Source organism: Streptomyces tibetensis (genome assembly GCF_007655005.1).
GTDB lineage: Bacteria > Actinomycetota > Actinomycetes > Streptomycetales > Streptomycetaceae > Streptomyces > Streptomyces tibetensis.
In genome coordinates, this window is record NZ_SZVW01000005.1 from 172,311 (window position 1) to 228,195 (window position 55,885).

The 55,885-nt window shown below is 71.9% G+C and carries 54 protein-coding genes (2 of these 54 only partly in view); 30 read left to right on the forward strand and 24 right to left on the reverse strand.

Features of this window, described 5'->3' with window-relative positions; translation table 11 throughout:
- From FDO69_RS10105 to FDO69_RS10125, 5 genes are all read right to left on the reverse strand, one after another.
- On the reverse strand, positions 1 to 201 hold the start of the coding sequence (locus FDO69_RS10105) for a branched-chain amino acid ABC transporter permease (RefSeq protein ID WP_104779426.1). 729 nt of this gene lie to the left of the window's left edge; only the first 201 of its 930 coding nucleotides appear in the window; the start codon lies at positions 199 to 201; its stop codon lies beyond the left edge, outside the window.
- 139 nt (positions 202 to 340) lie between these two features.
- Complete coding sequence (locus tag FDO69_RS10110) at positions 341 to 1,570, reverse strand: branched-chain amino acid ABC transporter substrate-binding protein (protein WP_104779427.1); 1,230 nt, start codon at positions 1,568 to 1,570, stop codon at positions 341 to 343.
- A gap of 786 nt (positions 1,571 to 2,356) precedes the next feature.
- Positions 2,357 to 3,229, reverse strand: coding sequence for a trypsin-like serine protease (locus FDO69_RS10115; RefSeq protein WP_104779428.1), 873 nt, complete (start codon positions 3,227 to 3,229; stop codon positions 2,357 to 2,359).
- A 190-nt stretch (positions 3,230 to 3,419) separates the two neighbouring features.
- Positions 3,420 to 3,908, reverse strand: coding sequence for a PaaI family thioesterase (locus FDO69_RS10120; protein ID WP_104779429.1), 489 nt, complete (start codon positions 3,906 to 3,908; stop codon positions 3,420 to 3,422).
- Positions 3,909 to 3,964: 56 nt separating this feature from the next.
- Positions 3,965 to 6,244, reverse strand: coding sequence for an FdhF/YdeP family oxidoreductase (locus tag FDO69_RS10125; RefSeq protein ID WP_104779430.1), 2,280 nt, complete (start codon positions 6,242 to 6,244; stop codon positions 3,965 to 3,967).
- 220 nt (positions 6,245 to 6,464) lie between these two features.
- Between FDO69_RS10125 and polA the strand changes: the two genes are divergently transcribed.
- Together polA and FDO69_RS10135 are read left to right on the forward strand one after the other, a co-directional pair.
- Positions 6,465 to 9,191: a DNA polymerase I gene (gene polA, locus FDO69_RS10130; RefSeq protein WP_104779431.1), complete on the forward strand. Its 2,727-nt coding sequence runs from the start codon at positions 6,465 to 6,467 to the stop codon at positions 9,189 to 9,191.
- 440 nt (positions 9,192 to 9,631) lie between these two features.
- On the forward strand, positions 9,632 to 10,216 hold the full coding sequence (locus tag FDO69_RS10135; protein ID WP_104779432.1) for a hypothetical protein: 585 nt from the start codon (positions 9,632 to 9,634) through the stop codon (positions 10,214 to 10,216).
- Here the strand turns inward: FDO69_RS10135 and FDO69_RS10140 are convergent.
- Positions 10,185 to 11,042, reverse strand: a complete 858-nt coding sequence (locus tag FDO69_RS10140) for a DUF4184 family protein (RefSeq protein ID WP_104779433.1) — start codon at positions 11,040 to 11,042, stop codon at positions 10,185 to 10,187. The genes FDO69_RS10135 and FDO69_RS10140 overlap by 32 nt on opposite strands.
- Before the next feature lie 341 nt (positions 11,043 to 11,383).
- Between FDO69_RS10140 and FDO69_RS10145 the strand changes: the two genes are divergently transcribed.
- The 3 genes from FDO69_RS10145 (at position 11,384) to pgfA (ending at position 14,474) form a co-directional block, all read left to right on the forward strand.
- Entirely contained in the window at positions 11,384 to 13,171 is a 1,788-nt protein-coding gene (locus FDO69_RS10145) for a lytic transglycosylase domain-containing protein (RefSeq protein WP_104779434.1), read from the forward strand.
- 150 nt (positions 13,172 to 13,321) lie between these two features.
- Positions 13,322 to 13,456, forward strand: a complete 135-nt coding sequence (locus FDO69_RS10150) for an SPW_0924 family protein (RefSeq protein ID WP_104779435.1) — start codon at positions 13,322 to 13,324, stop codon at positions 13,454 to 13,456.
- Between the two features lie 25 nt (positions 13,457 to 13,481).
- On the forward strand, positions 13,482 to 14,474 hold the full coding sequence (pgfA, locus tag FDO69_RS10155; RefSeq protein ID WP_104779436.1) for a cell envelope lipid trafficking protein PgfA: 993 nt from the start codon (positions 13,482 to 13,484) through the stop codon (positions 14,472 to 14,474).
- Here pgfA and hrpB read toward each other — a convergent pair.
- Both hrpB and FDO69_RS10165 read right to left on the reverse strand, forming a co-directional pair.
- Positions 14,464 to 17,004: an ATP-dependent helicase HrpB gene (hrpB, locus tag FDO69_RS10160; RefSeq protein WP_104779437.1), complete on the reverse strand. Its 2,541-nt coding sequence runs from the start codon at positions 17,002 to 17,004 to the stop codon at positions 14,464 to 14,466. The two genes, pgfA and hrpB, sit on opposite strands and share 11 nt — an antisense overlap.
- A 58-nt stretch (positions 17,005 to 17,062) precedes the next feature.
- Positions 17,063 to 17,902, reverse strand: coding sequence for a class I SAM-dependent methyltransferase (locus tag FDO69_RS10165; RefSeq protein ID WP_104779667.1), 840 nt, complete (start codon positions 17,900 to 17,902; stop codon positions 17,063 to 17,065).
- A gap of 370 nt (positions 17,903 to 18,272) precedes the next feature.
- Between FDO69_RS10165 and rpsA the strand changes: the two genes are divergently transcribed.
- The 4 genes from rpsA (at position 18,273) to FDO69_RS10185 (ending at position 22,057) form a co-directional block, all read left to right on the forward strand.
- The gene (rpsA, locus tag FDO69_RS10170; RefSeq protein WP_104779438.1) at positions 18,273 to 19,772 is read left to right on the forward strand and encodes a 30S ribosomal protein S1; all 1,500 of its coding nucleotides are present in this window, start codon (positions 18,273 to 18,275) and stop codon (positions 19,770 to 19,772) included.
- A 236-nt stretch (positions 19,773 to 20,008) separates the two neighbouring features.
- On the forward strand, positions 20,009 to 20,947 hold the full coding sequence (locus tag FDO69_RS10175; RefSeq protein ID WP_104779439.1) for a PAC2 family protein: 939 nt from the start codon (positions 20,009 to 20,011) through the stop codon (positions 20,945 to 20,947).
- Between the two features lie 61 nt (positions 20,948 to 21,008).
- A complete protein-coding gene (gene coaE / locus FDO69_RS10180; RefSeq protein ID WP_104779440.1) occupies positions 21,009 to 21,626 on the forward strand; it encodes a dephospho-CoA kinase in 618 nt (205 codons plus the stop codon).
- Between the two features lie 50 nt (positions 21,627 to 21,676).
- Positions 21,677 to 22,057, forward strand: a complete 381-nt coding sequence (locus FDO69_RS10185; RefSeq protein ID WP_104779441.1) for a tetratricopeptide repeat protein — start codon at positions 21,677 to 21,679, stop codon at positions 22,055 to 22,057.
- Positions 22,058 to 22,271: 214 nt separating this feature from the next.
- On the opposite strand, the gene FDO69_RS10190 is transcribed toward FDO69_RS10185, so the two are convergent.
- A complete protein-coding gene (locus FDO69_RS10190; RefSeq protein ID WP_104779442.1) occupies positions 22,272 to 22,535 on the reverse strand; it encodes a DUF6343 family protein in 264 nt (87 codons plus the stop codon).
- Between the two features lie 472 nt (positions 22,536 to 23,007).
- Here FDO69_RS10190 and FDO69_RS10195 point away from each other — a divergent pair, with 472 nt between their 5' ends.
- The 3 genes from FDO69_RS10195 (at position 23,008) to FDO69_RS10205 (ending at position 25,367) form a co-directional block, all read left to right on the forward strand.
- The gene (locus FDO69_RS10195) at positions 23,008 to 23,706 is read left to right on the forward strand and encodes a class I SAM-dependent methyltransferase (RefSeq protein WP_104779443.1); all 699 of its coding nucleotides are present in this window, start codon (positions 23,008 to 23,010) and stop codon (positions 23,704 to 23,706) included.
- 16 nt (positions 23,707 to 23,722) lie between these two features.
- Positions 23,723 to 24,760: a protein kinase family protein gene (locus FDO69_RS10200; protein ID WP_104779444.1), complete on the forward strand. Its 1,038-nt coding sequence runs from the start codon at positions 23,723 to 23,725 to the stop codon at positions 24,758 to 24,760.
- Between the two features lie 130 nt (positions 24,761 to 24,890).
- Positions 24,891 to 25,367 (forward strand): DoxX family protein, encoded by a 477-nt coding sequence (locus tag FDO69_RS10205; RefSeq protein WP_104779445.1) that lies wholly within the window; start codon positions 24,891 to 24,893, stop codon positions 25,365 to 25,367.
- Positions 25,368 to 25,441: 74 nt separating this feature from the next.
- Here FDO69_RS10205 and FDO69_RS10210 read toward each other — a convergent pair whose 3' ends face one another.
- Positions 25,442 to 26,047 (reverse strand): RNA-binding S4 domain-containing protein, encoded by a 606-nt coding sequence (locus FDO69_RS10210; RefSeq protein WP_234387887.1) that lies wholly within the window; start codon positions 26,045 to 26,047, stop codon positions 25,442 to 25,444.
- Between the two features lie 191 nt (positions 26,048 to 26,238).
- Here FDO69_RS10210 and FDO69_RS10215 point away from each other — a divergent pair, with 191 nt between their 5' ends.
- From FDO69_RS10215 to FDO69_RS10225, 3 genes are all read left to right on the forward strand, one after another.
- Positions 26,239 to 26,856, forward strand: a complete 618-nt coding sequence (locus FDO69_RS10215; RefSeq protein ID WP_104779446.1) for a helix-turn-helix domain-containing protein — start codon at positions 26,239 to 26,241, stop codon at positions 26,854 to 26,856.
- Positions 26,853 to 28,181, forward strand: coding sequence for an MFS transporter (locus FDO69_RS10220; protein WP_104779447.1), 1,329 nt, complete (start codon positions 26,853 to 26,855; stop codon positions 28,179 to 28,181). Before FDO69_RS10215 ends, FDO69_RS10220 begins: the two co-directional genes overlap by 4 nt.
- A gap of 173 nt (positions 28,182 to 28,354) precedes the next feature.
- Positions 28,355 to 29,086 carry a uracil-DNA glycosylase gene (locus FDO69_RS10225; RefSeq protein WP_104779448.1) on the forward strand — a complete coding sequence of 244 codons (732 nt, stop codon included), beginning with the start codon at positions 28,355 to 28,357 and terminating at the stop codon, positions 29,084 to 29,086.
- Here FDO69_RS10225 and FDO69_RS10230 read toward each other — a convergent pair.
- Complete coding sequence (locus FDO69_RS10230; RefSeq protein ID WP_104779449.1) at positions 29,056 to 29,739, reverse strand: GntR family transcriptional regulator; 684 nt, start codon at positions 29,737 to 29,739, stop codon at positions 29,056 to 29,058. The two genes, FDO69_RS10225 and FDO69_RS10230, sit on opposite strands and share 31 nt — an antisense overlap.
- A 168-nt stretch (positions 29,740 to 29,907) precedes the next feature.
- On the opposite strand from FDO69_RS10230, the gene FDO69_RS10235 reads away from it, so the two are divergent.
- Both FDO69_RS10235 and FDO69_RS10240 read left to right on the forward strand, forming a co-directional pair.
- The gene (locus FDO69_RS10235; RefSeq protein ID WP_104779450.1) at positions 29,908 to 31,359 is read left to right on the forward strand and encodes an NCS1 family nucleobase:cation symporter-1; all 1,452 of its coding nucleotides are present in this window, start codon (positions 29,908 to 29,910) and stop codon (positions 31,357 to 31,359) included.
- Between the two features lie 5 nt (positions 31,360 to 31,364).
- The gene (locus FDO69_RS10240; protein ID WP_104779451.1) at positions 31,365 to 32,108 is read left to right on the forward strand and encodes an aspartate/glutamate racemase family protein; all 744 of its coding nucleotides are present in this window, start codon (positions 31,365 to 31,367) and stop codon (positions 32,106 to 32,108) included.
- Here the strand turns inward: FDO69_RS10240 and FDO69_RS10245 are convergent.
- Positions 32,080 to 32,481: a RidA family protein gene (locus FDO69_RS10245; RefSeq protein ID WP_104779452.1), complete on the reverse strand. Its 402-nt coding sequence runs from the start codon at positions 32,479 to 32,481 to the stop codon at positions 32,080 to 32,082. The genes FDO69_RS10240 and FDO69_RS10245 overlap by 29 nt on opposite strands.
- Positions 32,482 to 32,741: 260 nt before the next feature.
- Between FDO69_RS10245 and FDO69_RS10250 the strand changes: the two genes are divergently transcribed.
- Positions 32,742 to 33,521 (forward strand): nucleotidyltransferase domain-containing protein, encoded by a 780-nt coding sequence (locus FDO69_RS10250; protein WP_104779453.1) that lies wholly within the window; start codon positions 32,742 to 32,744, stop codon positions 33,519 to 33,521.
- On the opposite strand, the gene FDO69_RS10255 is transcribed toward FDO69_RS10250, so the two are convergent.
- Positions 33,508 to 34,476: an expansin EXLX1 family cellulose-binding protein gene (locus FDO69_RS10255; protein WP_104779454.1), complete on the reverse strand. Its 969-nt coding sequence runs from the start codon at positions 34,474 to 34,476 to the stop codon at positions 33,508 to 33,510. The genes FDO69_RS10250 and FDO69_RS10255 overlap by 14 nt on opposite strands.
- A 252-nt stretch (positions 34,477 to 34,728) precedes the next feature.
- Here FDO69_RS10255 and FDO69_RS10260 point away from each other — a divergent pair, with 252 nt between their 5' ends.
- Positions 34,729 to 36,621, forward strand: a complete 1,893-nt coding sequence (locus FDO69_RS10260; protein WP_104779455.1) for an FUSC family protein — start codon at positions 34,729 to 34,731, stop codon at positions 36,619 to 36,621.
- 23 nt (positions 36,622 to 36,644) lie between these two features.
- On the opposite strand, the gene FDO69_RS10265 is transcribed toward FDO69_RS10260, so the two are convergent.
- Positions 36,645 to 37,598, reverse strand: a complete 954-nt coding sequence (locus tag FDO69_RS10265) for an endonuclease/exonuclease/phosphatase family protein (protein WP_104779456.1) — start codon at positions 37,596 to 37,598, stop codon at positions 36,645 to 36,647.
- Positions 37,599 to 37,732: 134 nt separating this feature from the next.
- On the opposite strand from FDO69_RS10265, the gene FDO69_RS10270 reads away from it, so the two are divergent.
- The 3 genes from FDO69_RS10270 to FDO69_RS10280 all read left to right on the forward strand — a co-directional run bounded on the left by FDO69_RS10270 (position 37,733) and on the right by FDO69_RS10280 (position 39,165).
- A complete protein-coding gene (locus tag FDO69_RS10270) occupies positions 37,733 to 37,939 on the forward strand; it encodes a hypothetical protein (protein WP_324826425.1) in 207 nt (68 codons plus the stop codon).
- Positions 37,940 to 38,137: 198 nt separating this feature from the next.
- Positions 38,138 to 38,827 (forward strand): DUF899 domain-containing protein, encoded by a 690-nt coding sequence (locus tag FDO69_RS10275; protein WP_104779457.1) that lies wholly within the window; start codon positions 38,138 to 38,140, stop codon positions 38,825 to 38,827.
- Between the two features lie 155 nt (positions 38,828 to 38,982).
- Entirely contained in the window at positions 38,983 to 39,165 is a 183-nt protein-coding gene (locus tag FDO69_RS10280) for a hypothetical protein (protein WP_104779458.1), read from the forward strand.
- A gap of 9 nt (positions 39,166 to 39,174) precedes the next feature.
- Here FDO69_RS10280 and FDO69_RS10285 read toward each other — a convergent pair whose 3' ends face one another.
- The 3 genes from FDO69_RS10285 to FDO69_RS10295 form a co-directional block, all read right to left on the reverse strand.
- The gene (locus tag FDO69_RS10285; RefSeq protein WP_104779459.1) at positions 39,175 to 41,130 is read right to left on the reverse strand and encodes an ABC transporter ATP-binding protein; all 1,956 of its coding nucleotides are present in this window, start codon (positions 41,128 to 41,130) and stop codon (positions 39,175 to 39,177) included.
- A gap of 364 nt (positions 41,131 to 41,494) precedes the next feature.
- Positions 41,495 to 41,929 (reverse strand): hypothetical protein, encoded by a 435-nt coding sequence (locus tag FDO69_RS10290; protein ID WP_104779460.1) that lies wholly within the window; start codon positions 41,927 to 41,929, stop codon positions 41,495 to 41,497.
- Entirely contained in the window at positions 41,926 to 42,591 is a 666-nt protein-coding gene (locus tag FDO69_RS10295) for an ATP-binding protein (RefSeq protein ID WP_104779461.1), read from the reverse strand. The genes FDO69_RS10290 and FDO69_RS10295 overlap by 4 nt, the downstream gene beginning before the upstream one ends.
- Positions 42,592 to 42,835: 244 nt before the next feature.
- Here FDO69_RS10295 and FDO69_RS10300 point away from each other — a divergent pair, with 244 nt between their 5' ends.
- From FDO69_RS10300 to FDO69_RS10310, 3 genes are all read left to right on the forward strand, one after another.
- Positions 42,836 to 43,696, forward strand: coding sequence for a helix-turn-helix domain-containing protein (locus tag FDO69_RS10300; protein ID WP_104779462.1), 861 nt, complete (start codon positions 42,836 to 42,838; stop codon positions 43,694 to 43,696).
- Positions 43,697 to 43,951, forward strand: coding sequence for a DUF397 domain-containing protein (locus tag FDO69_RS10305; RefSeq protein WP_104779463.1), 255 nt, complete (start codon positions 43,697 to 43,699; stop codon positions 43,949 to 43,951).
- An 81-nt stretch (positions 43,952 to 44,032) separates the two neighbouring features.
- On the forward strand, positions 44,033 to 44,845 hold the full coding sequence (locus tag FDO69_RS10310) for an SAM-dependent methyltransferase (RefSeq protein ID WP_104779464.1): 813 nt from the start codon (positions 44,033 to 44,035) through the stop codon (positions 44,843 to 44,845).
- Between the two features lie 37 nt (positions 44,846 to 44,882).
- On the opposite strand, the gene pdxR is transcribed toward FDO69_RS10310, so the two are convergent.
- Positions 44,883 to 46,295: a MocR-like pyridoxine biosynthesis transcription factor PdxR gene (pdxR, locus tag FDO69_RS10315; protein ID WP_104779465.1), complete on the reverse strand. Its 1,413-nt coding sequence runs from the start codon at positions 46,293 to 46,295 to the stop codon at positions 44,883 to 44,885.
- Between the two features lie 47 nt (positions 46,296 to 46,342).
- Here pdxR and FDO69_RS10320 point away from each other — a divergent pair, with 47 nt between their 5' ends.
- Positions 46,343 to 46,828 (forward strand): carboxymuconolactone decarboxylase family protein, encoded by a 486-nt coding sequence (locus tag FDO69_RS10320; protein WP_104779466.1) that lies wholly within the window; start codon positions 46,343 to 46,345, stop codon positions 46,826 to 46,828.
- Between the two features lie 153 nt (positions 46,829 to 46,981).
- Here the strand turns inward: FDO69_RS10320 and FDO69_RS10325 are convergent, their stop codons facing one another.
- The 3 genes from FDO69_RS10325 to FDO69_RS10335 all read right to left on the reverse strand — a co-directional run bounded on the left by FDO69_RS10325 (position 46,982) and on the right by FDO69_RS10335 (position 50,061).
- On the reverse strand, positions 46,982 to 48,472 hold the full coding sequence (locus tag FDO69_RS10325) for a glutamate synthase subunit beta (RefSeq protein ID WP_104779467.1): 1,491 nt from the start codon (positions 48,470 to 48,472) through the stop codon (positions 46,982 to 46,984).
- A 195-nt stretch (positions 48,473 to 48,667) separates the two neighbouring features.
- Positions 48,668 to 49,147: an anthrone oxygenase family protein gene (locus tag FDO69_RS10330; protein WP_104779468.1), complete on the reverse strand. Its 480-nt coding sequence runs from the start codon at positions 49,145 to 49,147 to the stop codon at positions 48,668 to 48,670.
- A 215-nt stretch (positions 49,148 to 49,362) separates the two neighbouring features.
- Positions 49,363 to 50,061, reverse strand: a complete 699-nt coding sequence (locus FDO69_RS10335; RefSeq protein ID WP_104779469.1) for a DUF2293 domain-containing protein — start codon at positions 50,059 to 50,061, stop codon at positions 49,363 to 49,365.
- 123 nt (positions 50,062 to 50,184) lie between these two features.
- Between FDO69_RS10335 and FDO69_RS10340 the strand changes: the two genes are divergently transcribed.
- Both FDO69_RS10340 and FDO69_RS10345 read left to right on the forward strand, forming a co-directional pair.
- The gene (locus FDO69_RS10340) at positions 50,185 to 50,826 is read left to right on the forward strand and encodes a nucleoside/nucleotide kinase family protein (RefSeq protein WP_104779470.1); all 642 of its coding nucleotides are present in this window, start codon (positions 50,185 to 50,187) and stop codon (positions 50,824 to 50,826) included.
- 157 nt (positions 50,827 to 50,983) lie between these two features.
- Positions 50,984 to 51,412, forward strand: a complete 429-nt coding sequence (locus FDO69_RS10345; protein ID WP_104779471.1) for a CBS domain-containing protein — start codon at positions 50,984 to 50,986, stop codon at positions 51,410 to 51,412.
- A gap of 89 nt (positions 51,413 to 51,501) precedes the next feature.
- On the opposite strand, the gene FDO69_RS10350 is transcribed toward FDO69_RS10345, so the two are convergent.
- Entirely contained in the window at positions 51,502 to 52,629 is a 1,128-nt protein-coding gene (locus tag FDO69_RS10350) for a magnesium and cobalt transport protein CorA (protein WP_104779472.1), read from the reverse strand.
- Between the two features lie 333 nt (positions 52,630 to 52,962).
- Between FDO69_RS10350 and FDO69_RS10355 the strand changes: the two genes are divergently transcribed.
- Positions 52,963 to 53,760: a methyltransferase domain-containing protein gene (locus FDO69_RS10355; RefSeq protein ID WP_104779473.1), complete on the forward strand. Its 798-nt coding sequence runs from the start codon at positions 52,963 to 52,965 to the stop codon at positions 53,758 to 53,760.
- A 12-nt stretch (positions 53,761 to 53,772) separates the two neighbouring features.
- On the opposite strand, the gene FDO69_RS10360 is transcribed toward FDO69_RS10355, so the two are convergent.
- Positions 53,773 to 54,738 carry a carbohydrate kinase family protein gene (locus FDO69_RS10360; RefSeq protein ID WP_104779474.1) on the reverse strand — a complete coding sequence of 322 codons (966 nt, stop codon included), beginning with the start codon at positions 54,736 to 54,738 and terminating at the stop codon, positions 53,773 to 53,775.
- Entirely contained in the window at positions 54,735 to 55,643 is a 909-nt protein-coding gene (locus FDO69_RS10365) for a pseudouridine-5'-phosphate glycosidase (RefSeq protein ID WP_167526563.1), read from the reverse strand. Before FDO69_RS10365 ends, FDO69_RS10360 begins: the two co-directional genes overlap by 4 nt.
- Positions 55,644 to 55,748: 105 nt before the next feature.
- Between FDO69_RS10365 and FDO69_RS10370 the strand changes: the two genes are divergently transcribed.
- Positions 55,749 to 55,885 carry the start of a VOC family protein gene (locus FDO69_RS10370; RefSeq protein WP_104779475.1) on the forward strand. It continues 292 nt past the right edge of the window, so 137 of the gene's 429 nt are visible here — the first part of the coding sequence; the start codon lies at positions 55,749 to 55,751; its stop codon lies beyond the right edge, outside the window.

Below are 55,885 nucleotides of genomic sequence, written 5' to 3' on the forward strand. Positions count from 1 at the left end.
GGCGAGGACCATCGAGGTGCCGTCGGGGAGGATGTAGAAGTAGACCGTGAGGGCGCCGAAGGCCCCGGTCATGAAGATCTCGCCGTGCGCGAAGTTGATGAGCTGGACGATGCCGTACACCATCGTGTAGCCGATGGCGATCAGCCCGTACATCGAGCCGAGAAGCAGCCCGTTGGCCAGCTGCTGCGGCAGGGTGTTCACCGCATGGCCTCCATGTCGCTGGTGGTCGTGTGCACTGGATGTGTGCGTGGTCGTGTGCTGTGTGGGGGTGTGGAAACGGGCCGCGCGGTCGGGGTCCTCCTTCCGCGCGGCCCGTGGTGCGGCGTTGTGGCGGGCCGGGTTACTTCAGGTCGGCGGTGCCGGTCTCCACGTCCTTCCAGGCACCCTTCTCGACCTGGTAGACCGTCAGCTGCTTGTTGGTGGTGTCGCCGTACTGGTCGAAGGAGATCTTGCCGGTGAGGCCTTCGAAGTCGGACTTCTGGACACCGTCGACGACCTTGGAGCGCAGGTCGTTGATGTCGGTGGGCACCTTGCCGCCGTTGGCGTCCGCCGCGGCCTTGACGGCCTTGATGATGGCGGTGGTGGCGTCGTAGGCGTAGGCGCCGTACGCGCCGTAGTCGCCCTTGTAACCCTTGTCCTTGTACGTCTGGATGAACGTCTTGGCCGCGGGCAGGGTGTCGGCGGGGACACCGATGGCGGTGGCGAGGTCACCCTCGGAGGACTTGCCGGCGGCCTCGATGTAGGTCGAGGCGAACATGCCGTCGCCGCCGAACAGCGGGATCTTGACGCCGGCGTCCTTGAGCTGCTTGGTGATCAGCGCGGACTCGTCGTACTGGCCGCCGTAGTAGAGCAGGTCGGCACCGGAGTTCTTGATCTTCGTGACGAGGGAACCGAAGTCCTTGTCACCGGTGTTGACGTGGTCGGTGCCGACGACCTTGCCGCCGAGCTTCTTGTACTGCTCGTTGAAGATCTTCGCGAGGCCGGCGCCGTAGGTCTGCTTGTCGTCGACGACGAAGGCCTTCTTCTTCTTGAGGCCGTTGTACGCGTAGCCGGCGGCGAAGCTGCCCTGCAGTTCGTCGGTGGTGGCGGTGCGGAAGTAGGTCTTGAACGGGCGCTTCTTGTCCGTCTGCCAGTTCTTGCCCTGGGTCAGCTCGGGCGCCGTGTTCGCGGGGGAGATCTGGACCATGTTGGCCGAGGCGAACACCTGCTGCATCGTCTGGGCGACGCCGGAGTTCAGCGGGCCGACGGCGCCGACGGAGGTCTTGTCGCCGACGATGCTGGTGGCGTTGGACTGGCCGGTGGCGGGCTGCGCCTTGTCGTCCAGGGCCTTGAGCTTGAACTTCACGCCCGGGACCCAGTTGTTCTTGTTGGCGTCGTCGACGGCGATCTGGGCGCCGTACTGGATGCCGAGGCCGGTGGTGGAGTTCTCACCGGAGAGGGGGGCGTCGACGCCGATGGTCAGCGTGGTGCCGCTCCCGTTGTCTCCGCCCTTGTCACCGCTGTCGTCTCGGGAACCGCAGGCGGTGAGAGTCAGAGCTCCGGTCGTGAGAACGGAGGTAAGAATCACCAAGGAACGCTGTCGCACAATCAGTCCTTTCACAGGCAGGCCCCGCCCTGGTCGGGGGGTGAGTGCCGCGCTGGTACCGAACTCCCGATGGAGCGGTGACTGGCCGTGACTCTAAGCCCGGGGTAAGGGCAGGGTCAGCGGCGCGGGCTCGCTTGTGACTTTCTTGTTATGACGGGGTGGATGCCTGGTCTCCACGGCGGGCCCTCTCGGCGGGTTTGGTGGATTTTCGCCGAGGTCCGCATTCTGAGAACCCGCACTTCCGGTTGGCCATGGCTGAGATCGTGCGGTACTGGGACCGCACGGGGCCCGGAAGGGATCGGAAAGGGCCCGGGCGTGGGTGCGGCCGGATCGCGAAGCTGTGGTGGTGTATTGCGCGCGCGTTACGGAGCGTTACGCCGAGAAGGGGATGGCCGGTATCCGGGGGGAAGCGCCGAGTAATCGGAAACTGCGATTTCTGCGGTGATGCGGCGGGGCGTGGGCGCCCGGGGGGGGTGAGTACGGGGACGGCTCGAGCGGCCCGGGGGTGGGTGGGGTGAGAGAGCCTGCGGCTGGGTCGCGGCCTGGGCGGCGAGCGCGGTCGGTTGCGAGGACCGCCGTTCTTCGCTGGCGCGGCAGCCGGTTCCGGTGGCCGGCGAGCCGCTGTGCCGGGCGTGAGGGGCTGATGCCGACGGGCGCTCGATTCTGCGCAGGTTCGGTCGAGTTGGCGGTCAACGGGGCCGAAGACGCAAGGTGCCCCGCCGCTTCGCCGGGTGGGCGATGCGGCGGGGCCTCGGCTTGCTTCGGTACGGGCTACGGCAGCTTCACGAACGGCGAGAGGAAGGCGCGGGCACCGGGGGTGTCCAGGCGGTACGTCACGTTGGTGGCGTAGCAGGGGGTGTCGCCGGTGATGGTGGTGGCGGCGAGGATCCTCTTGCCGCCGATGACGGCGAAGTTGGGTCCGCCCGAATCGCCATAACAGGCGCCGCCGTTGCCCTGGGGCGCGGTCATCGCGAGCCGGGCCCAGGAGTCGTTGAGGGCGTTGAACGTGACGGGTGCCTTCATCCGGACGCCGCCGCCGGGGTGGGTCTGGCCGCCGGGGCCGTTGACGGCCTCCTGGGTGCCGTATCCGGCGACGAGCCAGTCGGTGTCGTTCAGGCCCTGCGGGCCGAGTCTGCCGAGCTGGTCCGCGGTGGGCAGGGTCGCGGGAGTGAAGCTCCAGCGGGCCTTGACCTGGGCGGCGGGCAGCTGGATCACCGCGATGTCGTGGGTGTCGGAGGCGGGCCCCGGGTATGCGGGGTGGGTGTGGGCGGTGCCCGGGACGGCGACGGCTGCGGCCTGCGCGGCCGGGTTGCCCGGGTACTTCTTCGCGGCCGCGTCGAGCCCGGACTGCACGTCCTGGTCGAGGGAGACGTAGAACCGTACGTTGTCGGGCCAGTCCGAGGTGCAGTGCGCGGCGGTCAGGAAGGTGTCCGCGTCGATCATGGTGCCGGAGCAGACCCAGTCGACGCGGTCGGGTGTCGCGGGGGCGCCGTCGTCGTCCCAGGTGGCCACGAGCGCGCCGACCTCGGTGCGTTCGGGTGCGGGGGTGGCGTTGTAGGAGTTGATGGCGGAGGACGGCAGTGCGGTGGCGAGCACGGTGGCACAGGCCGCTGCGGTGACGGCGAAGGCGCGTACGGAGGTCAAGAGAAACCCTTCTACGGGTGGGTCGGGTCTTCTCCTGTGGGGGTGGACGCCAGTGAAATGCCCGGAGGGCGGTCGCGACAAGAGCGCGCCCGCCCCTCCAGGGTTTTCCCTACGTCGGTGAGGACGTCGGTGAGGACGTCGGTGAGGACGTCGGTGAGGACGCCGGTCGATGCGCCGGTCGATGGGGTGGTCAGTTCGCGGCGCGGATGAGTTCCTCGTCGCCCGGCTTGACGTCGCGCAGGAGGCAGGTCAGCCGGGCCGTGCACACCCTTTTGTCGTTTTCGTCCGTGATGACGATTTCGTACGTGGCGGTCGACCGCCCCCGGTGCACGGGCGTGGCCACACCGGTGACCAGCCCGGAGCGCACCCCGCGGTGGTGGGTGCAGTTCAGGTCGACACCCACGGCGATCTTGGAGCTGCCGCCGTGCAGCATCGACCCGATCGAGCCCAGGGTCTCGGCCAGCACCGCGGAGGCCCCGCCGTGCAGCAGCCCGTAGGGCTGGGTGTTGCCCTCCACCGGCATGGTCCCGACGACCCGGTCCGCCGACGCCTCGGAGATCTGGACGCCCATCCGGTTCCCGAGGTGGCCCGCGGAGAACAGGGCCAGGAGGTCCACGCCGAGCGCGGCGTACTCGTCGATGACCTCTTGCGGGAACTTCACATGCTGCTGCTCACCCATCGGGCCCGGCTCCGTTCGTCCTCGTCACTCGGCTGCCTGTGTCACTGAGCGAACGCTCAGTCGGTTGCCGATTGTTCCAGACGCACCACCACGGACTTGCTGGCCGGGGTGTTGCTGGTGTCCGCCGTGGCGTCCAGCGGCACCAGAACGTTGGTCTCCGGGTAGTAGGCGGCCGCGCAGCCCCGGGCCGTCGGATAGTGCACGACACGGAAACCGGGCGCCCGGCGCTCCACGCCGTCCTTCCACTCGCCGACCAGGTCGACGTACGACCCGTCCGCGAGCTTCAGGGTCCGCGCGTCCTCGGGGTGGACCAGCACCACCCGGCGGCCGTTCCTGATGCCCCGGTAGCGGTCGTCGAGGCCGTAGATCGTGGTGTTGTACTGGTCGTGCGAACGCAGCGTCTGCAGCAGCAGGCGGCCCTCGGGCAGCCGCGGGTACTCCACGGGCGCGGCGGTGAAGTTGGCCTTGCCGGTGGCCGTGGGGAAGCGGCGCTCGTCGCGCGGGGCGTGGGGGAGCGCGAAGCCTCCGGGGCGGGCCACGCGCGCGTTGAAGTCCTCGAAGCCCGGGATGACGCGCGCGATGCGGTCCCGGATCGTCGCGTAGTCCTTCTCGAACTCCTCCCACGGGGTGCGGCTGTCCTCGCCGAGCACGCGGCGGGCCAGCCGGCTGACGATGGCCGGCTCCGACAGCAGGTGCCGGCTCGCGGGCTCCAGGCGCCCCCGGGAGGCGTGCACCATGCCCATCGAGTCCTCGACCGTCACGAACTGCTCGCCGCTGCCCTGCAGATCGCGCTCGGTGCGGCCGAGTGTCGGCAGGATCAGGGCACGCGCCCCCGTGACCACGTGCGAGCGGTTCAGCTTCGTCGACACGTGCACGGTCAGGCGGGCCTGTCGCATGGCCGCCTCGGTGACGTCCGTGTCGGGGGACGCCGAGACGAAGTTGCCGCCCATGGCGAAGAAGACCTTCGCCTCGCCGTCACGCAGGGCGCGGATGGCGCGCACGACGTCGTAGCCGTGCTCACGCGGGGGCGCGAAGCCGAACTCCCTCTCCAAGGCGTCCAGGAACGCCGGGGCGGGCCGCTCGAAGATGCCCATCGTGCGGTCGCCCTGCACGTTCGAATGGCCGCGCACCGGGCACACGCCCGCGCCCGGGCGGCCGATGTTGCCGCGCAGCAGCAGGAAGTTGACGACCTCCCGGATCGTGGGCACGGAGTGCTTGTGCTGGGTGAGGCCCATCGCCCAGCACACGATGGTGCGCCGCGAGCCGAGAACCATCCCCAGGGCCTTCTCGATCTCCCCCCGGGTCAGGCCGGTCGCCGTGAGCGTCTCGTCCCAGTCGGCGGCGCGGGCGGCCTCGGCGAACTCCTCGTAGCCGTGCGTGTGCTCCCGCACGAACGCCTCGTCGACCGCGCCGTCCGTCTCCAGAATCAGCTTGTTCAGCAGGCGGAACAGGGCCTGGTCGCCGCCGATGCGGATCTGCAGGAACAGATCGGTGAGTGCCGCGCCCTTGACCATGCCCTGGGGGGTCTGCGGGTTCTTGAAGCGCTCCAGGCCCGCCTCGGGCAGCGGGTTGACGCTGATGATCTTCGCGCCGTTGTCCTTGGCCTTCTCCAGCGCGGACAGCATGCGCGGGTGGTTCGTCCCCGGATTCTGCCCGGCGACGATGATCAGGTCGGCCTTGTAGAGGTCCTCCAGAAGGACGCTGCCCTTGCCGATGCCGATCGTCTCCGCCAGGGCCGAACCGGACGACTCGTGGCACATGTTGGAGCAGTCGGGCAGGTTGTTCGTGCCGAACTCGCGGGCGAACAGCTGGTAGAGGAACGCGGCCTCGTTGCTGGTGCGGCCGGAGGTGTAGAAGACGGCCTCGTCCGGGGAGGCGAGCGCGTCGATCTCCTCGCCGATGATGTCGAAGGCCCGCTCCCAGGTGACCGGCTCGTAGTGCGAGCCCCCCTCGGGGAGGTACACGGGGTGGGTGAGCCGGCCCTGCTGTCCCAGCCAGTAGCCGCTGCGGCCGGCCAGGTCGGCGACCGGGTGCGCGGCGAAGAACTCGGGGGTGACCCGGCGCAGCGTGGCCTCCTCGGCCACGGCCTTCGCGCCGTTCTCGCAGAACTCCGCCTTGTGCCGGTGCTCCGGCTCGGGCCAGGCACAGCCGGGGCAGTCGAAGCCGTCCTTCTGGTTCACGCTCAGCAGCGTCAGCGCGGTGCGCTTCACGCCCATCTGCCGCTGGGCGATCCGCAGCGTGTGCCCGATCGCCGGGAGCCCGGCGGCCGCGTGCTTCGGCCCGTCGACCTGCGGCGCGTCCTGGACCGGATCACTCTTGGGCGGCTTCGACGCCATCGCACATTCCCCTTCGACTGCGCTGTGAGGTAGGCCTCCGCATCCTCGCACGCAGGGGTGACAGCGAGTGCGGTCGGGCCGGGAGGCGGCGATCACGGGCGTGAGCAATGTCCCCGTGCGGTGCGACGGCGGGGGTGAGCGGTGTCCCCGTGGGGTGCGCCCGGGCCGGCAGCCGCGGGCGCGGGGCCGACTGTCAGTGGGGCGTGGCAGGATCGGGGGCGTGGCAGAGACAGCATCGAAGACGACCGACCAGACCTCCGGCAGCAGCCGGCCGCGACTGATGCTCATGGACGGGCACTCGCTGGCCTACCGCGCGTTCTTCGCGCTGCCCGCGGAGAACTTCACCACCGCGACGGGCCAGCCGACGAACGCGATCTACGGCTTCGCGTCGATGCTCGCCAACACGCTGCGCGACGAGGCGCCCACGCACTTCGCGGTCGCCTTCGACGTCTCCCGCAAGACCTGGCGGTCCCAGGAGTTCACGGAGTACAAGGCGAACCGGTCCAAGACCCCCGACGAGTTCAAGGGCCAGGTCGAGCTGATCGGCGAGCTCCTGGACGCGATGGGCGCCCAGCGCTTCGCGGTGGACGGCTTCGAGGCGGACGACGTCATCGCCACACTGGCCACGCAGGCCGAGGCCGAGGGCTTCGAGGTGCTGATCGTCACCGGCGACCGCGACTCCTTCCAGCTGGTCAGCGAGCACACCACGGTGCTGTACCCGACCAAGGGCGTCTCCGAGCTGACCCGCTTCACCCCGGAGAAGGTATTCGAGAAGTACGGGTTGACGCCCGCGCAGTACCCCGACTTCGCGGCCCTGCGCGGCGACCCCTCCGACAACCTCCCCGGCATCCCCGGCGTCGGCGAGAAGACCGCCGCGAAGTGGATCAACCAGTTCGGTTCCTTCGCGGAGCTCGTCGAGCGCGTCGAGGAGGTCAAGGGCAAGGCCGGCCAGAACCTGCGCGACCACCTGGAGTCCGTCAAGCTCAACCGCCGGCTCACCGAGCTGGAGCGCCGGGTGGAGCTGCCCAAGGGCGTCACCGACCTGGAGCGCGCGGCCTACGACCGCAAGGCCGTCGCGATGATCCTGGACACCCTGGAGATCCGTAACCCGTCGCTGCGCGAGCGGCTCTTCGCCGTCGACCCGGGCGCAGAGGAGGCAGAGACCACCCCGGTCAGCACGGAGGGCGTGGAGCTGGACGGCACGGTGCTCGGTACCGGCGAGCTGTCCGCCTGGCTCACCGAGCACGGCACGCAGCCCCTCGGCATCGCCACGGTCGACACCTGGGCCCTCGGCACCGGCTCGGTCGCCGAGGTCGCCCTCGCCGCGCCCGGAGGGCCCGCCGCCTGGTTCGACCCCTCCCAGCTGGACGAGGCCGACGAGCGGGCGTTCGCGGCCTGGCTCGCCGACGCCGGACGGCCCAAGGTCTTCCACAACGCCAAGGGCGCGATGCGCGTCCTCGCCGAGCACGGCTGGAGCGTCGAGGGCGTGCGCATGGACACCGCGCTCGCCGCGTACCTGGTCAAGCCGGGCCGCCGCTCCTTCGACCTGGACGCGCTGTCCCTGGAGTACCTGCACCGCGAGCTGACCCCGGCCGCCGCGGCCGACGGCCAGCTCGCCTTCGGCGCGGACGACGCCGCCGAGGCCGAGGCCCTGATGATCCAGGCCCGTGCCGTCCTCGACCTGGGCCAGGCCTTCGAGGGCCGCCTGGAGGAGGTCGGCGCCGCCGACCTGCTGCGCGACATGGAGCTCCCCACGTCCGCGCTGCTCGCCCGCATGGAGCGGCACGGCATCGCGGCGGACCGGCCCCACCTGGAGGCCATGGAGCAGATGTTCGCCGGGGCCGTCCAGCAGGCGGTCAAGGAGGCCCACGCTGCGGCCGGGCACGAGTTCAACCTGGGCTCGCCCAAGCAGCTCCAGGAGGTCCTCTTCGGCGAGCTGGCCCTGCCCAAGACCAAGCGGACCAAGACCGGCTACACCACGGACGCCGACGCCCTCGCCTGGCTCGCCACGCAGACGGACAACGAGCTTCCGGTGATCATGCTCCGCCATCGCGAGCAGGCCAAGCTCCGCGTCACCGTCGAGGGTCTGATCAAGACGATCGCCGCGGACGGCCGCATCCACACCACGTTCAACCAGACGGTCGCCGCGACCGGCCGCCTGTCCTCGACCGACCCGAACCTGCAGAACATCCCGGTCCGTACCGACGAGGGCCGCGCCATCCGCCGCGGCTTCGTCGTCGGCGAGGGCTTCGAGTCGTTGATGACGGCCGACTACAGCCAGATCGAGCTGCGCGTGATGGCACACCTCTCCGAGGACGAGGGCCTGATCGAGGCGTTCACCTCCGGCGAGGACCTGCACACCACGGCCGCCTCCCAGGTCTTCGCGGTCGAGCCGACCGCGGTGGACGCCGAGATGCGCCGCAAGATCAAGGCCATGTCGTACGGCCTGGCGTACGGCCTCTCCGCCTTCGGCCTCTCCCAGCAGCTGAACATCGAGGCGGCGGAGGCCCGCGCCCTGATGGACGCGTACTTCGAGCGGTTCGGCGGCGTACGGGACTATCTGCGCCGGGCGGTCGACGAGGCCCGGGCGACGGGATACACGGCGACGCTCTTCGGACGCCGCCGCTACCTCCCCGACCTCAACAGCGACAACCGCCAGCGCCGTGAGGCCGCCGAGCGGATGGCCCTCAACGCGCCGATCCAGGGCACCGCGGCCGACATCGTCAAGATCGCGATGCTCAAGGTCGACGACGCCCTGAAGGACGCCGGCCTCGCCTCCCGCATGCTCCTCCAGGTCCACGACGAAATCGTGCTGGAGATCGCCCCCGGGGAGCGGCCCGCCGCCGAGGAACTGGTCCGCAGGGAGATGGCGAACGCCGTCGACCTCCGCGTCCCCTTGGGCGTCTCGGTGGGCTCGGGCGCGGACTGGGAGTCGGCAGCACACTAGGCGCTGCGCGGCTCGGTCGGGGGAGGTGCGAGGCCCGGGCAGGATCCGAGGGGGAGGTGGGAGGGGGAGGTGGGACCGGGCGGCCGGACCGTCACCCACCCGTCAGATCCTCCCTCGGCCGGGGCCCGGGGGCCTGCCTCGGCAGGGGCTTCGTGGGGCTCTGTCGGGCGGTGCTCCCCGGGGTTCCGTCTCGGGCGGTGCTTCTTAGAGTTCCGTCTCGGGCGGGGCTTCCTAGAGTTCCGTCTCAGGCGGGGCTTCCCGGGGTTCCGCCCTGGGTGTGCGCCGGGGTATCCGGCCACTCACCTGTCCAGCCCGCCTGCCCGGCTTCTCCCACGGAAACCGTCACTCGCGTGGCCCCCGAGAAGGCGCCCCCGCCCCCGCCGGTCGCAAAGATGCGGGGCATGGGTATACGCACGTTCCTCAGTCGCACGGGCCCAGGCATGGCACCGCAGCCGGTCCCGGCGTTCGAGGTCGCCGCGAGTACGGTTCGCGTCCCCGCCACCCTCAGCACGGCCCTGCGTCACGCGACAGCGGGCCTCCGGCAGCGTCTGGCAGCCGGCGGACGCCGGTCCGGCGCCTCCGCTGCCTCCGCCGACCTGGCCGCCGCCACGGCTCTCCCGGGGGCAGGCGGCCTGACCGCCGCTCCTGCCCTCGCCGGTACCGACGCTCTCACGGCTCTGACGGCTCTGACAGGTCTCGTCGGCACCGACGCCGTGGCTGCTCTGACAGGTCTCCTCGGCACCGACGCCGTAGCTGCTCTGACAGGCCTCGTCAGTGCCGAGACCACGCCGGCCGGTAGCGGTCCACCCCCCGTCACCGGCCCCGTACCCGTCGAAGTCCGGCTCCCCGGCACACCCGGCACGCAGGGCAAGCCCTCCCGCCCCTGGGCCCGGTTGGCCCGCGGCTGTCTGACCCTCGTCCGCACGCTGCTCCCACGCCCCCGCCCCGCGCACACCACCATCACCGTGTACATCGCGACGACCGACGGCGTCGTCAGCGAGCGGCCGGGCGGCTCGGCTCCGTAGCCGCGGCAGGGACGGGGTGGACGGGGACCGCAACCGGACGCCGCACGCGAACCCCCACGGCGTAGAGCAGCAGCGCCGGGACGAGTCCCGCGCCCGCGCCGAAGCACACCGTCGGAATGATCTCCCACGGCTTCGCGTCCGAGCCCCAGTACGCCCACCACCGCGACGCCCGCTGCACCGCCCCCACCGCCGCGAAGCCGCAGATCACGGCGGCGGCAGCCCACCGGTCCCGTACTGCCAGCACAGGGACCCCGACCGGCTCGCCCATGGGCGCCCGCCGCAGCGCGTGCGCCACGAACACGGCGATCACGACTGCGGCCACCGCCGAACCGCCGTACTGCAGGTACCAGTACAGCGGTGAGCCCGCCACCTCCCGGCCCAGCACCGGGAACAGCCGCATTCCCCACCGGTCGAGATGCGTGAACGCGTCCCAGATCACATGGGTCGCCGCGCCGAGCACCGCGGACCCGTACCACCGCGCCACCAGGGACGGCCGCACCCGCGCGCGTGGCGCCCCGCACCGCAGCAGGGCCGCCACCCGGCCCTGCCGGGCCCGCGGCAGCAACGCGACGAGCGGCTCACGCAGCAGCAGCCACAACCCCACCAGCGCCCAGGCGATGAGCACGTCGACCGTGAACACACCGGGGAACCCGTGTGTGACGTCACCGAACTCCATCGCCCCGGAAAAGACACTTGCCGCGTAGTAGGTCATGTCGGGCGCGAAGGACCCCGCCACGAGCACGGCGGGCACCAGCGGTCCCCGGCCGGTGCCGTCGGTGCGGACGGCGGGCAGGACGGCTGCCGCATGGCTCAGCGTGAACGGCAACTCGGCTCCTCGCGAAGGTCGTTGCACCAAGGCCGGGATACCCGGCGGTGAGTGGCCCAGTATGCGGGATGCCGCCCTGCCGACGACGTCACGAGCGCCCATGACCAACTGGTGAAAAACGGTCACGAACGGGTGCCCGAGCAAAAGAAGTTGTCGTAGGGTCGCCAGAGTCGTCGCGCGGGGAGCGCGTCGACTGCGCGACCGCGGTAAAGAGCAGAGCACGCACGAGAACAGAGTTGTGGCCGTCGGAGGGCAACCCCTCGGGCGGTTGGATCGTCACAACAGGGCGAACACTGCAGACGTAGACGGACGCTCGGGCGTCCAGGGGAGGGGTTCACTCTATGGCGGCGCAATTCGGCAGGAGGCTGCGCAAGGGGGCCGCGACGACCGCCGTGGCCGCGGTCGCGGTCGCGGCTCTGTCCGCCTCCCAGGCTCCGGGCGTGAACGACCACGGCAGACAGACCGCCGCCGACGCCACACCCTCCCCCGAAGCGAGTGGCTCCCGCGGCAGCGCCACCGGCAACTCGCCGTACTACACGGACCTGCCCCCGCTGAAGAGCCCGAACCCGGCACCGACCACCGGCCCCGGCCCCATCGGCACGGGCACGACGGAAGCCGGCATCCCCGCGACGGTCCTCGACGCCTACAAGAAGGCGGAGTCCGCGCTGCGCGAGGCCAAGCCCGGCTGCAACCTGCCCTGGCAACTCCTCGCGGCCATCGGCCGGGTGGAGTCGGGCCAGGCGCGCGGCGGCCGCGTCAAAGCCGACGGCACCACCCTCAAGCCGATCCTGGGCCCGCAGCTCGACGGCAACGGCTTCGCCCTCATCAAGGACACCGACGACGGCGCGTACGACGGCAACAGCTCGTACGACCAGGCCGTCGGCCCGATGCAGTTCATCCCCTCCACCTGGGCCTGGGCCGGCCGCGACGGCAACGCCGACGGCAAGAAGGACCCCAACAACGTCTACGACGCCGCGCTCGCCGCCGGCCACTACCTGTGCCGCAACAACTGGGACCTGTCCCAGCAGGGCGACCTCGACCGGGCGATCCTCAGCTACAACAACTCGCGGGACTACCTCAACCTCGTCATGAGGTGGCTGGAGTACTACCGCAAGGGCACCCACGAGGTCCCTGACGGCACGGGCACGCTGCCCGGCAACCGCAGCGACGGCGGCGCGGGCGCGAGCCCGACGCCCACCCTGCCGGGCGTCACCACACCGGGCACCACCACACCGGGCACCACCACACCGGGCACCACCACTCCCGGCAGCTCGGGGCCAAAGCCCAGTCCGAAACCCGACAGGCCCGAGAAGCCGGGCGGTGGCGGTACGACGACCCCGAAGCCGCCCACCACGCCGCCCGCCGACACCCCGTCGCCGCCGCCCACGGCACCCCCCACCCCCACCGACACGGTGGACCACCTGGAGGACGCCGGCACCGGAAAGCTCGCCGCCATGGCCGGCGACGCGTTCGACCGGCGGATCAGCACCCGCGCCGAGACCGAGGCGGGCAAGGCCGTCGCCAAGGTCCGGGTGCGCTTCACCATCGTCGGCGACACGGACACGACCTTCACCGGCGGCGAGAGCGTGGCCACGGTCGCCACCAACAGCTCCGGTGTGGCCGTGACGCCCGCCCTCGAGGCGGGGGAGAAGACCGGCGCCGTCACCGTCCGCGCCACCGTCGTGGGGCGTGCCCTCCCGGGCCTCGACTACAAGGCCACCGTGACCGAGCGCGCGGCCGACGCCCTCGTCCGTACCGGTGACGCCGCGCTGACCTGTGCCCCCGGCGGCGAGTTCGCCAACCGGGTCGAGGTGAAGGCCACCTACAAGGGCGCCGTCGCCGACGGCGTCGCGGCCACCGCCACGCTGGTCAAGTCGGCGGACGACCCGACCGTCACCGACAAGGGCCCCTACTTCAAGGACGCCGACGGCAAGACCGTCCGTACCCTCACGGGTCTGAAGACGGACGCGAAGGGCCTGCTGAAGCTGCCCGAGCTGTACGCCGACGACACGACCGGCACGTTCCTGCTCCGCATCACCACGGCAGGCGGGGCGACACTCACGGTCGAACTGACCGTGGCCGCGGCCGAGGCGTCCGCGCCGAGCCCGTCGGCCGACCCGAGCGCGTAGCCCTCAGGTACGACGGACGACGCCCCTCTTGATAAGGAGGGGCGTCGTTGTGTGTGCAACGTGTTCTCATCTCCGTCGCGCGTTGCTACGGTGCCGAGGAACCTGACGGTGTATCAGTTCCGTCCGTCGCGACCCGCGGGGAGGTTCCGCATGCGCGCTCTCGTCGCCGCCGCCACCGGTCTGGCCCTCGCGTTCGCCGTGGTCCTGACGCTGACCGCCCTCGGCTCCCCGTCGGGCGGGACGACCCCGAAACCGCTGCTGACCACCGTGCCCGCACACCCCTGACCGCCCGTCCGGGAGGGAGGCCGAGATGCGCCGCAAGGCCGGCCTGGTCCTGCTCGCCCTCGCCGTGTTCTTCGCGGCGCTGTCCCCGCTGCTGCGCTGGTACGCCTTCCCGCGCCTCGCCAAGGTTCCCGCGAACCAGTACCAGGACATGGTCCTGGAGGCGAAGAACGCGACCCTCCTCGACTACGGCACCATGAAGGCGAAGAAGGTCTCCAAGGTCACCGTCGTCCAGACCCTCAAGGGCAACGTGGAGGCCTCCGAACGGATCGAGGAGTCGGCGGGCCGGGACGTCGTCGTCTGGGACGGCCTGTCCTACGTCGTCGGCCCCGACGGCAAGATGGTCTCCAAGATCCCCGAGCGCTACATCTTCGACGCCCACACGCAGGAGCCCGTCCACGCCACCGGCGAGATGGTCGACGGCGACCCGGTGAGCCGCCAGGGCATCGAGTTCAAGTGGCCCTTCCTGACCGAGAAACGGGACTACGAGTACTTCGACGCCCAGGCCCGCGTCACCGCCCCCATCGCCTACAAGGGCACCCGTGACTTCCGCGGCCTGGAGGTCTACTACTTCGAGCAGACCATCCCCTGGACCAAGGTGAAGATCCCCAAGACCCTGCCCGTCGAGGGCCTCACTCCCGAGGCGGTGGCGCAGACCGGCACGACCCGTTGGTACACCACGGTCCGCAAGTTCTGGGTCGAACCCCTCACCGGCGCCCCCGTGTACGGAGAGGAGATCCACCGGGAGGAACTGCGCGGCGGCAACCTCCTCGGCGACCGTGGCAAGGTGACCGCGTTCGCCGGCCACGTGAAGATGCGCGAGGACTACCTCGCGCACACCGTCGACCTGGTGAAGTCCCAGCGGCTGCTCGTCCTGGTCATGACGTCCTACCTGCCCTGGGGTTTCCTGACCCTCGGCGTCCTCCTGCTGGCCCTCGCGCTGTACCTGGAGGCCCGCAGCCGCCGCCTCTCCGGCCCGGCGTCCACGGCGGCCGAGGAACCGTCGTCGGTCAGCGCCTGAGCCGCGCGTTGGTGTGCCGCGTCGGTTCGGCCCCCGCCGGGTCCTCGGGCCACGGATGCTTCGGATACCGTCCCCGCAGCTCCGCCCGTACCCCCTTGTAGCCGTCCCGCCAGAACGAGGCGAGATCGGCGGTGACGGCGGCCGGCCGCCCGGCCGGGGACAGCAGATGCACGAGCACCGGCACCCCGGCGACCCGGGGCGACTCCTGGAGCCCGAACATCTCCTGCAGCTTCACCGCCAGCACGGGCTGCTCGGGCCTGGAGTAGTCGATCCGGATCCTCGACCCGCTCGGCACCGTCAACCGCTCCGGGGCCAGCTCATCGAGCCGCCCCGCCTGACCGGAGGCCCAGGGCAGCAGTCGGGCGAGCGCCTCCCCGGCGTCGATCCGAGCCAGATCGGCCCGCCGCCGTGCCCGGCCGAGCTCCGGCTCCAGCCACTCCTCCACGCGCGCGTGCAGCGCCTCGTCGGACACGTCGGGCCAGGGCTCACCCAGATGCAGCCGCAGGAACGCGAGCCGCTGCCGCAGAACGCCGCCCTCCGCCGACCACCGCAGCAGCCCGAACCCCTCCCGCCGCAGCCCGTCGAGCAGCGCGCCGCGCACAAGGCCCGGATCGGCGTCCCGCAACGCCCGCACGGTCAGCTCCACGGCTCCCAGCCGCTCCACCCGCCGTGCCACGACGTCCCCGCCGTCCCACCCGACCTCGTCCCGCTCCTCCAGCAGCGCCCCTGCGGCGAGCCGGGCCACGTCCTCGTCCACGACCGCCCCCGACTGCACGCGCGCGTGCCCCCGGCCGACGGGCCGGTCCGCCACGGCGACGGCCACCCACTCCGCATCACGCAGCGCACTCCCCGCGCCCACCTCCGCCCTTGTTCCGGACACCATCAGATGCGAGCCGCCATCGGCCCTGGCGACCCGCTCGGGAAAGGCGAGAGCAGCGACGAGGCCCACCTGGCGATCCTCGGAGAGCTTCCCCAGGATCTGTGTCCCGGCCTCTGGGTGCCGGTTACGGGCGGGTGCGTGGCGAATCTCCCCAACGGCGGCCCGCAGCCGCCGGACTTCACTCCGCCACCGCGAGGCATAGGCGTCACCCCCACGCCGAGCACGACGCAACGCACCCGCCAGATCATCGCCGTACTCCCGCGGCGCCTCCTCACTCAGCAGGGCGACGACCTCCGCGGCCAGCTCGGCCCCCACGAGCGGCACGGAATCCACCAAGGACCGCCCCAGACGGGGATGCACACCCACCCGCCCCAGTACGCGTCCCCGCTCCGTGGCCCGCCCGCCGGAGTCGACCGCCCCCACCGCCGCCAGGACCTCACGCGCCGCCGCCATCGCCCCGCTCGGCGGCCCGTCCAGCAGCGCCAGCCCGGACGCGTCCGGATCCCCCCAGCACGCCACCTGCAGAGCGAACGCCGTCAGGTCGGCCACCTTGATCTCCGGCGACGGATACCGCGGCAGACGCGCGTCCTCGGCCTCCGCCCAGCAGCGGTACACCGCTCCCGGAGCCTCACGCCCGGCCCGCCCCGCCCGCTGCCGCCCGGCGGCCTGCGACGCCCGCACGGTCGTCAGCGCGCTCAGCCCGCGCGCGTGATCCACCCTCGGCTCGCGCGCCAGACCCGAATCCACCACCGCCCGCACCCCGGGCACGGTCAGCGACGACTCCGCGACGGACGTGGCCAGCACGACCCGCCGCCGTTCCCCGGGCGCCAGCACCGCGTCCTGCACGGCCGCCGGCGCCCGCCCGTGCACCTGGAGCACCTCGACGCCCCCGAGCCCCCCGAGCTGCCCGGCGACCCGGGCGATCTCGCCCACGCCCGGCAGGAAACACAGCACGTCCCCGTCCCGCTCGGCCAGCGCACGCCGCACCACGGACGCCACATGCGTCAGCAACGCCGGATCGACCCGCGTCCCGTGCGGCGGGCGGACGGGCCGCGCCGGGGGCGCCCACACGGTCTCCACCGGGTGCGCGGTCCCTTGCGCCTCGACCACCGGCGCCCCGCCCAGCAGCCCCGCCCACCCCTGCGCGTCGGTCGTCGCCGAGGCGGCCACCAGCCGCAGATCCGGCCGCAGCGTCTGCCGTACGTCCCACAGGAACGCCGCCGCCGTGTCCGCGTCCAGGTGCCGCTCGTGGCACTCGTCGAGCAGCACCACGTCGACACCGGCCAGCTCCTGGTCCCGTTGCAGGCGCTGCACCAGCACGCCGGTCGTGACGACCTCCACGCGCGTGTGCCGCCCGACGACCCGCTCCCCGCGCACGGTGTAGCCGACGCTCTCGCCGGGCTTCTCACCCAGCAGCCACGCCATCCGCCGCGCGGCCGCCCGGGCCGCGATCCGCCGCGGCTCGGCCACGATCACCCGCTGCCCGGGCCCCTCCCCGAGCAGCCCCGCCAGCGCCGGCGGCACCAGGGTCGTCTTGCCGGTGCCGGGCGGCGCCACGAGGACGGCGGTGCCGTGCTCCTCCAGCGCCTCGGTCAGGGCGGGCAGGGCACCGCGGACGGGCAGGGCTTCCAGGGCGTCGTAACGGATCACGCCCTCAGTGTCGTACGCCCGGGGAGAGGTCCCACGCGCGCGTGCCTCGGTCTCCCCCTCAGCCTTCGGCCGGGAGCGCCCCCGTCTCGCTTCGCTCGCACACGAAGATCGCCGTGCCGGGGAGCAGGTTCCCGCGCAGCGGCGACCAGCCGCCCCACTCCGAGGTGTTCCAGGCGGGCCACTCCGGCTCCACCAGGTCGACCAGCCGGAAGCCCGACGCGACGACGTCCCGGACACGGTCGCCGAGGGTGCGGTGGTGCTCGACGTAGACCGCCCGGCCCTCCTCGTCCTGCTCGACGTAGGGCGTGCGGTCGAAGTACGAGGACGACACCGACAGCCCCTCGGGCCCCGGTTCGTCCGGGAAGGCCCAGCGGATCGGGTGCGTCACCGAGAAGACGAGGCGTCCCCCGGGCCGCAGCACCCGGCGCACCTCGCGCAGGACCTGACGCGGGTCGGCGACGAAGGGCAGCGCCCCGTACGCCGAGCAGGCCAGGTCGAACGAGCCGTCGGCGAAGGGGAGCGCACCTGCGTCGGCGCACACCAGGGGGAAGGAACCGCCGATGCGCAGCGCGTGCTGAAGCTGCCGGTGCGAGATGTCCAGGGCGACCGGGCGCGCTCCCTGGGCGGTCAGCCAGCGCGAGCACTGGGCGGCGCCGGCGCCGATCTCCAGGACGTCGCGGCCCTTCAGATCCTCCGGCGGGCCGAGCAGTTCGGCCTCCACCTCGTCCAGACCCTCGGGGCCCCACACGAAGCGGTCGTCACCGAGGAAGGTGCCGTGCTCGACTTGGTACTCGTCCGCGTTGCGGTCCCACCAGCCACGATTGGCCCGGGAGCTTTCCGTGACATCGGCGTCGCGCCGGGTGGCCTCGGGCTCGGACGCTTCGGACTCTTGGATGATCGGCTCCCTCGTACTAGTGTGCGGGCTCTTCCGTCCGGCCGGTCCTGGCCGTGTCGCGAAGGGGGCGTCGCGTGCCGGGGTGGCCTCGGACGACACGACTTGTGCCGGATATGTGGCGTTCGCCCCGCGTGGGCGGCTTCGCGCATTGACCCTGCCCGGCTGCCCCCGTATGCTACAAGTTGCGCTGCGAGCCTGCGTACCTCAGACGTAGCAGGTTGCGCTCGCATCTGTATGTATGTCCCCTCGGTTGTCGAGGCGTCACCGTTTTCGTGTGGCGCTTCCTTGGCTGTCCGGCCTTCTGCAGAGCGAAACGGGCTCCCGGCGTAGCAGTACCTACGACTTCAATGTCCGTACCGGAGCCCTTTCCCACATGACGAGCAGCACCGAGACCACCGCCACCACCCCGCAGGTAGCGGTCAACGACATCGGTAACGAGGAAGCCTTCCTCGCCGCGATCGACGAGACGATCAAGTACTTCAACGACGGCGACATCGTCGACGGCGTCATCGTGAAGGTCGACCGGGACGAGGTCCTGCTCGACATCGGTTACAAGACCGAAGGTGTGATCCCGAGCCGCGAGCTCTCGATCAAGCACGACGTCGACCCCAACGAGGTCGTCGCCGTCGGTGACGAGATCGAGGCCCTTGTTCTCCAGAAGGAGGACAAGGAAGGCCGCCTGATCCTCTCGAAGAAGCGCGCCCAGTACGAGCGTGCCTGGGGCACCATCGAGAAGATCAAGGAAGAGGACGGGATCGTCACCGGTACCGTCATCGAGGTCGTCAAGGGTGGTCTCATCCTCGACATCGGCCTCCGTGGCTTCCTCCCGGCCTCCCTGGTCGAGATGCGCCGCGTCCGCGACCTCCAGCCCTACGTGGGCAAGGAGCTCGAGGCCAAGATCATCGAGCTGGACAAGAACCGCAACAACGTGGTCCTGTCCCGCCGTGCCTGGCTGGAGCAGACCCAGTCCGAGGTCCGCCAGACGTTCCTCACGACCCTCCAGAAGGGTCAGGTCCGTTCCGGCGTCGTCTCCTCGATCGTCAACTTCGGTGCCTTCGTGGACCTGGGTGGCGTCGACGGTCTGGTCCACGTCTCCGAGCTCTCCTGGAAGCACATCGACCACCCGTCCGAGGTTGTCGAGGTCGGCCAGGAAGTCACCGTCGAGGTCCTCGACGTCGACATGGACCGCGAGCGTGTCTCCCTGTCGCTGAAGGCGACCCAGGAAGACCCGTGGCAGCAGTTCGCCCGCACCCACCAGATCGGCCAGGTCGTGCCCGGCAAGGTCACGAAGCTGGTTCCGTTCGGTGCGTTCGTCCGCGTGGACGAGGGCATCGAGGGTCTGGTCCACATCTCCGAGCTGGCCGAGCGCCACGTGGAGATCCCGGAGCAGGTCGTCCAGGTCAACGACGAGATCTTCGTCAAGGTCATCGACATCGACCTCGAGCGCCGTCGCATCAGCCTCTCGCTGAAGCAGGCCAACGAGTCCTTCGGCTCGGACCCGGCCTCGGTCGAGTTCGACCCGACGCTCTACGGCATGGCCGCGTCGTACGACGACCAGGGCAACTACATCTACCCCGAGGGCTTCGACCCCGAGACCAACGACTGGCTCGAGGGCTACGAGACCCAGCGCGAGGCGTGGGAGACCCAGTACGCCGAGGCGCAGCAGCGCTTCGAGCAGCACCAGGCGCAGGTCATCAAGTCCCGCGAGGCGGACGAGAAGGCCGCTGCCGAGGGTGGCGAGGCTGCCGCTCCGGCCGCATCCAGCGGTGGCGGCGGTTCGTACTCCTCCGAGGGCCCGGACAACTCCGGCGCGCTGGCCTCGGACGAGGCGCTCGCCGCGCTGCGCGAGAAGCTGGCCGGTGGTCAGAGCTGAACGCTCGCCGCTGAGGCTTAGCCGATAGCTGAGGGGCCGCACCTTACGAGGTGCGGCCCCTTGCTGTGCTCGGGCTCCACGGCCGTGGTTCAGTGCGGGCCGTGGGGGGTTTCGCGCAGTTCCGCGCGCCCCCGAAGGGGCGTTGCTTCCGCGCCAAGATCATGAATCTCCTCGTGCGGGAATGCCCACGCCCGCAACGGCGTTGTGCAGTGTGAACACGAGGAGGAGCGGTCACTGTGCTTGATCCGCAGGATTTGTACGCCTGGGAGCCGAAGGGGCTGGCGGTCGTCGACATGGCGCTGGCCCAGGAGTCGGCCGGACTTGTCATGCTCTACCACTTCGACGGATACATCGACGCGGGTGAGACGGGCGACCAGATCGTCGACCGGGTGCTCGACTCCCTGCCCCATCAGGTCGTCGCCCGCTTCGACCACGACCGGCTCGTCGACTACCGCGCCCGCCGCCCGCTGCTGACGTTCAAGCGCGACCGCTGGAGCGACTACGAGGACCCCGCTCTCGAGGTGCGGCTCGTGCAGGACGCCACCGGTGCGCCCTTCCTGCTGCTGTCCGGTCCCGAACCGGACGTGGAATGGGAGCGCTTCGCCGCCGCCGTGAAGCAGATCGTTGAGCGGCTCGGTGTGCGCCTCTCGGTGAACTTCCACGGCATCCCCATGGGCGTCCCGCACACCAGGCCCGTCGGCCTCACCCCGCACGGCAACCGCACCGACCTCGTCCCGGGCCACCCCAGCCCCTTCGAGGAGGCACAGGTGCCCGGCAGCGCCGAGTCCCTCATCGAGTACCGCCTGCTCCAGGCCGGGCACGACGTCCTGGGCGTCGCCGCACACGTCCCGCACTACATCGCCCGCTCCCCGTACCCGGACGCGGCCCTGACGGTCCTGGAGGCCATCACGGCGGCGACCGGACTGGTCCTGCCCGGCATCGCCCACGCCCTGCGCTCGGGCGCCCACCGCACCCAGACGGAGATCGACCGGCAGATCCGCGAGGGCGACGAGGACCTCACCGCGCTCATCGAGGGTCTTGAGCACCAGTACGACGCCGTCGCGGGCGCCGAGACCCGGGGCAACATGCTCGCCGAGCCGGTGGACATCCCGTCGGCGGACGAGATCGGCCAGGAGTTCGAGAAGTTCCTGGCGGAGCGAGAAGGCGACAGCTGACTCAGGGGCGGGTCCGGCCCGGGCGAAGGATGTGTCAGGGGCAGGGCCTAAGCTGCGGGGCATGCTGAAGGTGGGTCTGACCGGCGGGATCGGCGCCGGCAAGAGCGAGGTGTCACGGCTGCTCGTCGCGTGCGGGGCCGTGCTGATCGACGCGGACCGCATCGCGCGGGAGGTCGTCGCCCCGGGGACGCCGGGGCTCGCCTCGGTCGTCGAGGCCTTCGGGGAGGAGATCCTCACCGCCGACGGCAGCCTGGACCGGCCCCGCCTCGGCGCCATCGTCTTCGCCGACCCGGAGAAACTCGCCGTTCTGAACTCGATCGTGCACCCCCTGGTGGGCGCCCGCTCCCGCGAGCTCGAGGAGGCCGCCGCCGAGGACTCGGTCGTCCTCCACGACGTCCCGCTCCTCACGGAGAACGGCCTGGCGCCGCTGTACGACCTGGTGATCGTCGTCGACGCGGCCCCCGAGACCCAGCTCGACCGGCTGGTACGCCTGCGCGGCATGACCGAGGAGGATGCCCGCGCGCGGATGGCCGCCCAGGCGACGCGCGAGCAGCGCCGCGAGATCGCCGACATCGTGATCGACAACGACGTCCCGCTGGAGCGGCTGGAGCAGCGCGTGCGGGACGTGTGGGCCGAGCTGGTGCGCAGGTCGCGGACGCCCCGGCCGCCCACGGAATAGCGGCACCCCGCAGGGGCGTTGAACCCGTGCAGTGAGGGAAGGACTCAGCCGTGCCCGAGACCAGCGGTCCGACCGGACGTACCCCGGAGACGCATGTCATCGACTTCCGTGCCGCCGAGCAACTGCTCGCCGCGCGGGACCCCAGGGGCGCGGTGAAGCTGCTCGACGGCGTCATCGCCACGCACCCGGAGAACACCGCGGCGCGTCTGCTGCGGGCTCGCGCCTTCTTCGCCGCGGCGCAGCTGAGGCCGGCGGAGCTCGAGTTCCAGATCGTCCTGGAGCGGGAGCCGGACAACGCGTTCGCGCACTTCGCGCTCGCCCGTACGTATGAGCGCCAGGGGCGTCCCGACCAGGCGAAGCGCCACTTCCGCCTGGCGGCGGCGCTCGACCCGAACCCGGAGTTCCTGAAGGCCGCACGCTTCGACTCGTGAGCGGATCGCCGCGTGCGCCGAAGGGGGTGTTCGGAGCGGGCCTGTTCGGTCCGCCGTGCGTCTCAGGAGCGTTCGGAGCGGGCCTGTCCGGTCCGCCGTGCGTCTCAGGAGCGTTCGGAGCGGGCCTGTCCGGTCCGCCGTGCGTCTCAGCAGCGTTCGGAGCAGGCCCGTCCGTCCGCCGTCCGCCTGCGCCGTTCGCTGTTCGCCGTGCGCCTCAGGGGCGTTCGTCCGGCGGCTGGTAGGGCGGGATGTCGCGGCCCGGCTGGTAGTGCGGGCCCTGGCGGATGTGCCGCAGGACGACAGCAAGATCGATCGTTACGAGCAGCAGCAGCACCCCGCAGGCGATCGCCCACCCGGTCCGCCCGGCGATGGCGAACGCCGCCGTGCCGAAGAGCGCCCAGACCAGCCCCCACAGGCTCAGCCAGAAACGCGCCCGCAGGGCACTGCGTGCGGTCCTCGGTTCACTGCCTGTACGCATCGTCGATCAGCACTCCTGCTTGCAACGTACTCCTCGCGGCGACGGTCCACCAAGGTCCAGCAAGCCCCACCTAGCCCCACCAAGGCCGACGTGGGCCTGCCGGTGGCCGGTCTGACGAGGCGCATGCCGGTGGAGCGGGCGAGGCGGCCGGGCTGCGCCGGGCCCGGGCGGCCATGCCGCTGATGCCGGCGCTGCCCGGCGGTGAGGGACCATCTGCGGGCGAGTGGTCACTGGTAGGTGGGGCACGGGAGGGTTTTCGGCTGTAGCCGCCAGGCCTCTGGAGCCGTTCAGCCTCTGTAGCCGTTCAGCCTCTGTAGCCGCTCGGGCCTCACCGTCGTGCCCAGGCACCGCGACTCCACGCCTTCGTCCCAACTCCACGCCCTCGCCGTCTCGTTCACTCGGGCGGGTGAAGGTGAAGGTCGGCGGGAACGGGTGTGCGGACGCGGTCCGTTGTGCGGGCATGGAGATGAAAATGCGTGAGGGGTACGAGGGGACGGGACCCGGGGCCATCACCCCGGACGGCTGCGCGGTGGAGCTGTACTCCCGCCTGCCCATCGGGGACGAACCGGATGTCATCGCGGCGGCGGTCCCCGAGGGCGCCCGCATTCTGGAGCTCGGCAGTGGGGTGGGACGCATGACCCACGCACTGCTGGAGCGGGGATTCACGGTCACGGCGGTGGACGAGTCCGCCCCCATGCTGGAGCGCGTGCGCGGAGCGCGGACGATATGCGCCCCGATCGAGGAGCTGGCTCTGGGCGAGACGTTCGACGTGGTGCTGCTGGCGTCGTTCCTCGTGCACGCGGGAGATGTCGAGGTGCGGCGCGGCTTGCTGCGCACCTGCGTGCGCCATGTGGCGAGAGGCGGCTGCGTGCTGATCCAGCGGGAGGGCGAGGACTACCACGAGAACGTGCCGCGCGAGCGCAAGGACCCCAGCGGCTTCACCGTGCGGATCGCGTCGTCGGAGCCGGTCGGCGACGGAGTCAATTCGGTGCGCGCGGAGTACGAGTTCCCGGACGCGGTCTGGACCCAGACGTTCCGCGCGCGCCCCCTGACCCAGGAGCAGTTCGAGGAGGCGCTGGAGGAAGCGGGACTGAAGGTGGACCGCTATCTGACGGAGGATGGAATATGGGCACGGGCGGTGCCGACGGGCGAGGCCACCGGGAGTGTGTGAAAGCCGGCTCGGGGGAGTGGAATCAGGGCGCCTGAGCCGGTACGACACGGTTGCGACCTCCCTGGCGCTGCTCGGGGACGCCGAACTACACGAACTGGTGGACTCAGCCCAGCCGTTGGGCGCTGGCATCGGCGGGAAATCGGCCCGGCTCGACGTGTCCGGCACACCGGTCTTCGTGAAGCGCGTCCCCCTCACGGACCTGGAGCAGCGGCCGGAACACCACCGCTCGACGGCCAACGTGTTCGGACTGCCCATGGTCTGCCAGTACGGCATCGGCGGGCCCGCGTTCGGGGCGTGGCGGGAGGTCGCCGCCCACACCATGAGCACGAACTGGGCACTGTCCGGACAGTTCCAGGGCTCTCCGCTGATGTACCACTGGAGAGTGCTGCCGGACGAGGCGCCCCACCAGGCGGAGGAGCTCGCCGATGTGGAGAAGGTCGTGGCCTACTGGGGAGGGAGCGCGGCGGTGAGACGGCGGGTCGAGGCACTGCAGCAGTCCTCGGCGAGCGTCGCGCTCTTCCTCGAGTACCTACCCCGGACCCTGCACGCCTGGCTCACGGAGCAGATGCGGGCCGGTGACGAGGCGCTCGACCGGGCGTGTGCCTTCGTGGAGAAGGAACTGACGTCCGGCACGTCCTTCATGAACAGCCGTGGGCTGCTCCATTTCGACGCCCACTTCGAGAACATCCTCACCGACGGTCGGCGACTGTACTTCGCCGACTACGGCCTGGCCCTCTCCACCCGCTTCGACCTGACGCCCGCCGAGGCCGACTTCTACGCCGAGCACGACGCCTACGACCGCTGCTACACGGCCAGTTACCTCGTCAACTGGCTGATCACCGCCCTGTACTGCGGGGACTGGGAGGTTCGTGGAGAGCTGATAAAAGCGTGGACCCAAGGGAGGGCACCGGCCGGAGCGCCGCCAGGGACAGCCGAGGTCCTCGCCCGCAACGCCCCGGTCGCGGCTGTGATGACCGACTTCTACCGCACCCTCCAGGAGGAAAGCCGGGCGACCCCCTACCCGAGGGAGAGGCTCCATCTGCTCAGTCCGTGACCGGTCGGGCGGGGCCGGCAGCGCCGCGGTGACTATTCCGCTTCACCTTCCCCCGCGGCGATGAGTTCCGGAGCGAGGGCCGGTCTACCCCTCCGACACAACCACGGACCGCTCTGACCAGGAGACCTTCATGTCCGAGAACACCGCTGCCGCCCCGACTGGCTCCGCCCCGACTGGCTCCGCCCCGGCCGGCGTCGTCATCGCCGAGTCCGCGACCGCTCGCGGGCGGCGTGCGCGAATCGCCCTGCGCGCTCTGCAGGTGCTGCTCGCCCTCTTCTACGCGATCGCGAGCGCCCTGCCCAAGCTGATCGGACACGAGTCGGCTGCCGAGTCGTTCGAGCGGCTCGGCTGGAGCAGCGCGGGGATGTACACCATCGGGGCGCTCGAACTGGCCGGGGCGATCGCGCTGTTGATCCCGGTCCTCCAGTCGGTGGCGGCGATGGCGCTGAGCGCGCTGATGGTGGGCGCGTTCATCGTGCAGACAACCGTCTTCGACGGGCAGTACGCGGCGACGCCGGTGATCCTGCTCGTGCCGCTCACCCTCATAGCGTGGGCGCGGCGGCGGCACAATGCGGACCTGCTCCGGCTGCTGCGACGTCGGGTGTGACCGGCCGCGTCTCGGCTCGCCCATGGTGCCCTGCCCACCGCCCCTCCCAGGGCCGGCCCGCCCGTGCCGCTCGGTCAGGGCCTCGGTGTGGCCGAGCCCCTGCCGAAGGCTCCGCCGCCGGGAACAGGCCCGGGGCCGGACACGCTGCCGGGGCCCGTAGAACCGCGGAGGCGTTCCATTTCGCGGCGGTCCCGCTTGGTCGGGCGGCCTGCGCCGCGGTCGCGGATGCCGGCCGGGGCGACGGCCTCGCGGGGCGGGGGCGGCGGGGAGTTGTCGATGTAGCACTGGGTGGCCACCGGGGCGCCGACCCGCTTGCGGATCAGCCGCGTGACGATGACGACCCGTTCGCGGCCTTCGTGCCGCAGGCGCACCTCGTCACCCACGCGGACGGCGTGTGCGGGCTTCACACGCTCGCCGTTGACGCGGACGTGGCCGCCCCGGCAGGCGGTGGCTCCCATGGAGCGGCTCTTGACGAGGCGTACGGACCAGATCCAGCTGTCGACGCGGACGGTGGTACTCGCCTGTGGGCCCGCGGCCTCGGCAGCGGTGATCGCCGCGGCGACCTTCGGATCCAGAGGCCGGGCATCGCTCCCCTCGGAGGTGCCGACGGGCGTGGGGGATCCGGGCGCCGTGTCTTCCGTCCCGTCCGTCCTGTCGTGCTGCGCACCCTGAGAAGCCATGCCCTCGACCTTAGCTCTCTGGGAGCCCTCCGCGGAGCCCTCCGAGTGCCTCCGTGAGCCCTTCGAGAGCTTCTCCGAATCGCCCCCGCGGGATGGTTCCTCGCACCTGGGGCCGCCGAGGAACCCACTCCACCAAAGAAGTTTTGCAAAAACTGTTCTGCTAAGTGCCCCCGGCCGCCTAACCTCCCGCCATGGACAGCGACGAGCACAGGCGCCTACTCGATCCCGAGCGCGACACCGCCGCACTAAAGGCCCTGACCCACCCCCTGCGCATCCGGTTGCTCGGGCTGCTGCGGCAGGAGGGGCCCGCCACGGCGAGCGAGCTGGCCGCGCAGACGGGGGAGTCGTCGGCGTCGACCAGCTATCACCTGCGGGTGCTGGCGAAGTACGCGTTCATCGCCGAGGCCGAGCACCGCGACGGGCGGGAGCGGCGCTGGCGGGCGCTGCACACCCTCACGTCCTGGAGCAACGAGACGATGGAGTCCACCGCCGCGGGCCGGGCCTTCGTCAGCCTCTCGCGGCGGCAACAGGTCGAGCACCTGGAGAGTTCCCTCGCCCGGCACGAGTCGGACCTGGCGGCCGGGCGTCTCGGCCAGGAGTGGGTGGAGCCGTCCGGGATCAGCGACTCCATGCCCCGGCTGACGGCCCGGTCGCTCACGGAGCTCTGGGACACCGTGGCCCGGAAGCTGGATGAGCTGACGGCCCGGGACGCCGACGACCCGCGCGCCGAACACGTGGTGCTCCTCACCGCCGGGCTGCCGCTCGCCCCGCCCGACCGTGGGGACACGGGCCGGCAGGGCGCCTCATGACCGAGCTGCCGGAGGCGCGGACGGCTCGCCGACGGTACGTCACCGTCTGCGCGCTCCTGTGGCTGCCGTCGGGCCTCGGCCTGGCTTCGATGGTCCTGCTGCTGAGCGAGCGCGACATGTCCCTGGCCACGATCGCGGGGCTCTTCGCCGCCCACTCGCTCACCGTGGCCGCGCTGGAGCTGCCCACGGGCGGACTCTCCGATGTCCTTGGGCGCCGGCCGGTCCTGGCCGTGGCCGGGGTGCTCAACGTGGTCGCCTGCGTCCTGGTCGGCCTCGGCACCACCGCGTGGGTGCTCAGCGCCGGCATGGTGCTCATGGGGGCGGCCCGGGCCCTGTCCAGCGGCACCGCCGAGGCCTGGTACGTCGACACCGTCCAGGAGTGCTCCGGCCCGGACGCCGAGCTGCGCACGGGCCTGGCCAGGGGCGGCTCCGCGACGTCCGCCGCGCTCGCGGTCGGCATGCTGCTCGGTGGTGCCCTGCCCTGGCTCCTCGGTCTGGGGCCCGACCTCGGCGCCCGGCTGAGCGAGGCGACGTCCGGTGCGGTGCTTCCCCTGTCTGTTCCGATGCTGCTGGGCGCCGCCGTCAGGGTCGCCCTCGTCTGCTACGTGCTGACCGTCCTGCGGGAGCCGCCGCGGCCGCCGGCCACTCTGCGTTCCGTGCTGCGGGGCGTCCCGGTCACCGTCCTGGGCGGACTGCGGCTGGGCGGCAGCGACGCACTGGTGCGCCGGATCCTGCTCACCGCCGCGGCCGTCGGCAGCGCCCTCGCCACCATCGAACTGCTCATACCGGGCCGTACCGTCGAGCTGACCGGAGCGCCGGGCTCCGGAGCGATGGTGTACGCCGCGCTCTCCTGCGTGGGGTTCGCCTGCAACGGTGTCGGCAGCCACCTCGCGCCGCTCACCGCCCGGGTCGCGGGCAGTGGCGAGCGGGCCGTGCTGGTCTGTCTCGGCACCGGGGCGACCGGCCTGCTGCTGCTCGCCGTCACCGCGCCCTCGGCGCACCCGGCGGCCACGGCCCTGGCGGTCGTCGGCTTCTGCCTGCTCTACCTCGGCATCGGTGCCGCGTCCCCGAACCAGAACGACCTCCTGCACCGCCGCGTCGCCGGGGCGGGCCGGGCCACCGCCCTGTCCGTCCAGTCGCTCGCCCTGCAGCTGGCCGGCGCGCTGATCGGACTCGTCGTCGGGGCGATGCGGCCGGGCCCGCTGCCATGGCTGCTGACCGGAGCGCTGCTGCTGTCCGGGGCCCTGCTCTGGCTGCGCCGCGCCGGCGCACGGCCCGCGCCGGGCACGACCATCGCCTCGGGCTCGCCTGCCGGCAAGTCCTGAGCGTTGTGCCCCGGTGAGGGAAGTGGTCCCTGCCGCCCCTACCGTCGTGCCCCGGTGAGGAAGGTGGTCCCAGCCGTCCTGCCGTTGTGCCCCGGTGAGGAAGGTGGTCCCAGCCGCTCCTGCCGTTGTGCCCCGGTGAGGGAAGTGGCCCCCGCCGCCCCTACCGTGGAGTGATGGACGCCAGCGGCCTTCCCCTCCTCGACCGGCGCATCGCGGACTGCAGGGCCTGCCCGCGGCTCGTCTCCTGGCGCGAGGAGGTGGCCCGGACCAAACGGGCCGCCTTCGCGGACTGGACGTACTGGGGCCGGCCGGTGCCCGGTTTCGGGCCGGCGGACGCCCGGCTGCTGATCGTCGGACTCGCCCCCGCCGCGCACGGCGGCAACCGCACCGGCCGGATGTTCACCGGCGACCGCTCCGGGGACGTGCTCTACGAGGCGCTGTACGACGTGGGCCTCGCCTCCCAGCCGACCGCCGTGCACGCCCATGACGGCCTGGAGTTGCACGGCGTGCGCGTCACCTCGCCCGTGCACTGCGCCCCGCCCGCCAACAAACCCACCCCCGAGGAGCGGGACACCTGCCGTCCCTGGTTCGTGCAGGAACTGCGGCTGCTGCGCCCGACGCTGCGGGCCGTGGTCGTACTGGGCGCTTTCGGCTGGCAGGCCGCACTGCCCGCGTTCGCCGAGGCCGGCTGGTCCGTGCCCCGGCCGCGCCCCGCCTTCTCCCACGGCGCCCGGTTCCACCTCGACGGCCTGGAGCTCTTCGGCTGCTTCCACGTCAGCCAGCGCAACACCTTCACCGGCCGGCTCACCCCCACCATGCTGCGCGACGTCCTGCGGACGGCCGGACGGGCGGCGGAGCTGACGACCCGGGGCGGTCAGGAAGCGGATGCTTCCCCAGGCGACTGAGGAGCGGCCTCCTCGCCGAACAGGTGGCGGACCGTGGAGCGGTAGTTGGTCCGCACATGCGTCAGCGCGTGCGCGCGGGCCCGGTCCGGGTCGCCCGAGGCGATGGCCTCGTACAGCTCGCGGTGTTCCACGAGGAGCTGGGGCCACTCCTCGTTGCGCCGGGTCATCCAGCGCAGCCGCCCGGCGACCGGTTCCAGGGCCTCGGTCAGCAGGCTGTTGCCGGCCATCGCCACGATGCGGTCGTGCAGCCGGCTGTTGATGTCGGTGATCGCCTCGGCGTCCCCGGCCTCGGTGGCGGCGGCCGCGCGGTCGATCAGCTCTTGGACCGCGGCCAGGTCCTCGGGGGTCGCGCGGGACGCGGCGAGTCCGGCGGCGTAGACCTCCAGGGCTTCTCGCAGTTCGAACAGTTCCTTGACGTCGGTCGGTGTGAGACGGCGTACTACCGTGCGGCGGGGCGTCTCGAAGTGGACGAAGCCCTCGGCCACGAGGGCCCGGATCGCCTCCCGGACCGGCACGCGCGAGACGCCGAAACGCTCCGCCAGCTCGCGTTCGACGAGGCGGTCGCCGGGAAGCAGGCTGCCCGCGATGATCTGCTGCCGCAGCTCGGACGTGACGCGTTCACGCACCGCTCCCAGGGGTTCGATCTTCGTCATGCAGCCCATCTTCGCCGACCCGAGGGGTCTTTTACGGAGCGTTAACAGGAGCGATATCCGTCAGAACTGTTGACGGCGAGACCATGGCGGCAGTTTGGTATACCAAACACGCTCGCCGTGCAGCTCCCCGCAGCGCAGCCCTCCGTCGTCCCTTGCTCTGGAGGCCCCGTGTCCCTCGCCGATCGTGCCGCACCCACCGGCACCCCTGCATTCGTCCCCGATCCCCGGCTCACCAACGAAGACCTCGCGCCCGCCGGCAAGCGCAACTGGAAGGTCTTCGACCTCTTCGCCATGTGGATGTCCGACGTCCACAACCTCGGCAACTACACCTTCGCCGCCGGACTGCTCTTCCTGGGCATGAACGTCTGGCAGATCTTCACGTCCCTGCTCGTCGGGTTCGTGATCATCTACATCGGCATGAACTGGATGGGGAAGATCGGCCAGCGCCACGGCGTGCCCTTCCCGGTGGTCAGCCGCATCGCCTTCGGCATCTGGGGCGCCAACATCCCGGCGCTGATCAGGGCCGTGATCGCCATCATGTGGTACGGCATCCAGACCTACCTCGCCTCCGTCGCCGTCAACGTGATGCTGCTGGCGGCCTGGCCCGGCCTGGAGTCGTGGACGCACAACTCCTTCCTCGGCCTGGACGCGCTCGGCTGGGTCTCCTTCATCGCCCTGTGGCTGGTCCAGGCGGCGATCATCAGCAGGGGCATGGAGTCGGTGCGCAAGTTCCAGGACTTCTGCGGCCCGGCGATCTGGCTCGTGATGATCGCGCTGGCCGTCTGGATCCTCGCCAAGGCCGGCTGGACGATCTCGCTCACCTCGACCCCGCACCCGGTGTCGGTCGGCGAGCAGTGGCGCCAGTGGTTCGGCGCGATCGGCCTGGTCCTCGCCACGTACGGCACCCTGATGCTCAACTTCTGCGACTTCTCCCGCTTCGCTCCCGACTACAAGTCCGTCAAGCGCGGCAACTTCTGGGGCCTGCCCATCAACTCCACGGCCTTCGTGATCGTGTCGGTCATCGTCACCGCCGGCGCGTTCGAGGTCTTCGGCAAGGAGATCACCGACCCCGCCTACCTCGTCGCCGAGATCGGCAACACGTGGGTGCTGGTGGTGGGCGCTCTGACCTTCGCCATCGCCACCATGGGCGTCAACATCGTCGCCAACTTCGTCTCACCGGCGTACGACCTGGCCAATGTGTGGCCGCAGAAGATCACCTTCAAGGTCGGCGGCATGATCAGCACCGTCGCGGCGCTGCTCGTCACCCCCTGGAACCTCTTCTCCAACCCGACCGTCGTGAACTACTTCCTCGGCGGCCTCGGCGCCTTCCTCGGGCCGCTGTTCGGCGTGATCATGGTCGACTACTACTGGGTCAAGCGCGGCCGCGTGAACGTCGACGAGCTCTTCGACGCGTCTCCGGGTGCCCGCTACCACTACCGCAAGGGCTTCAACCCCAAGGCCCTGTGGGCGTTCCTGCCCGCGGCCGGTGTCGCGGCGGTGCTCGCGCTGGTGAAGACCTTCAGCGACGTCGCCCCGTACTCCTGGTTCATCGGCACGGCACTCGCCGCCGGGCTGTACGCGGTCCTGTGCCGTCCCGAGCGCGCCACCGCGGAGGTCTGAGAGACGTGCGGATCGTCGTCACCAACTGCAACACCACGCAGGAGATGACCGAGGAGATCGTACGAGGTGCCCGGGCCGCGGCAGGTCCGGGCACCACCGTGACCGGACTGACCCCGGCCTGGGGACCGGCGTCCGCGGAGGGCTGGCTCGACAGCTACCTGTCCGCCGCCGCCGTCCTGGACACGCTGCGCACCTACGACGGACCGCAGTACGACGCCGTGGTCATGGCCGGATTCGGGGAGCACGGGAGGGAGGGCGTACGGGAACTGGTCGACGTACCGGTCGTCGACATCACCGAGGCCGCGGCGCATCTCGCGTGCCTCCTGGGCCGCCGCTACGGCGTCGTGACCACCCTGGAGCGCTCGTGCGGCCAGATCGAGGACAGCCTGGAGACGGCCGGCGTGGGGCGCAACTGCGCGGCGATCGTCGGCACGGGCCTGAACGTGCTCGACCTCGGTGACGAGAAGCGGACCGAGACGGCGTTCCTGGCCGCAGCCGAACGGGCCTGCGCGGCCGGGGCGGAGGTGCTCGTCCTCGGCTGCGCCGGCATGACCGGGCTGCAGCGGGTCGTCGGTCAGAAGCTGGGCCTGCCGGTCGTCGACGGCGTTGCCGCGGCGGTCAGACTGGCGGAGTCGCTGGTGGCGCTGGGCCTGACGACGAGCCGGGTCGGGAGCTACGCCCGGCCGCTGCCGAAACGGAGGCTGTGGGGGAGGCCGTCGCCTACTCGGGAACGACGGCTGTCGCCGTGATCTCCACCAACTGGCCGGTGTACCCGAGACACGCCACGCCGATCAGCGTCGACGAGTGCGGACCCGCGCTGAGACCGGACGCCTCGACCACGCTCCAGACGGCGGACAGCACGGCCGGCTCGCCGCTCACCACGTACACGTCGGTCGCCACGACGTGTCCCAGGTCGCTGCCGACCGCCGCCAGTTGCTCGCGCAGGTTGTCGATGACCTGTTCCGCCTGACGTACGGGGTCGCCGGGTCCCACGAGCGTGCCGTCCGGGCTCAGCGGTACGGACCCGGCGAGGAACGCCAGCCGCGTGCCGGCCTCCACGACGGACGCGTGGGAGTAGGCGGGCGGCGGGAAGAGGCTCGGGACGGTGACGCGGCGGATCACGTGAGGGCTCCGATCTGCGGGCGGCGGCACGACGACCACCGATCATGCGGGCCTCGGCACGTGCACGCACCCGTATTTCGGTACCCGGCGACCCTGTCGCCCCCTATGCTGCCGAGGCCCCGCCTGCCCACGTCCCGGCTGTGGCTGCCCGAGTCCCCCTGCCCGAGTCCCGCCCAAGTCCCGACTGCCCGGGGCCCGCCCGCCCAAGTCCCGACTGCCCGGGGCCCGCGCGCCCAGGGCCCGTCTGCCCAGGAGTCGCCGTGCCCGTCCTCCCGGACCACACCTTCCTCGCCGCTACCGCCGACCGCCTGGCCGCCCTGCCCGCCGTCGAGGCCGTCACCCTCGGCGGCTCCCGGGCCCAGGGCACCGAACGGCCCGACAGCGACTGGGACCTCGCGGTCTACTACCGCGGCGCCTTCGACCCGGCCGATCTCCGCGCGGTCGGCTGGGAGGGCGAGGTCTGCGAGCTCGGTGCCTGGGGCGGCGGCGTCTTCAACTCGGGCGCCTGGCTGACGATCGAGGGCCGTTCCGTGGACGTCCACTACCGCGATCTGGACGTGGTCGAACACGAGGCGGCGGAAGCGGAGGCGGGCCGCTTCCGTGTCGAGCCCCTCATGTTCCACCTGGCGGGCATCCCGACGTACCTGCTCGTCGCCGAACTCGCGGTCAACCGGGTGCTGCGGGGCGAGCTGCCCCACCCGGGCGCCTATCCGCGGGCCCTGCGCGAGAGCGCCCCCGCGCACTGGCACGGCACGGCCGCGGCCACCCTCGCCTACGCCAAGGCCGGTCACGCCCCGAAGGGCGCCGTCACCCAGGTCGCGGGCGGGATCGCGCTCGCCGCGACCCAGACCGCGCACGCGGTGCTCGCCGCGCGCGGGGAGTGGGTCACCAACGAGAAGGGCCTGCTCGCGCGGGCGGGGTTGCGCCAGGTGGACGCGGTCATCGGCGACCTGACGGACGATCCGGCCGCACTCACCCGGGCCGTCACCGACACCGAGACCCTCCTCGCCCGGGCCGTGGAAGCCGTCACCGCCGGGTGAACTGGACGCGGGTCGGCTGGACGGTGTCCGGGCGGATCGCGATGCCGTCGACGGTGAGCTGTTCGCCGTAGATGTCGGTGAGCCTGAGGGGACCGCCGCAGCCGGTGCCGCTCGGGGAGAGGAAGTAGTTGTACTCGGTTCGGGTGAGCCGGGTCCAGCCGCTGCCGGTCCTGACCTCCAGCCGGGCCAGCGGATTGCGGTGACCCAGTGCCTGGATGCCGCACCAGTGGGGGCTGGAGCCGGTCTTGTAGCGGATCGAGAGCGTCTGGGAGGTGGCGGGGCTCTGCAGGCTCCAGGTGATCGCTATCCGGCCCGCGGAGAGTCCGGCGAGCTTCGCGAACGCCTCCTTGCTCAGGTCGATCTGCCCGGGAGCGCAGGGCAGGGGGCACTCGTTGGTGATCCGGACGGTGACGGAGGCGCCGTTCGCCGCGCGGACCAGGATGTACGCCCCGCACGCCTTTGACGTCTCGTAGTCGGTGTGGTTCATCGCCGCGACCATGAGGTCGGGGCTCGGGCCGTAGAGGCAGGCCCCGTCGCCGTCCTTGGCGTCGTAGTGGGTGGCTACGCCGTTGTAGGTGGTGCCGGGCTTGATCCTCCCCGCCAGGGGTGCCGCGCCGGACGCCGGGCCCGGTGCGGAGGTCCGTGGCGTGGTGGCCGAGGGCTGCGCCGAGGGGGTGGTCGCGGCGGGCTTCGGAGCCTTGGGGGCCTTGGGGGCCTTGGAGGCCTTGCGTGCCTTGGAGGGCTTCGCAGCAGGTGTGGCCTTGTGGGGCGTCGGCGGGGAGGCGGGCCGGGCGCCGGCGGTGGCCTGGGACGCGGTGCGCACCGTGTCCGGTTCGCCGCCGGGGCGCAGGGTGATCACGAGGGAGACGAGGAGGCCCACGGCTACCGCGGCGACGGCGAGGACGAGGGCCGTGCGCCGCTTGCGGACGGGACGGCGGTGGGACGGTGATGCCACGGATGAGTCCTTCGGGTCCTTGCGTGGTTCGGGAGAACGCGCGCTCACGACTCACCAGTGGTCACCGGGCCCTGAAAGGTTGCCGCGGCCCGTCTCTTGATTGCGTACATAAAGAACTCCGGTTCCGAGCCGTCCGACACGTTCCGGAAACCTGTCCTCCAGGAACCCCGCCTACCGTGGACAGCCACACCCCGCCCCGGCCGCCGTCGCCCGAAGGCTCACCCCTGCCCTCGCCGAGACGACAGGAGCTCCGTGTCCCGCCGCATCGCCCCGAAGCTTCCGCCCTGGCTCGCGCACGCCCTGCGTGCCCAGCGGGGACCGGTGCCCTGGAACGCGGTGACGCGGGGGGCCCTGTCCGCCGGGCCCGTCCTGCTCGTGGCCGTGCAGACCGGTCTCACCTCCCTCGGAGTCGTCGCAGCCGTCGCCGCCATGCTCGCCGGGATCAACGACCGGCCCGGGAGCCGGCGCCTGTCGGTCAAGCGGATCGGAGCGCCCGCCCTGGGCGGTGCGACGGGCCTCGTCATCGGGACGTACACCGGGCAGGGGACCGGGGCGGTCGTCCTCACCGTGGTGCTCACCGTCGTCGGGCTCGTAGCCGGGGGGATGAGTGCCGTCGGGCCCGTCGCGTCCGCCGCCGGAACGCAGGTGCTGGTCGGCGCGGCGATCGGTGCCGGGATGCCCCTGCCGGAGCCCGGATGGGAGCGGGCGCTGGCCTTCCTCGTCGGCGCGGGGTGGCTGCTCGTGCTGCGGCTCGTCCTGCCCACGCCCGGCTCCCTCTCGGGTGACTTCCGGTTCGACGGGGAGCGGCAGGCCGTGGCGGGTGTGTACGAGGCCGTCGCCGATCTGCTCGACGCCGTCGGCGGACCGGACGCCCTCCGTCGCCGGGCCGCGCTCACCGCCGCCCTCGACCACGCACAGGACGCCCTGGCCGGGCCCCGGCTGCGGAGGTACGCCTCCTCATCCGCCGAGCGGCGGCTGCACGCGCAGTACGCCGCTGCCCTGCCCCTCGCGGAGGCCGCCACCGCCCTCGCCTGGGCCGAGGAGCCCGTCGCCGAACGGGCCTGCGAAGGCCCCCGGCGGCTCGCCGCCGCCGTGCGCGGCAACACCCACACCGGGCCGCTGCCCGCACCCTCCCGGTCGGCGCCCGCCCTGCGCGCCCTCGACGACGCCCTCCTGCACGCCGCCGAGGCGTTCGACCAGGGCCGGGGCGGCGATCTGCACACCCGGTCCCGCAGCGCCCGGGACCGGCTGCGCGCCGTCTTCGGCAGCGCCGGACGCGAGTACGGGCTGCGCGTCGCCCTCTGCTTCGGCGCCGGCTCCGCGGTCGCCCAGGCGCTGCACCGAGGCCAGTGGTACGGGCAGCACGAGCACTGGTACTGGCTGCCCGCCACGGTCGTCTTCCTGGTCAAGCCCGACCTCGGGCCGCTGGCCTCGCGCGTGCTGAACCGGGCCGCCGGGACCGTCCTCGGGGCGTTGCTCTTCGCCGGGCTCGCCGCCGTCCTGCCCCACCCCGAAGGGCTCATCGCGCTCGTCGCCCTCAGCGGAGCGCTGATACCCGTGGCCACCCGCCACTTCGCCGCCCAGACCGCCGTCGTCACCGTCCTGGTCCTCGCGCTCGTCATGGTCGGCGGCGAGCCCCAGGCCTCCGCCGGCCGGATCGGCGAGACGCTGCTGGCCTGCGCGATCGTGCTGATCGTCGGGCACCTGCCGATGCCCGGCCAGCGCGGCGGGGGAGTGCGCGCCCGGCTCGTGGCGGCGAACGAGGCCGCGTACGCCTACCTCACGCACGTGCTCGACGAGGCCGACGCCCCTCGTATCGGTAACTCGGGCACGCCCTCCGACCATCGCACCACCCGCTGGACCCTGCGCCGCGAGGCCTACCGCACCCTGGCCGAGGCCCGTTCGGCCATCTCCCGCGCCGCCCACGAACTGCCCGCCCTCGCCCGGCACACCGAAGGCGCGGACGAGGTCGCCGACCTCCTCGAACGCCTCGTCGACACCACGACCGCCTGCGCGGTGCACCTCGACGACACAGGCCGGATCGGGCCCCGCCACCAGGAGCGCCTCACGGCCGTCCTCACCGAACTCGCCGCACGAGGCGAGCGGGTGGGCCTGCGGCCGCCCCGGACACCCCTCGCCGGCTAGGACGCCCGGTGCGGTCACGGTGCTCAGCCGCCGATCCGCACCCACACCGGAGCGTGGTCCGATCCGGGCTCGCCCCGCCGCTCCACCGGGTCCGGGCCGACCGACGGCAGGCCGGGCGGGCCCTCGCCCGGCAGACCCGTGCCCGCCGCCGTCGCCCGGCGCACCAGGCGGTGGCTCAGCAGGACGTGGTCGATCAGCTCGCGCCGCCCGGAGTTCACCCGGGACCAGCGCTGCCCGGGCGGGATGAGCGGGGCCACGTCCCACAGCCGCGTCGCATCGCCCCGGTCGGGCCGGTCGTAGCCCGCCGTGCCGAGCTCCGAGCCGGGCGGGCCCAGCAGGATCTGTGTGGTCGCCGCCTGCACCTCGTCGTTCAGGTCGCCCAGTACCGCCACGTCCCGCTCCTGCCCGTCCCCGGCCAGCAGCTGGTCGGCGAGGGCGCGCAGGGCCGTCGCCTCGGCGGCCCGCCGGTACAGGGCATAGGCGCCGTAGCGGGCACGTTCGCCCTCGTCGCGAGGCTGGAAACGGCCGTTCGGGTACGACAGCAGCTTGGATTTCAGATGGCATACGGCCACCCGCAGCGGCCCGTCCCCGCCCTCGACCTCGACGGCCAGGACGCCCCGCCCCGTCTCCCCCGCGGTCAGCCCCGAATCGTCCGCCTGGACGGGACGCAGCTCCGCCGGGAACGCCCGCGTGTCGGCCACCACCGTCATCGCGACACGGCTGAGGAACCCGACCCGTATGCCCCGGCTGTCCGCGTGCTCGGACAGGGCGACATGCCATTCGTCGTCGAGCATCCCGGCCAGATCCTTCAGGGCCTCCGGGTCTCCGACCTCCTGCACGCCGAGCAGGGCCGGATCGAGCTCCGTGATCACGGCGGCGAGTGCGGCGAGCTTCGCCTCGTACCCGGCCTCGTCCTGCGGGCCGTACGGGCTGCCGGGCCGGTAGAGATTCTCCAGGTTCCAGGTGCCGAGGAGCATGCCGGGCTCCTTTCAGAAGCCGACAGTCGGGGTGGTGAGGCCAGGGTGCGCGCCCGGCCCGCCCCGCGACAGAGCCGTGACGGGATGTGCGGTTCGGCTCATGCCGCCCTACGACGTCGTCGTACGTTGGCGTGGTGACGCCTTCTGCCGCGGACGGTCCCGCCGAGCTCATCATCAGCGCATGTGCCGTCCTCGTGCACGACGATCAAGAGCGGATCGGGTTCGCCGAGGACGCCGCGATCGTCGTACGGAACGGCGTCGTCGAGGCGGTCACGACCACCGCGGAGGTCACGGACCTTCCGTCGACGGACGGATCCTCATGCGGGACCGGAGCTTCCTGACGATCGACGTGCCGGAGATGGTGCGGGAACTGCAGGAGCGCCTGCCCGCGCTCGTCGACCGCAGCCACGGCCGGTGCGTTCAGCGCTACGACCCCTGACGCCCCCGCGAAACTGCCCGGGAAATCCTCCCGGGCAGCGATGAGTTCCGCCCCTCCCGCCGGTCACCCTCCCGGACGGACCGATGTCACAGGAGGGCCCATGTCGCTTCCGGAAATCGTCTCGCGAGGCCAGTGGCGTGCGGCGCGCGCGGAACTGCTGCTCAAGGAGAAGGCCGCCACCCGCGCGCGGGACGCGCTCAACGCCGAGCGGCGCGGACTGCCCATGGTGGAGGTCGACGAGGAGTACGTGTTCGAGGGCGGGGACGGGAAGGCCACCCTGTTCGACCTGTTCGAGGGCCGGCGCCAGCTCGTCGTCTACCACTTCATGTTCGCGCCCGAGTGGGACGCGGGCTGCCGCAGCTGCTCCGGATTCCTGGATCAAATCGGGCATCTCGCTCATCTCCATGCGCGTGACACCTCGTTCGCGGCCGTGTCCCGCGCGCCCTACCCGAGGATCCTGCCGTTCAAGGCGCGGATGGGCTGGCCGCTGCCCTGGTACTCGTCGTACGGCAGCGACTTCAACCGCGACTTCGAGGTGACCCTCGAACGCGAGGGCGAGCTCGTCGAGCGGCCCGGCCTCAGCTGCTTCCTGCGGGACCGCGACCGGGTCTTCCACACGTACGCGACGTACGAGCGCGGCCTCGACGGCCTCGGCTCCACCACCAGCCTGCTGGACCTCACCGCCCTGGGCCGGCAGGAGGAGTGGGAGGAACCGAAGGGGCGCGCGTCGGCCTTTGGGGCGCCAGCGGGAAGTGAGGGCGTCCGGTATCACGACGAGTACGGCGACTGATACGGAAAGTGAACACATGCGCCAAGAGGCTGAGAGGTTGGTCACACTTGGCGGTGAACGCGTGTCAAGTACGTCTCAGAACCGTCACTTCGCGAGCCGTTCACTCCATGGTTGGCGTTTAACTCTACGAGTACAGCGCTACATGGAGGTGCAGGGTGAACGGGCGAACGGTGCTCGAGCGCTTTCCCGCCGGTGGGCCGCGTGGCTCCTGGCCTGCGGAGGAATTCGCGCAGGCGCGGCGCAGCGAGGGCCTGCCTGCCGAGGTCGTCATGGACCTCGCCACGGACATGTTCCTGGTGATCGTGCGCAGCGGGGACGCGGCCGACGTCACGGCCTGACGGGTGCCGTCAGCCCGCCTTCGGGGCCGGCACCTTCCTGGCCGGCGCGGGTGACGAGGCGAACTGCTCCGCCTGGAGCGCGTACAGCTCGGCGTAGAGCCCGCCGGTCGCCAGCAACTCCTCCGGCGTTCCCGACTCCACGAGCCGTCCCCGGTCCAGGACGTGCACCAGATCCGCGTGCCGCACGGACGCCAGCCGGTGCGTGATCAGTACGACCGTCTGGCCGCTGTCGGCCAGGGCGCGGATCCGCTCGAAGACCTCCAGCTCGGCCCGGGCGTCCAGGGCCGCTGTCGGCTCGTCCACGATCAGGATGCGGCCCCTGCGGTAGGCCGCCCGGGCGATGCCGAGCCGCTGCCACTGGCCGCCCGACAGCTCGTGCCCGCCGCTGAAGTTACGGGCGAGCAGCGTGTCCAGCCCGCGCGGCAGGTCCGCGACCACTGTCTCCGCCCCGGCCTCGGCGATCGACGCGGCCAGCCGGTCCTCGCACACGGGCACCGACGTACGTCCCAGTGCGACGTTCACCCGGGCCGTGAACGGCCACCGTTTGAAGTCCTGCGCCACCATCGCGATCCGTTCGGCCAGCAGGTGCCGGTCCGCGGTCGCCGCGTCCACGCCGTCCCACAGGATCCGCCCCCGCTCCGGCGTGTAGAGCCCGGCGAGCAGCTTGACCAGGGTGGTCTTGCCGGAGCCGTTCTCGCCGACCAGGGCCACGATCCGGCCCAGCGGCAGGGTGAGCGTCACGTCGTCCAGGGCGGGGCGGGCGGACTCGCCCGGGTAGCGGAAGGTGACGTTCTCGAAGCGGATCTCGCGCGGATCCTCCGGCAGCCGCGTGCCGCCCGCCGGGATCGCCCACTGGTCCGCCTCGGTGTACAGCCGGTGCAGATCGCCGACGAACAGCGCCTCCTCGTGCAGCGCGTTGACCTCCACCACCAGCGTGTCCAGGCTCTGCGAGCCGGTCCGGATCGCGATCACGGCCGTACCCGCCACCGACAGGGCCATCGCGCCCGCCAGCAACAGCCCGCCCAGCGTCGCGTACGTCGCCACCGTCGCCAGGCCCGTCCACGCCGCCGCGATCAGGCCGGTGCGCGCGGCGAGCCTCGCCAGGCGGGCCTGCTCGGCCTCGGCCGTCTCCGACATCGCGCGGAAGTGCCGCAGCAGGAAGGAGCCCACCCCGTGCACCCGGATCTCGGGGGCCGCCTCGGGCTCGATCAGCAGGCTGCCGAGCAGCCGGCCCGCGCGGGCGTGCTGCACCCAGGCGTGGAAGGACTCGTAGCGGCGCCGGGCGACGGTCAGCGCGCTCCAGGCGCTCGGGAGGGTCATCGTGACCAGCAGCGGCAGCAGGGCGGGGTGCAGCACGGTCAGCACGCCCGCCGCCGCGACCAGCGAGATCATCGCGTTGATCACGCGCGTCCCGTAGGAGATCATCCGGCGCGCGGAGGCGGCGCCGTACTGTGCGGTGTCCAGCAGCTTGTGGAAGGCGTGGTCCTCGATCGCGGCCAGTTCCACGGCCGCGGCCCGCTCCAGGTACTGCTCGGTCGCCACCCGCTCCACCTTGGGCTCCAGCCGGCCGGTGGCGTAGGTGCTCGCGGCCCGCAGCAGGGCTGCTAGGAACATCACGACGGCCACCGTGACCAGGGCGGGGACCGCTCCGCGCAGCCGGTCGTCGATCGGGCCGCCGCCCATCAGCCGGGCCAGCACGCTGTTCACCGCGAGCAGGCTCACCGCCTGCGCCAGGCCCCGGCCCGCCTCGGCGGCCAGCACGATCCGCGCGGCGCCCCGGTCGGCCTGCCGGGCGAGCCGGAAGCTGGCCGCGAGCAGGGACGGCAGCCGGGTGATCATGGCGCGGAAGTTCAGCTCCAGGAACGCGTCCGCGTGACTGTTCCAGCCCATGTCGTAGCGCAGTGGCCCGCCGAAGAGCAGCCGCTCCGACTCGGACACCTCCGGCGCCGTCCGCTTCTTCCTCACGGTCGACCGACCTCCCCCGCTCGGGCCCGTTCCTGAACGAACGGCCACTATCGCGGGGCGGACGCCACCCAGGGCAGGGCGTAGCCCGGGGCGCCGGATGCGCGCGGGCGCACGACCTGGCCGGGGGAGGTGCGGGGCGGCGCGGGGGTGTGGGGTGGTGGGGGGACGGGGGCCTGCGCTGGGGTTGAGGGGATCGGCGGTTGAGGGGATCGGCCCGAAGCCCGAAGGGGGCGCGCGCCGACGGTGCCGAGGCCTGTCGTGCGGGGCCGGGCGTGCGCAGGGGAGTGGGGGGGCAGCCGGTCGTGCGGGGCCGGGTGTGCGGAGGCGGGGTGGGCGGCGGCCCGTCGTGCGGGGCCGGGGCCGTTTACGCGCTGACCGGACGGGACCAGGACGGTGCCGTCCCCGTCGCGCGGCACAGGGCCAGGTAGAGGGGTATCGGCGGGGTGTACGGAAGGGTGCCGTCCGGGCGGTGGATCAGGTCGGGGATCTCCGGCAGGTCCGGGACGGCCGCACCGGTGACGTACCGCGACGGGGCGGGCCACTCCAGGGCGTGATCGGAGTCGGACGGCACCAGCCACCACCAGTGCGTCTCGTCGGCGTAGACGCAGCCCACGCGGGGCAGCCGCGGCATGACCAGCGGGCCGAGGGCGGCGGGCACGGCGACCGCGTCACAGCCCAGCGGGGCCGTCATGCCCTCGGGCACGGGCAGCCTCAGGGCCGGGCCGGGTGTCCGCAGCCCGCGGCGGACGCGCAGCAGCGTGTCCAGGTTCAGCACGCGGCCTCCCGGCGCGGGACTCATGCGTGCCCCCGCTCTCGGCGGCGCTGCTGCGGGGGGACCTCCGGGACTCCGCGCGTGTGGCGGGTCTCCTGACGGGTTCCGTCTTCGTCGTCCGAGTCGTCGGACGGGCCGCGCTTCGGGCGGGCGCCCCAGCCGAGGTCGGCACAGGGCTCGGCCGGATCGTTCGGCAGGTCCGCCGTGCGGGGCAGCTCGGCCCAGACCAGCAGCCCGGGGCCGTTCTCATGGGCGCCCCAGGAATGACAGAGGGCGTCGACGAGGAGCAGTCCCCTCCCGTGCTCCTCCTCGGGCCGTGTCCGGCTGGCGGCGTGGGGCTGGCCAGGGGCGCAGCCCTCGTCGCGCACGGCTATCCGCACCAGGTCGTCACCGTCGTGCAGCTCGCACACTATGTGGGTGCTCGCCGTGTGCACGATGGCGTTGGTGACCAGCTCGGAAACCACCAGGGCCGCGCTGTCGCACGTGTCCTCGCACACCGACCAGCCCGTCAGCCGGGCTCGGGTCAGGCGTCTGGCCTGGGCCGGAGAACCCGGATGTGCGGCCAGCTCGAAACGGAACCGGCGCTCGGCAGCGGCCCCGAGGGGGACCACTTCCGTGGCGGCGTCAAGCCCGAGAGGGCCTGCGGCGGCGTCTGTTCCTAAGGGCGCGGACGGAATCACGCTTGCCACTATCGCCCCGCCGTGAACACTTGGCAAGTGTCACTCTGAAAATTGCAGAGTGCTGTGTGACGGTCTGAAAGGCCGTGGCACACTGCTCGCAACAGCACCCCGCGCGGCGCCAGTTGAGATCGTCGAAGATTCGTTCGAAACCTTTGTTCGAATCAGTTCTTCGAAAGGGTCCTCGAATGGCGCCGCCGGGCTGTCAGCGTTCTTTTGTGACCGGCTCGTCAGAACTCTTTCCTGGAGGTGGAGCGTGAGTGAACCGCGGTCCGCGCCGACGGTCGGTCAGGTCGTCCTCGGCCGACGCCTGTTGGACCTGAGGGAACGCGCCGGGATGAAGCGCGAGGAGGCCGCGCGCATCCTCCGCGTCGCCCCCGCCACGGTCCGCCGTATGGAAATGGCCGAGGTCGCGCTCAAAATCCCCTACCTGCAACTGCTCCTCAAGGCCTACGGCATCTCCGACGAGGAGGCCGAGGCCTTCGTCCTGCTGGCCGAGGAAGCCAACCGGCCCGGCTGGTGGCAGCGTTTCCACGACATCCTGCCCGGCTGGTTCTCGATGTACGTGAGCCTGGAGGGCGCGGCCAGCGTCATCCGCAGTTACGAGCCCCATTTCGTCCCCGGGCTGCTGCAGACCGAGGACTACGCGCGCGGGGTGCTCCGGTCGGGCGCCATCGGTCAGACCCGGCCCGATGACATCGAGCGCCATGTCGCCCTGCGCATGCAGCGCCAGGACCTGCTCACCCGCGAGGACGCGCCGCGGCTGTGGGTCGTGATGGACGAGACCGCGCTGCGGCGCCCGGCCGGGGGTCCGGAGGTGATGCGGGCCCAGATCGACAAGCTGCTCGACGCCACGAACCTGCCCAACGTGACGCTGCAGATCGCCCCGTTCGCCAATGGGCCGCACCCGGGCACGTACGGGCCGTTCGTGCTGTTCCGATTCGCCATGCCCGAACTGCCGGACATGGTCTACAGCGAGTACCTGACCGGCGCGGTCTATCTGGACGCGCGCACCGAGGTGGCGACCCACCTCGAGGTCATGGACCGCATGGCGGCGCAGGCCGCTACGGCACATCGCACGAAGGAGATCCTCCAAGATCTCCGCAAGGAGCTGTGAATGGATCGCATCAAGCCGCGCAAACACGTCTACAACGGCATGCCCGCGCGCGACTTGGGCAGCGAAGGCTGGCACAAGCCGTGGAGCGGCGGGAACGGAGGCAACTGCCTGGAGGCGATGAAGCTCGCCGACGGCCGGATCGCCCTCCGGCAGTCCACCGACCCGGACGGACCGGCGCTGATCTACACCACCGCCGAGATGACGGCCTTCATCGAAGGGGCGAAGTCGGGCGAGGCGGACTTCCTGCTGTCCTGATGCGTACGTGCCGTTTTTTTGTCCTCAACTTTCCTACGCTGGTGCTGAATTGACCGCCCATTGCGCCTTACGGAGTGCCTCATGACCGGGCAGGACCCCACGTCGGCCGTCCAGGTCGACACGACCAGACCCCATCCCGCGCGGATGTACGACTGGTACCTCGGCGGCAAGGACAACTACCCGGTCGACGAGGAGATGGGCCGGCAGATGCTCACCCTCGACCCCAGGGTGCCGGTGATGGCCCGGGTCAACCGCGCCTTCATGCACCGCGCCACACGCTGGCTGGCCCGCAACGGCGTACGGCAGTTCCTGGACATCGGCACCGGCATCCCGACCGAGCCCAACCTGCACCAGGTCGCCCAGGAGACGGCGCCCGGCGCCCGGGTCGTGTACTGCGACAACGACCCCATCGTCCTGGCCCACGCGGCGGCGCTCCTGCGCGGCACGGACGAGGGTGCGACCGAGTACCTCCAGGCCGACGCGCGCGACCCGGACGCCATCCTGGAGGGCGCGAGGAAGGTCCTGGACTTCAGCCGGCCCGTCGCACTGTCGCTGGTCGCGCTGCTGCACTTCGTCTCCGACGAGGACGGCGCCCACGACCTGGTCCGCCGGCTGCTCGCCGAACTGCCCTCCGGCAGCTACCTGGTGATGACCCACGCCACCGCCGACTTCACCCCGGAGGAGTCGAAGGCGGCCACCGAGAAGCTGCGCGCCGCCGGCGTCACCCTGGCCCTGCGCTCCCGCGCGGAGTTCACCCGCTTCTTCGACGGCCTCGAACTCGTCGAGCCCGGCGTCGAAATGCCCCATCGCTGGCACCCCGAGCTGGGCGAGCCCGTGCCCGGGCAGGACGACGGGGTGATCCCGGGCTACGGGGCGATCGGTCTCAAGGCGTAGGCGTTTCCGGGTCCGCCAGGGTTCCGCTCCGGGCCGATCACGGTGGCGGCAGCGCACCGCACAGCGCCTCCAAGGCCGGCCCGTAGGCGTGCTCGGAGGGGGTCCCATACCCCACGACGAGCCCGTCGCCCACCGGCATGTCGGTCTCCGGGTGCCGGAACGCCGCGAGACCGTCGAGGGCGACACCCTGCCAGGCGGCGGCCTTGACCGCGGACGCCTCGGTGCCGGGCGGCAGCCGCAGCACCGCGTGCAGCCCGGCCGCGATCCCGGTGGCCTCGATGTGCGGCGCGTGCTCGGCGAGCGCCGCGACGAGCCGGTCCCGGCGGCCGCGGTAGCGCTGCCGCATCCGCCGCACATGCCGGTCGTACGCCCCCGAGGCGATGAAGTCCGCCAGGCACAGCTGGTCGAGGACGCTCACCCACGCCTCGCGCTCGCCCTTGGCGTCCAGCACGGCGCCGACGTACCGCTCCGGGAGCACCATCCAGCCCAGCCGCACCGCCGGCGACAGGCTCTTGCTCACCGAACCGATGTGGATCACCCGCTCGGGGTCGAGCCCCTGGACCGCGCCGACCGGCTTGCGGTCGTAGCGGAACTCCCCGTCGTAGTCGTCCTCCAGGACCACCCCGCCACGCGCGCGTGCCCAGTCGATCACGGCGGCCCGGCGCGCGGGGTGCAGCGGGCCACCGGTCGGGAACTGGTGTGCCGGCGTGAGCAGTACGGCCCGCTCGCGCTCCAACCGGTCGACCTGTGCGCCGTTCTCGTCGAGGGGGAGCGGCACGGTCCGCACCCCGGCCGCGGTCAGGATCTCCCGGTGGAACCCGAGCCCGTACGCCTCCACCGCCAAGGGCCCGCGCAGGACGCCGCCGCCGAACAGCAGCCGCAGCGCGTGCGCGAAACCGGAGCAGACCACGATCCGGCCCGGCGCGGTCCGCACCCCCCGTGCGCGCGCCAGGTACTCCGTGAGCGCCTCCCGCAGTTCCGGCCGCCCCGCGGGGTCGCCCGGCCCGAACACCTCGCGGGGCGCCTGCTGCAGAGCCCGCCGGTAGGAGGTCAGCCAGGCGGTGCGCGGGAAGGCCGAGGCGTCCGGCGTGCCCTGCGTCAGGTCGTGCCGGGGACCACGCGCGCGGGCAGGCGCCTTCCTGGGCACGCGAGCGGCGGGGCGCAGCGGCTCGGCGCGCTCGGCGACCCGGGTGCCCGAGCCCTGCCGCGCGGTGAGCCAGCCCTCCGCGACGAGTTCCGCGTACGCGTCCGCCACCGTGTTGCGGGCGACACCGAGGTCCGCCGCGAGCGAGCGGTACGGCGGCAGCCGCGTGCCCGGAGCGAGCCGCCCGCTGCGGACGGCCTCGCGCAGGGCCCGGATCAGCGCCGCGCGGCGGCCGCCCGGCCCGGTCAGCTCCAGATGCAGGTCGGACCCGATCCGCTCCGCCGTATTGACCCACGAATCCACCATGGAAATGCACCCTACAGCGGGTCTTTCCGGCTCGTAGGTTGAAGGACATGACGACGAACACGAGCACGGAGAGCACCCACGCGACGGCGAACCGGCTGGACTTCGGCGCGTCCGCACCGAAGGCCTTCCGGGCCCTCATCGCCTTCGACGCCGCCGCCCGCCAGGGCCTCGACCCGGCCTTGGTCGAGCTGATCCAGATCCGTTCCTCGCACCTCAACCACTGCGCGTACTGCCTCCATATGCACACCAACGACGCCCGCAAGGCCGGGGAGAGCGAGGACCGGCTCCACATGGTCGCCGTGTGGCGCGAGGCCCGTCATTTCTTCTCCGAGCGGGAGCAGGCGGCCCTCGCCCTCACGGACTCGCTGACACTCGTCGCCGACGCCGGCGTGCCGGACGACGTCTACGCGCAGGCGGCCGCGCGGTTCGACGAGCGCGAACTGGCCCAGGTCATCGCCCTGATCTGCACGATCAACACGTGGAACCGGGTGGCGCTGTCGACGGGGAAGGTCGCGGGGACGGACGAGCGGTGATCGTCCGCTGGGTGATCGGTGATCGGTGATCGGTGATCGGTGATCGTCCGCCCGGTGGGCGGTGATCGTGTGTCGGGTGAGCGGTGATCGTGTGTCGGGTGGGCGGTGATCGTGCGTCGGGTGCGCGGTGGTCGTCCGGCGGGTGGCGGCGGACTACACCACCATGGGCCGGTCGTACGGTCCGATCGGCGCCGGCAGCCTCGAACTGCCCGTCAGATGACGGTCGACGGCCGCCGCCACCGCCCGCCCCTCGGCGATCGCCCACACGATGAGCGACTGGCCCCGCGCCGCGTCGCCCGCGGCGAACACCCCGGGCACGTTCGTGGCGAATCCGGAGTCCCGCGCGATCGTCCCGCGGGGCTCCATCTCCAGCCCCAGCTGGTCGACGAGCCCGTCCCCCCGGTCGGGCCCGGAGAAGCCGAGGGCGAGCAGTACGAGGTCGGCGGGGAGCGTCCGCCCGGTGCCGTCCACCGGGCGGCGCCGCGCGTCCACCTCGACCAGGTGCAGCGACCGCACATGCCCTTGCGCGTCGCCGTCGAAGCGCAGCGTGGACGCCGCGAACAGCCGCGCGTCCGCGTTCGCGACCGGGGCGGTCCGCAGGTCACGGGCCTCTTCATGAGCGGCGGACAGCCGGTAGACCCGCATCGGGTACGTCGGCCAGGGCTCGGTGTCCTCGTCGCGCTCCGCGTCCGGCAGCGCGTAGATGTCCAGCTGGGTCACGGACGCGGCGCCCTCCCGGACCGCCGTGCCCAGGCAGTCCGCCCCGGTGTCGCCGCCACCGACGATGACCACGTGCTTCCCCGCGGCCGACAGCGGAGACGTCTCCAGATCACCCTCGCGCACCCGGTTGGCCAGCGGCAGGTACTCCATCGCCTGGTGGATCCCCGTCAGCTCCCGCCCGGGCACCTGGAGTTCACGCCAGGCGGTCGCCCCGGTGGCGAGCACGACGGCGTCGTAGCGGGTGCGCAACTCCTCCGCCCCGATGTCCCGCCCGACCGCCGTCGACGTCCGGAACTTCGTCCCCTCGTCCCGCATCTGCTCCAGCCGCCGCTCCAGATGGTGCTTCTCCATCTTGAACGCCGGGATGCCGTACCGCATCAGTCCGCCGAGCCGGTCGTCCCTCTCGTACACGGCGACCGTGTGCCCGGCCCGCGTCAGCTGCTGGGCCGCGGCCAGCCCGGTCGGGCCCGAGCCGATCACCGCGACGGTCTTGCCGGACAGCCGCTCCGGCGGCCTCGGTGGTGCGAAGCCCTCCTCCCATGCCCGGTCCGCGATGGCACACTCGACGTTCTTGATCGTGACGGCCGGCTGGTTGATCGCCAGCACACACCCCGCCTCGCACGGAGCCGGGCACAACCGCCCGGTGAACTCCGGGAAGTTGTTCGTCGCGTGCAGCCGGTCGGAGGCCGCCCGCCAGTCCTCCCGGGAGACCAGGTCGTTCCACTCGGGAATCAGATTGCCCAGCGGGCAGGCGTCGTGGCAGAAGGGGATGCCGCAGTCCATGCAACGGTCGGCCTGCTCGCTGATGATCGGCAGCAGTGCCCCGGGGACGTAGACCTCGTCCCAGTCCCGCGCCCGTTCCTCGACCGGCCTGCGCGGCCAGTCCTTACGGGGCGTGGTCATGAAACCCTTGGGATCGGCCATGGCCGTCTTCCTTGCGTGCGCGTGTGACGGGCCGTATGTCGTCCGGCCGCAGTCGGGCCGCACTCTCCTCGTGCGTCGTGCGTCGTGCGTCGTGCGTCGTGCGTTGTGTTCTGCGGGACTCCTTTCGCCACGATACGTCCGCCTCCCGGCCGGTGCCTGTCGCCGGGTGGTGCCGGATTCGGTGAGCCGCCGACGTCAGGTGAGCGCCAGCACGTACGCCAGCGCCGCCCCGGCCGAGGCGGCGGTACGGACGTGGTTCCACAGCGTCCACTCCCGCAGATACACCGGCCAGTACGCCGCCGCCTCCGGTGTGTCCGGCTCCAGCCCGGCCAGCGCGTCGTTGCGCGGCACGTTCGCGACCATGGTCAGCCCGAACGACCCGAACAGGTACAGGGCGCTGCCCACCAGCAGCTCCACCGTTCCCTCGTCCGGCCACAGCACGAACGTCACCACGGCGATCACCGCGCACAGCACGGCCGACCCGAGAAACACGATCATGAAGGGCGGAGTCACCGCGGCCACGTTGATCGCGTTCATCGCGGCGACCCCCTGCGCGGGCGGCAGCATGCCGAGGCCCCGCATCACGAAGGTCGAGAACCCGCAGAACACCCCTGCCACCAGGCCGGTCCCGAGCACCCCCAGCACCGTCAGCACGAAGTACGGTCCGTCGATCATGTCCCTCTCCCGCCCGTCGAGCCGGAGCCTGCCCGGCCACCCTTTCTCACCACAAGTGAAATCCCGTACGAGCACCGTGACCATGGCCGAGCGGCGCGGGGCCATAAGCACACGTCCACGGTTCACCGGTCCGCCCTCGCCCCACGGCCCACTCGGCTCGCGAAACGGCCGGGACGGACGCGCGGCGGCTCTGCGCGCCGCGCCGGAGCTTCACATCACCCCGTCGAACCGAGTCCCGCCCCGGTCCATCCCCCCAGCACCGCCGCCACCGTCGCCGCGATCCGCCGCCGCGCCTCGTGTCGCGGCACGCCGCTCATCAGCAGCCGGTCGTACGGCGTGTCGACGTGCCGTACGGACGCCACGACCGCCGAGGTCACCGCACCCTCGGTGAGCGCACGTCCCGCCGCGCTGCGGCCCACCCGGCCGCTGCCCCGCTCCGAGGCGTGCAGGGCGATGGCCCGTGCCCGATCGGCCGGGCACCCCGGAAAGAGCCGGAGTATCTCCGCCGCGAACGCCTGGGCGAACAGGGCGTCCTGGGCCGCCCGCCGCCGCGCGTCCCGCACCCGGCGTCGCCGTCTCGCCTCGACGTCCGCGAGGCACCGCTGCTCGGCCCGCGCCAGCGCCGCCTCCTCGACCAGAACACCCTGCCGCTCGTACCGGCTCTTGCGCCGGTTGAACCGCACGACCACCGCCGACAGGGCGCTCTCCTCCCTCGCTCTGCGCGTCAGCGCGGTGTCGCCGCTCGGCAGGAACACCAGATGTGCGAGGTCGGCGCAGTCCAGGCAGCGTGGGGCGCCGTCCTCCAGGACCAGCAGTGGCAGTGGCCCCCGTCGGCACTCGGCGCAGTACCGCCGCTTGAGGGGCTGGAAGACGAGGAGTCCGGTGTGGGGCGGGAGCGAGGCGCGGGGGACCATACCTGATGCATTCCCCGTGACGGCAGCCCGAACTGCGCACTTCAGGACGGACCCAGACGATCCGGCCGCTGCTCCGCCCAGGCGCCGGCCGGCGGGACGCCTCCTGTCCGGGCCTGACGCATCATGGGCCGTGTGCGACTCGAAGCGATCACCTGGGAACGGCTCGGCGACCTGCTCGCCGAGCGCCTGCTCGATCTGAAGCCCGCCGAAAGCAGTCCCTGGCCCCGCATCGCCTTCGACGGCGCCCCGGCCGCCCGCCCCGGAGACCTCGCCCACCTGGTCTCCCAGGCGCTGCGAGTGCGCGGCCGCTCCTCGCTCGTCGTCGGCACCGAGGGCTTCCTGCGCCCCGCTTCCGTACGGCTGGAGTACGGCCACCAGGACGTCGAGGCCTACTACAGCGGCTGGTACGACACGGGCGCCCTGTGGCGCGAGGTGTTCGGCCCGCTCGAAGCCGACGGCGACGGCCGCGTCCTGCCCGACCTGTGGGACCCGTCCGCCGACCGCGCCACTCGCAGCCCTTATGTCGAACTCCCGCCCGGCGGTGTGCTGTTGATGCATGGACCCTTCCTCCTTCGGCACTGGTTCCCCTTCGATCTGAGCGTCCACGTCCTCCTCTCCCGGGGCGCCCTGCGCCGCCGCACCCCCGAGGCCGAGCACTGGACCCTTCCCGCCTTCGAGCGCTACGAGCACGAGACGGATCCGGTGGAGACAGCGGACGTCCTGGTGCGGGCCGACGACCCGCGTCATCCGGCGTGGAACGGCTGAGGCGCGGCCGGTGTCCGGTGGCGACTCGTGCTCGGTGCCGACCCGTGGGCCGTCGGCTTCCGTGTGCGGGCATCCGGCTGCGCGGCGAGAATGAAGGGCGCCGGGACTCGCGGTGCGTCCCGCTCCGCGCCGGCCGTCCGGCCCCGGGAGGTACTCCATGACCACCGCCGGAGAGATCATGCACCGCGGCGCCCAGTGGATCCCCGCTCACGAAACACTCGACCGCGCAGCCCAGCTCATGCGCGAACTCAATGTCGGAGCCCTGCCCATCAGCGACGAGAACGAGCGGCTCTGCGGCATCCTCACCGACCGCGACATCGTCGTCGGCTGCGTCGCCGTGGGCCACGACCCGGCCAGGATCACCGCGGGCGAGATGGCCAAGGGCACGCCCCGTTGGATCGACGCGGACGCCGATGTCGGCGAGGTGCTGCACGAGATGCAGGAGCACCAGATCCGCCGGCTGCCGGTGATCCGGGACAAGCGCCTGGTCGGCATGATCAGCGAAGCCGACCTGGCCCGTCATCTCGCGAAGGACCAGATCGCCTCCTGGGCGGAGAGCGTCTACGCCACGACCGCCATGCACTGACCGCACCACTGACCGTCACGTACTGACCGCCTGGATCGTCCCCCAGGCACCCGCACGCGCCTTCCGGCCCTCGCGGGCCACGGCCCGTGTCAGAGCCAGCCGCTGCGCCGGAACCCCCGGTACAGGGCGAGGCACGCGACGGATATCACGCCGATGACCATGCCGTAGCCGTACCGCCAGTGCAGCTCCGGCATGTGGTCGAAGTTCATGCCGTAGACCCCGCAGACCATCGTCGGCACCGCGACGATCGCGGCCCACGCCGTGATCTTCCGCATGTCCTCGTTCTGCGCGACCGTGACCTGCGCGAGGTGCGCCTGGAGGATGGAGTTGAGCAGTTCGTCGAAGGCGGCGATCTGCTCCTTCGCCCGCAGCAGATGGTCCGAGACGTCGCGGAAGTACGCCTGTATCTCCGGATCGACCGCCCGGATCGGCCGGGTGGCGAGATCCTCCAGCGGCCGGCTGAGCGGCACCACCGCCCGCTTCAGCTCCAGCAGTTCACGCTTGAGCTGGTAGATGCGCCCCGGGTCGGTCCGCGCACCGGCCTCCGAGAACACGTCCGTCTCGACCTGGTCGATGTCCGCCTGCACCGAGTCCGTGACCGTCAGATAGTCGTCCACCACATGGTCCGCGAGCGCGTGCAGCACTGCCGACGGGCCCTTGGCGAGCTGGCCGGGATCGGACTCCAGCTCCTCGCGCAGCGGGCCCAGTGAGCCGTGCATGCCGTGCCGCACCGTGATCACGAAGTCCGCGCCGACGAACACCATGATCTCGCCGGTGTTCACCACCTCGCTGGTGGCGGTCAGCTCCTCGTGCTCGACGTAGCAGACCGTCTTGAACACCGCGAAGAGCGTTTCGCCGTAGCGCTCCAGCTTGGGTCGCTGGTGGGCCTCGATCGCGTCCTCGACGGCCAGCGGATGCAGGTCGAAGAGCTCGGCGATGCCCGCGAACTCCTGGTCCGTGGGCTCGTGCAGACCGAGCCAGACGAAGCCCTCCCGGCTCTTGCGCACCCGCTCCACGGTGTCCACCAGATCGCCCCGGGCGGAGGTGCGGACACCGTCCCGGTACGTCACGCAGTTCACCACCGAGGAGCCCAGCGGGGACCGGGCCGGGTGACTCAGGTCGACGCGCGGACGTCGCCCGGCCAGCCGAGCCACCTTGCGAAGGCCACCGACCCCGCCGAGGCTCGTGACCCTCCGCAGATTCCCTGCCATGGACATCCGGCTCTCCTTGCATGGAGCTTCCCGCGCCGTTCCTGCGCCTTGGCTCGCCAGTCTGCCAGGCCCGCGTGAGCTGCGGGTAAGCCTGTGGACAAGGCTCGTTCCGCTTGGTTCCCGCCTGTGGACGAAGGACAGGCCGACCCCGCGGCTCGCCGTACGGACGCATGTCCGGACCGGGTGGTTCTCGTACGGAAGCAGCGTTTGGAGCAAGTCCGGCCGAGGGGTCTCGTACGGAAGCCTCGATGGTTCTCCGCCACCAAAGCATCCAACGCGGTGCTCCGTGCCGGAGCGTCGACGAGTGAGGGCAAGTCAGACAAATGGGATGATCGTCGTATGACACGAACCGACGGGTACCTCCTGGCCAACCGGCAGACCGAGGCGGCCGAGCACTTCAGTGCCTTCGCCGCCCTCTTCGACCCCACGACCTTCCGGCACCTCGAAGCGCTCGGCATCGGATCCGGCTGGCGGTGCTGGGAGGTCGGCGCCGGAACCTCGGTGGTGTCCTGGCTGGCCAAGAAGGTCGGCCCGACGGGACGCGTCGTCGCGACCCACACCGACACCTCCCGGCTCGCCCCCGTCGCCCGGCCGCCGGTCGAGGTGCGGCTCTACGACCTCGGCGCGCAGGAGCCGCCGGGGGAGGGCTTCGACCTGGTGCACGCCCGCCTCGCCCTCGTCCACGTGACCGACCGGGAAGAAGCGTTGCGGTCCATGGCCAAGGCCCTGCGTCCCGGCGGGCGCCTCCTCGTCGAGGACGCCGACCCCGCGCTGCAGCCCCTTCTCTGCCCCGACGACTACGGCCCCGAGCAGCAGCTCGCCAACCGGCTGCGGCAGGGCTTCCGCCGACTGCTCGCGGACCACGGGACCGACCTGCCCAGCGGCCGCACCCTGCCGCGGCTGCTCCGCAACGCCGGACTGACCCGAGTCCACGCCGATGCCTACTTCCCCCTCGCCTCGCCGGCCTGCGCGGCCCTGGAGTCCGTCACGATCCGCCAGATCCGTGACCAGCTCGTCACCGCCGGCCTCGCCACGGACGAGGACATCGACCGGCACTTGGAGAACGTCACGTCCGGTGCGCTCGATCTGACGACGGCACCGATGATCTCGGCGTGGGGGCGAAAGCAGGAGCAGTAACCGCTGGGGTCGTCAGCCCGGCACGGGCGGTCTGCCGCCCACCTGCTCCACCGCTCGCGCGCCCGCCCGGCAGCCCTCCGCGGCCGCGTGCTCCGGCCCGGCCCCCGCGAGCAGGGCGGCAAGAAACGCGCCGGTGAAGGCGTCACCCGCCCCCGTGGTGTCCCGTGCGGTCGCCGGTACCGCCGGGACGTGGGCGCTCACCTTTCCCGAGCGGGCCACGAGTGCCCCCTCATGGCCCTGCTTGGCGACGACCAGCGGCACGCGCAGGCTCAGCTCGGCCGCCGCCTCGGACGCGTCCGCCAGCCCCGTCAGCAGGCACGCCTCGTCCCGGCTGGGAAGCAGCACGTCCACGCCCTCGACGAGTTCGAGGAACCGCTCGGCGCCCAGCTCCGCCAGGAAGCCGGCCGAAGCCGGGTCCAGGCTCACCGGCACGCCCCGAGCGCGTGCGGCTTCGAGGGCCACCGTGACCAGGGCCCGGCTCGGGTCGGAGAACAGCAGGTAGCCCGAGAGGTGCAGCCGGGCCACACCGTCGAGCAGCGCGTCCGACCAGTCGGCGGGTCCGAGCCGCACCGACGCGCCGCTGTCGGTGAGGAACGTCCGTTCCGCTGAGGCGCCCCGGTCGACCATGCAGATCACCGTGCCGGTCGGCGCCAGCGGGTCGACGACCAGCTGCGGACGCACCCCCTGGGCGACCAGTTCCCGCTCGTGCCAGGCCGCCGCATCCGCCCCGACGCGTCCGAGCAGCCGTACGTCCGCCGCTCCCCGGTGGGCCGCCCAGCACGCCACGTTGGCGCCCGCCCCGCCGGCCACCGTCCGGATCGAGGCGGCCGTGTCCGTGCCGACCGCGAGCGGCCCTCGGTGCCGGGCGACGACATCCGTGATGACGTCCCCGACGACCAACAGCCCCCGGCCCACCTCGGCACCCGTGCTCCCGGAGCCCGGTCTCCCTCCCGGCCTCGCGCCGCCGGCCGCCGTCATCCCCGGGCCCAGGCCGCCGCGATCCGTGCCGCCAGGCGTACGTTTCCCCGGACCGCCGCCAGGTTGGCGCTGAGGGAAGCGCCGTCCGTGTGCCGTACCAGGTGGTCGAGCAGGAAGGGAGTGACCGCCTGGCCGGTGACGCCCTCCTGAGCGCACGCGTGCAGCGCCTCCGCGAGCACCCGGGCGTGCAGGTCCGGGTCCAGCTGCTCGTCCTCGGGCACGGGGTTGGCGACGATCAGCGCTGACTCCGGGCCGTCGAGCGCGTCCTGGGCCCGCATGACGTCCGCCACCTGCCCCGGCGTGTCCAGCGTCCAGTCCACCGGATGCCCGGAGTCCGAGAGGTAGAAGCCGGGGAACCGGCCGGTGCCGTAACCGGCCACGGCGACCCCCAGTGTCTCCAGCCGCTGCAGGGTCGCCGGCACGTCCAGGATCGACTTCACCCCGGCACACACCACCGTGATGCGGGTGCGCGCCAGCAGCCCGAGGTCGGCCGACTCGTCCTGCGTCGCCGTCCACTCCCGGTGCACCCCGCCGAGCCCACCCGTCGCGAAGACCCGTACGCCCGCCAGCGCCGCCAGCAGCGCCGTCGCCGACACCGTCGTCGCCCCGCTCGCCCCGGACGCCACCGCGAGCGGCAGGTCACGGTGGCCGAGCTTGCGGATCCCGTCCTCGTTGGCGACCCGTTCCAGCTGCTCCTTGTCCAGCCCCACACAAGGGTGCCCGTCCAGCACGGCGATCGTGGCGGGCACCGCGCCCTCCTGCCGTACGGCCGTCTCCAGCTCCAGCGCCACCTGGAGGTTGCGCGGCCGCGGCAGCCCGTGGGCGATGATCGTGGATTCCAGGGCCACGACGGGCCGGCGCGCGTCGATCGCCTCCCGCACTTCTTCGGACACCACCAGCACCACGCGCCTGCCTCCTGTCAGTCGGTCAGTCGTCCTCCCTCATCTCTGGCGAGCGGTGGACCGGGCCAAACCCTTGCGGACGGCCGGAGTCGTCACGAGCCTGGGGGCATGACCGACCACACACCTCGTCTCGACCATGTCGTCCTCTGGGTGCGCGACCCGCTCGCCGCCGCCGACTTCTACGAGAAGGCCGTCGGGCTGGAGGCGGTCCGGCTCGCGGAATTCGCGGCGGGTGAGGCGCCGTT

Excerpts from the sequence above, each read along its gene's own strand:
- FDO69_RS10120 (WP_104779429.1), bottom strand. The coding sequence starts at position 3,908 with ATGGGTGAGCAGCAGCATGTGAAGTTCCCGCAAGAGGTCATCGACGAG.
- FDO69_RS10125 (WP_104779430.1), bottom strand. The coding sequence starts at position 6,244 with ATGGCGTCGAAGCCGCCCAAGAGTGATCCGGTCCAGGACGCGCCGCAG.
- FDO69_RS10135 (WP_104779432.1), top strand. The coding sequence starts at position 9,632 with ATGGCACCGCAGCCGGTCCCGGCGTTCGAGGTCGCCGCGAGTACGGTT.
- FDO69_RS10145 (WP_104779434.1), top strand. The coding sequence starts at position 11,384 with ATGGCGGCGCAATTCGGCAGGAGGCTGCGCAAGGGGGCCGCGACGACC.
- FDO69_RS10150 (WP_104779435.1), top strand. The coding sequence starts at position 13,322 with ATGCGCGCTCTCGTCGCCGCCGCCACCGGTCTGGCCCTCGCGTTCGCC.
- pgfA (WP_104779436.1), top strand. The coding sequence starts at position 13,482 with ATGCGCCGCAAGGCCGGCCTGGTCCTGCTCGCCCTCGCCGTGTTCTTC.
- rpsA (WP_104779438.1), top strand. The coding sequence starts at position 18,273 with ATGACGAGCAGCACCGAGACCACCGCCACCACCCCGCAGGTAGCGGTC.
- coaE (WP_104779440.1), top strand. The coding sequence starts at position 21,009 with ATGCTGAAGGTGGGTCTGACCGGCGGGATCGGCGCCGGCAAGAGCGAG.
- FDO69_RS10190 (WP_104779442.1), bottom strand. The coding sequence starts at position 22,535 with ATGCGTACAGGCAGTGAACCGAGGACCGCACGCAGTGCCCTGCGGGCG.
- FDO69_RS10195 (WP_104779443.1), top strand. The coding sequence starts at position 23,008 with ATGCGTGAGGGGTACGAGGGGACGGGACCCGGGGCCATCACCCCGGAC.
- FDO69_RS10205 (WP_104779445.1), top strand. The coding sequence starts at position 24,891 with ATGTCCGAGAACACCGCTGCCGCCCCGACTGGCTCCGCCCCGACTGGC.
- FDO69_RS10210 (WP_234387887.1), bottom strand. The coding sequence starts at position 26,047 with ATGGCTTCTCAGGGTGCGCAGCACGACAGGACGGACGGGACGGAAGAC.
- FDO69_RS10215 (WP_104779446.1), top strand. The coding sequence starts at position 26,239 with ATGGACAGCGACGAGCACAGGCGCCTACTCGATCCCGAGCGCGACACC.
- FDO69_RS10220 (WP_104779447.1), top strand. The coding sequence starts at position 26,853 with ATGACCGAGCTGCCGGAGGCGCGGACGGCTCGCCGACGGTACGTCACC.
- FDO69_RS10225 (WP_104779448.1), top strand. The coding sequence starts at position 28,355 with ATGGACGCCAGCGGCCTTCCCCTCCTCGACCGGCGCATCGCGGACTGC.
- FDO69_RS10230 (WP_104779449.1), bottom strand. The coding sequence starts at position 29,739 with ATGACGAAGATCGAACCCCTGGGAGCGGTGCGTGAACGCGTCACGTCC.
- FDO69_RS10265 (WP_104779456.1), bottom strand. The coding sequence starts at position 37,598 with ATGCTCCTCGGCACCTGGAACCTGGAGAATCTCTACCGGCCCGGCAGC.
- FDO69_RS10275 (WP_104779457.1), top strand. The coding sequence starts at position 38,138 with ATGTCGCTTCCGGAAATCGTCTCGCGAGGCCAGTGGCGTGCGGCGCGC.
- FDO69_RS10290 (WP_104779460.1), bottom strand. The coding sequence starts at position 41,929 with ATGAGTCCCGCGCCGGGAGGCCGCGTGCTGAACCTGGACACGCTGCTG.
- FDO69_RS10305 (WP_104779463.1), top strand. The coding sequence starts at position 43,697 with ATGGATCGCATCAAGCCGCGCAAACACGTCTACAACGGCATGCCCGCG.
- FDO69_RS10310 (WP_104779464.1), top strand. The coding sequence starts at position 44,033 with ATGACCGGGCAGGACCCCACGTCGGCCGTCCAGGTCGACACGACCAGA.
- pdxR (WP_104779465.1), bottom strand. The coding sequence starts at position 46,295 with ATGGTGGATTCGTGGGTCAATACGGCGGAGCGGATCGGGTCCGACCTG.
- FDO69_RS10320 (WP_104779466.1), top strand. The coding sequence starts at position 46,343 with ATGACGACGAACACGAGCACGGAGAGCACCCACGCGACGGCGAACCGG.
- FDO69_RS10325 (WP_104779467.1), bottom strand. The coding sequence starts at position 48,472 with ATGGCCGATCCCAAGGGTTTCATGACCACGCCCCGTAAGGACTGGCCG.
- FDO69_RS10330 (WP_104779468.1), bottom strand. The coding sequence starts at position 49,147 with ATGATCGACGGACCGTACTTCGTGCTGACGGTGCTGGGGGTGCTCGGG.
- FDO69_RS10335 (WP_104779469.1), bottom strand. The coding sequence starts at position 50,061 with ATGGTCCCCCGCGCCTCGCTCCCGCCCCACACCGGACTCCTCGTCTTC.
- FDO69_RS10340 (WP_104779470.1), top strand. The coding sequence starts at position 50,185 with ATGGGCCGTGTGCGACTCGAAGCGATCACCTGGGAACGGCTCGGCGAC.
- FDO69_RS10345 (WP_104779471.1), top strand. The coding sequence starts at position 50,984 with ATGACCACCGCCGGAGAGATCATGCACCGCGGCGCCCAGTGGATCCCC.
- FDO69_RS10350 (WP_104779472.1), bottom strand. The coding sequence starts at position 52,629 with ATGTCCATGGCAGGGAATCTGCGGAGGGTCACGAGCCTCGGCGGGGTC.
- FDO69_RS10355 (WP_104779473.1), top strand. The coding sequence starts at position 52,963 with ATGACACGAACCGACGGGTACCTCCTGGCCAACCGGCAGACCGAGGCG.
- FDO69_RS10360 (WP_104779474.1), bottom strand. The coding sequence starts at position 54,738 with ATGACGGCGGCCGGCGGCGCGAGGCCGGGAGGGAGACCGGGCTCCGGG.